Raw genomic sequence first — 56,059 nt, forward strand, 5'->3', positions numbered from 1 at the left:
CCATGGAGAATTTGGCCCATAGCGCTTCCCTCGCAACATGGTGCTCGACCGTATCACCACACCGCGGGATCAAACACCTAGGCGGAGGCCGTGTGCCCCGCCGCACATGTCGACAGCAAGTCTTCGCGCAACCCTATCCGCCTGACCGCCGTTATGTGGCAGCGCACAATGCGCCATTCGGTTTCCGGACCGTTGATCCACGCGCATGGCTCTATAAGAAGACTTTCCTTTTACAAAGACTATTTGAATTGTCGGCGCTGTGTCGGCCTCCGAGACGCTGCCTGACCCTGCGCCTGAAAAGTTCCTTTTGCTTTAGGCCCGGGACTTGCACCGCTATTCTCAGTGACCATGATTGATTCGTGACTTGTTTCAGATTCGCACAGTCTTCGCATCAGGATGGGACATGGCGCTTCAGATGTTTCATGACCGCATCCCAGCCCCACTCGAGAAACTTCCGATCTTCCGGACACGGCGCGATGTCTGGGCGGCGCTTCTGCCGCGCCGCAGCCGCACCGCCTTTCGCGTCGGCCTCTCGGCCGCGACCGCCATGGCGGAGGTCCTCGTCATCTTCATCGTCGCGGCAGGCATCGATCTCGCCTACCACGCCGCCTTCGACGGCGCGGTGCCGATGGCGGCCCGCAGCGGCAGCTTCGAACTCGCCGCCCTGATCGCGCTGTTCGTCCTGCTGACCAACCTCGTGCGCGAGGACTACAACATCGAGACGCTGCTTTCGCGTCGGCCCCATTTGCGCCGGGCGGCGACGGTCTGGACCGGCGCCTGGGCCATCGTCCTGCTGATCGGCTTCGCCACGAAGACGACCCACGAGTATTCGCGCCTCGTCTCCCTGGGGTTCTTCCTGACCGGCCTGCCGGCGGTGCTGCTGGCCCGCGGGGCGATGCTGCGCGTGGTCCGCAGCGCGGCGGCAACGACGTCCGGCAACACCAACCGGGTCCATCTCGTCGGGTACGAGGAGGATATCGCCCGCTTCTACGCCCACAACGACCCGGAGGCTCTGGGCCTCCGCGTGATCGGGACGAGCTACCTGCGCGCACTCGACCCGGGGGCGGACTCGGCGTCTCGCAGCGCCCAGATGTCGGAGGATCTCGATCTGGCGGTCTCCGTGGTGCGCTTCCTGCGCCCGGACGATGTGTTCATCCTGGTGCCGTGGTCGGAGGCTTCGGACATCGAGCGCTGCATCGATGCATTCCTGCGGGTGCCGGCCGCCCTGCATCTGCGCCCCGGCTCGGTCATGGACCGGTTCCCCGACCTGACCCTCGCCCGGGTCGGCCGCCTCTCGGGCATCAATATCGGGCGCCGCCCGCTGCAGGCCGGTGAGTTGTTCCTGAAGCGCAGCCTCGATCTCGTCCTGGCCCTGGTGGCCCTGGTGCTGCTCAGCCCGCTCTTTCTCGTGGTGGCGGTGCTGGTGAAGATCGATAGCCCAGGCCCGGTGTTCTTCCGCCAGAAGCGCTACGGCTTCAACCAGCAGCCCTTCGGCGTCTTCAAGTTCCGCAGCATGAAGGCGGAGCCGGAAACGGTCTTCAAGCAGGCGACCCGCAACGACAGCCGCATCACGCCGGTCGGCCGGGTGCTGCGCCGCTCGAACATCGACGAGTTGCCCCAACTCATCAACGTCGTGCTCGGCGAGATGTCCCTCGTCGGGCCGCGTCCGCATGCCCTGGCGCATGACCGCAGCTTCGAGAACCGCATCGCGCTCTACGCCCGGCGCCACAACGTGATGCCGGGCATCACCGGCTGGGCGCAGGTGAACGGCCTGCGCGGGGAAACCCTCACCGATCTCGACATGGAGCGGCGGGTCCAGCACGATCTGCACTACATCGACAACTGGTCGATCTGGCTCGATCTGCGGATCATGTTCATGACGGTGTTCTCGCGGCGCGCCTACAAGAACGCGTGCTGAGCCGAATCAGTCCGCACGATCCTCAATCCCCGGCGGATCGGCCGAGACAGGCACCGCACTCGCCCTCGACCTCGAGGATGCGGCTCGTCGGCCTGAAGCCGGCCTTCGCCAGGGTGCGGCCGAGCTGATCCTCGACTTCCGGCGAGGTGGTCTCGTCGATGGTGCCGCAGTTCCGGCAGATGAGAAAGACGAGGCCGGCGCCGTCCGTGTGGGAATGGCCGCAGGACACGAAGGCGTTGCGGCTGGCGATGCGGTGCACGAGCCCGTGCTCGGTGAGAAAGTCGAGTGCCCGGTACACCGACACCGCCGCGACCCGCCGTCCCGGTTCGCTCAGGGCCTCAGCGATGTCGTAGGCGCCCATCGGCCGCGTCTGTCCCGCCACGGCCGCCAGAACGTCGCGGCGCAACCGGGTGAACTGCAGGTCGCGTTCGCGGCACAGGCGCTCCGCCCGGGCGATCGCCTCCGGCGCCCCGCCGCAACCGTGGTCATGCGTCGCCGCATGGTCGTGCATGGTCTGCCCCATGAACCCGGGTTGCTGGAAGGACCCGGCCTGTCGGATGAACCCGGCCCGTTGAACTGCCCGAGTGTTACAGTGTATCACCCCAACATAAGCCGACGCTCCCGTTCGGGCAAATGATCCATCCGTGACCCGACACCCGCGTCCTCCCGTTTCCCCCCGCCCCTCCCTGTTCCAGGCCGGCGCCTCCCTGCGCTTCGCGGTGGCCACGGTGCTGGCCCTGCTGCTCTGGGGCGCGGTCCTCTGGGCCTCCCGATGAGCGCCGAGCTGCCCGGCGCGATCGCGCTCCACGGCCTGACCCTCGGCTACGATCGGCATCCGGCGGTCCATCACCTCGACGGAACCATCCCCCCGGGCGCGCTCCTCGCCCTGGTCGGGCCCAACGGCGCGGGCAAGTCGACGCTCCTGAAGGGCATCGTCGGCGAGATCCCGTGCCTGCAGGGCCGGATCGAGCGACCGGGCCTCGACGACGCCATCGCCTACCTGCCCCAGGCGGCGGAGATCGACCGCAGCTTCCCCCTCAGCGTTCTCGACCTCGTGGCCATGGGCCTGTGGCGCCGCCTCGGTCCCTGGCGCAGCACGCGGCGGCACCAGGCGGCGCTCCTGGAGGCCTTGGCCGCCGTCGGCCTCGCCGGGTTCGAGAAGCGCCTGATCGGCACCCTGTCGGGCGGCCAGTTCCAGCGCGCCCTGTTCGCCCGCCTGATCGTGCAGGATGCCCGCGTGCTCCTCCTCGACGAGCCGTTCACGGGCGTCGACGGACGCACCACCGCCGACCTCCTGGCCCTGGTACGCACCTGGCACGGACAGGGACGCACGATCGTGGCCGCCCTGCACGATCTCGCGCAGGTTCGGAGTCACTTCCCGCAGACTCTTCTCCTCGCGCGAGAGGCGGTGGCCTGGGGAGTGACCGATCGGGTGCTCACGGCTCCGAATCTCGCCCGCGCCCAGAGCCTGTCGGAGGCCTGGGACGAGGATGCGGCGGTCTGCGGTCGCCACGCGGAGACCGGCCCGGCCCACGGCCATGCGCATGGCGCCGCCCATCCGCACACCCACGATCACGGACCTGCCCACGACCGAGACCCCGCGCACGGCAAAAGACCCGCGCACGACCATGGGCATGCCGCGTGATCGATCTCCTGTTCGGACCCTTCGTCGAATTCGGCTTCATGCGCCGGGCGCTGGTCGGCTGCCTCGCCCTGTCGCTCTCGGCCCCGCCCGTCGGCGTGTTCCTGATGCTGCGGCGCATGAGCCTGATGAGCGACGCCATGAGCCACGCGATCCTGCCCGGGGCGGCGGTGGGCTTCCTGGTGGCGGGGCTGTCCCTGCCGGCCATGACCCTGGGGGGCCTCGCCGCCGGCCTCGCCGTGGCGCTGATGGCGGGGCTCGTCACCCGCTCCACCGTGATCAAGGAAGATGCGAGTCTGGCGGCCTTCTACCTGATCTCGCTGGCCGGTGGCGTCCTGCTGGTCTCCCTGCGGGGATCGCAGATCGACCTGCTGCACATCCTGTTCGGCAGCGTGCTCGCCCTCGACGATCCGGCTCTGTGGCTGCTCGGGGGCATCGCCACCGTGACCCTGTTCGGCCTGGCGGCGATCTACCGGCCCCTGGTGATGGAATGCGTCGATCCGCTGTTCCTGCGCACGGTCAGCCGCGCCGGCGCCCCGGTGCACTATGCCTTCCTCGGCCTCGTGGTGATGAACCTCGTGGGCGGGTTCCAGGCCCTGGGGACCCTGCTGGCGGTGGGGCTGATGCTGCTGCCCGCCATCGCGGCGCGGTTCTGGGCTGCGGACCTGTCGGGCATGATCCCGGTCTCGATGCTGATCGCGATGCTGTCGAGCGTGATCGGGCTCAGCGTGTCCTATCAGGCCGATGTCCCGACCGGCCCGGCGATCGTGCTGGCGGCCGGCGCCCTCTATCTCGTTTCGATGATGGTCGGACGCCGGGGCGGGCTCGTGTACCGGCTCGTCCGCGCCCGCCACCTGGAGGCCTGACGGCCGGAATCGCTAGGGCTTCATCGGCCTCAGGATGAACGCCCTAGAGATTGAAGAGGCTCATGAGGCCGGAGATGATGGCGTAGACGAAGCCGGCATTGAGGAGGACGCCCACCGCCCCGATGGCGAGGCCGCCCAGCACCACGACGCCGTCGCGCTCGACGAGTCCGAGGCCGACGAGGCAGATGGCGAGACCGAGGGGAATCTGCCCGACGATCGGCGCGGCGACGATCAGGGCCAGCGACAGCGTGAGCAGGATGAGGCCGATGCCGCGCATGCCGACGGCCGTCTCGAACAGGCTCATGCGCGGGCGCGACCAGTGCTCGAGGCGGCGCAGCAGCGGCACGGCCCGGTTGGCTGCCCGCTCGACGTCGCTGCGGGCGACGGACCGGCGCAGCAGCGCCCGCGGCAGCCAGGGCGAGGCCATGCCGGCCGTGATCTGGATCGCCACCAGCAGCAGCAGGAGCCCGCAGACCAGCGGGATCGGCGGCGGCATCGGCAGGCAGTTGGGCAATCCGAGGATCACGATGAGGAGCGCGAAGGCGCGATCCTTCAGGACGGCGATGATGTCACCGACTGTCAGCCGTTCCCCTTCCTGCTCGGCGAGCACGGTGAGAACCTCGGAAGTTCTGGCAGCAGGTGACAAGAAAGCTCGGCCATTGGCGACTGTCCTGAGCCGGGCTGTAGCCGAGATGGACGCGCAGGCCAAGCGGCGCATCCGCACGCCGGGACGGCCGCGATTCGCGGCGGCCGGACCGGCGGCGGCCGAACGCGACGGGTGCCTCGAACACGCACCGTCAATTTAGAGTTGCCAGATCGAAGATCCGTTTCCGTGAGGTCGCTATTGCTCGGGACCATCAATCTATCGGTTGCGTAGGATGCAACGAAGATTGCCCTATACCCGGATTCTATAGACCGGAGATTGCATTTCCGGCCTGCGTCCGGAAGACTGACGCCTTCTTCGGGGTCGAGGCAGACTGCCCGTGGGACCGACGGCAGGAGATTTTTCGAACCCGGGGCGCGGATCCGCGATCCTTGCCGCCATGGTCGCCTGGTCCGCCTCCGTCCTCGCTGCGCCGGCCCTGGCCTCCTCGCCCGCCTCGGTCCTCCTGTTCGGGAGCCTGGAGGCAAGTCCCTCCGTGTTCGTCACCACGGGCGCGAAGGTGGCGCTGGATCGGCTCGACCGGGCGGGTTTCGTGGCTCTCGGCAGCCTCGGGGGGCAGCGACGCCGGGAAGGCGCCGTCACCCGCGATACCGCGATCGGCGCGGTCGTGCTCGGCTACCAGTGGTTTCACGACTGGGGCGTCGTTGCGGCCTATGCAGGCCCCGAAGGCACGGTGGAGGTGGTGTCGGGCTGCGGCTGCGTCCATGCCCTGCCGCCCCGCTTCGGCCTGCGCCTGCACGGCGAGGTCTGGGCCCGCCCCACCGACGCGACCCTGCTCACCGCCACGCTGATCGCCGGCACCACCCGCATGAGCGCCTGGGGCCGCCTCTCCTGGGGCACCCAGAACTGGGGCACGCAGGGCTGGGGCGCCTATCTCGGACCCGAAATCTCCCTCTACGGGGACGAGATCGGCTACCGGAAATGGAATGTCGGGCTGCACGCCACGGATTTCGCCCTCGGCCGCTTCAGCCTGCGCCTCTCGGCCGGGTTGCAACTCGCCAGCGATCAGGACCCCGGCCCCTATCTCGGCCTCAGCCTCTGGACCCCTTGGTAGCCCCATCCTTTGGTCGGGCCTTGCGCCTGACGGGACGGCGGCCCTCGCCGGAGCGGGGCGGCGCCAGGTCCAGGCGACCCTGCTCGACCGTGGGCGCGGAGGGCGCGGAGGGCGCGGCGTCGAGCCCGTCGAGGAAGCGGGCCGCATCCTCGACGATCGTGGCCCGCTTGGCAGGGTCCATGCGTGCCAGGGTGCGGTAGGGCATGGCGAGGCGGGGATTGTTCGCGAGGCGCTCCGCGTGCCGGATCAGGAAGTCCCAGTAGAGATAGTTGAACGGGCAGGCCGTGGCGCCGGTCTTCTGCGCGACGTCGTAGGTGCAGCCCCGGCAGTAGTCCGACATGCGGTTGATGTAGGCGCCCGAGGCCGCGTAGGGCTTCGAGCCCATCACGCCGCCATCGGCCCAGAGCACCATGCCGTGGACGTTGGGCAGCTCGACCCACTCGTAGGCATCGGCGTAGACGACGAGGTACCATTCCTCGACCTGCGCCGGCGCGATCCCGGCGAGGAGCGCGAAGTTTCCCGTCACCATCAGGCGCTGGATGTGGTGGGCGTAGGCGTGGGTGCGGGTGGTGCCGATGCACTCCCGCAGACAGTTCATCCCGGTCTCGCCCGACCAGTAGAACCACGGCAGGTCGCGGGTGGCCTCGAGGGCGTTCGAGGCCGCGTAGTCCGGCATCCGCGCCCAGTACAGGCCGCGCACGTATTCCCGCCAGCCGAGGATCTGGCGGATGAAGCCCTCGACGCAGTGGAGCGGGGCCTCGCCCGCGCGGTAGGCGCGCTCCGCCGCCCGGCAGACCTCCTCCGGCGTCAGGAGCCCGGCATTCAGCGCAGGCCCGATCAGCGCGTGGTACAGGAACGGCGCGCCCGCGCGCATCGCGTCCTGATAGTCGCCGAAGGCGGGAAGGCCCACGGCGAGGAAGTGCTTGAAGGCCGCGATGGCGTCGGTCCGGGTGACCGGCCAGGCGAAGGCGTCGGTCTCGCCGAAGTGATCGGCGAACTCGGCCTCGACGAGGTCGATGACCTCCCGGGTCACGGCATCCGGCGCAAAGGCGATGCGCTCGGGCAGGACGTGCCCTTTCGGCAGGCCCTTGCGATTCTCGGGGTCGAAGTTCCACCGGCCGCCGACGGGCTCGGCGCCCTCCATCAGCAGGCCGGTCCGCCGGCGCATGCCGCGGTAGAACGTTTCCATGCGCAGGCTCCGGCGATCGCCGGCCCATTCGGCGAACGCCGCGCGCGGACAGAGGAAGCGGTTGTCGTCGCGGATCTCCACCGGCGGCCCGAGATCGGCGCGCCAGCCCTCCATCATCTCCCAGACCCGCCACTCGCCGGGCTCGGTCACGACGACCCGGTCGACCCCGTGGCGCGCGACCGCCCGCGCCAGTTCGCCGGTGAAGCTGCCGGTGTTGTCCGGGGTATCGAGGCGGACGTAGTCGACGGTGATGCCCTCCGCCTCCAGCTCGGCCGCGAAGTGGCGCATCGCCGAGAACAGGAACGCGATCTTCTGTTTGTGATGGCGGACATAGGTCGCCTCCGCCCGGACCTCGACCATCAGCACGACGTCGTGCTCCGGATCGAGATCGGTCAGGGTGGCGATGCGGCGGGTGAGCTGGTCGCCGAGGAGGAAGCGGAGGGTGCGGATGGTCGTCAGGCCCCGTCGTGCCGGCGCAGGCGCGCGCGGGCCGGATTCCGAACCCGGCCGGCGCTTCCGCACCCCGGTCCCTCGGCGACGATGTCCCGCCTCATGCCCGCTCCCAATTCGCTCTCGATCGGGTAGGTATGGCGGAAGCCGGGGACGGGGAGCCGTCGCCGCGCGGGATCGACCGATCCGTGACGTCGCAGGACCGTCGGGAGTCTCATGAAGTTCGCCTTTGCCGGCATCGATTTCCTCGGCGGCGTGTTCGAGGCCCTGACCGGGGCGGGCTGGACGCCGATCAAGCTGTTCACCCGGCCCTGCGACGGGATCTACGACCACAACGAGGCGGTGGTGGCGCAGGCCCGCCGCTACCGCGTGCCGATGCAGATCTCGCGGATGCAGCCGGAGGACCTCGCCGGACTCGCGCAGGCGCACGGCCGGGACTGGGCCCTGGTGGTGGCCGGCTATCCCTGGCTGATCCGGGGCTGGCGCGGCCAGGCGGCCTACGCGCTGAATTTCCACCCCTCCCCGCTTCCCCTCGGCCGCGGGCCCTACCCGCTCTTCAGGGCGATCAGCGACGGGCAGCCGGAATGGGGCGTCACCGCCCACGTCCTGGCCGAGGACGGCTTCGACACCGGCGACATCCTGGCCCAGGAGCGCTTCCCGCTCACCCCCCTGGAATCGCACGAGACCCTGCTCGCCAAGTGCCAGATGGCGGCACGCCGCATCGCGGCCGGCCCCGTCGCCCGGGAACTTCCCGCCATCTGGAGAACGCCGGCTCCCCAGGGCACCGGCTCCTACTGGCCGCGGGTCACGGATGCCGACCGGACCCTCGACTTCCGGTCCGAGGTCGAGGCGATCCTGCGCCGCGTCCGCGCCTTCGGCACGATCGAGACGATCGCCCGGGTCGGCGAATCCCGCGTCTACGTGGCGGCCGCCGAGGGCTGGCGGGAGGCGCACCGCCATTCGCCTGGGACGGTGGTGCAGCGCTATCGCCGCCACGTCGTCATCGCCGCTCGCGACGGCTACATCCAGCTCAACCGCTGGAGCCCCGTCCCGGCCAGCGAGGCCGGCCAGCTCGGGCGGTAGTCTGCCCTATATGGACGCGACATCTCCCTAGAAGCGATCGAGCAGATCCCATGGCGCGGATGCGCAAGAAGGCCGACCTCCCCACCAAGGTCTGCGTCCAGTGCGGCAAGCCGTTCGCGTGGCGCAAGAAGTGGGAGCGGGTCTGGGACGAGGTCCGCTACTGCTCGGACCGGTGCCGGGCCGAGGCCAAGCGCGCCCCGGCGCGGGCGGCGGCGCAGGACTGACCCGCCTCAGCCGAGGACGGCGAGGCCATCCGGCGTATCCACGTCCTGGGTGACGCCCGCATCCATCGCGCATTCGAGCACGTCGTCGCGTCCGGCGAGCAGGCGCCCCGCCCCCTGGTCGCCGGAGAGGGCGGTGAGCGCCGGCGCCAGGAGCCTCACGTTCAGGAGCACCGGGTTTCCGCGCCGGCCCGCATGGATCGGCACGACGGCGGACGGAACCCCGCCCGCGTCGCGGAAGGCTTCGGCCAGGCCCGTCAGGTGGCGGGCGGTCACGCGCGGCATGTCGCCGAGCAGCACGATCGCGCCCGCCACCTCTGCCGGCAGGGCCGCCAGACCGGCCTGAAGCGAGGTCGCGAGCCCGTCGGCATAGGCCGGGTTCACGACCCGGACGAGATCGAGCCCGTCGAGGGCGGCGCCGACCCGGTCGGCGTGGGCGCCGAGCACCGCCACCACAGGGCCGAGCCTGGAGTCGATGGCGGCCTCGGCCCCGTGGCGCACGAGCGCCCGGCCGGCCAAGGGCTGCAGCAGCTTCGGTGCCGGCCCGAAGCGGGTTCCCCGCCCGGCCGCGAGGAGGATGAGACCGAGTTCAGGCATCGTCCTCAGGCATCCTCGTCGCCCGGGTCGCCGCCGGAGCGGGGCTGGGGCCGCGACACGATCTCCATGAGGAGCCCGCCCACCCCCAGGGCGACGATGTCGGCCCGGGTCACGGCCAGCCCGGCGAGCAGCCGGTGCAGCACCCAGTCGAAGCCGTTCTCCTTGGGCGAGCGCGCGCAGCCCGGCGCGCCGATGACCGGAACCGCGGCGACCCGTCCGACCAGGAGAAGATTACCCGGGTCGACCGGCATGCCGAGATGGTCCACATGCCCGTCCGCCGCCTCGATCGCGGCGGGAATCACGTCGCGCCGGTCGGCGATGGCCGAGGCGCCGAACACCACCACCAACTCGGCGCGATCCTCCGCGACCGCCGCGCGGATCGCGTCGGCCACCGCCTCCCGGCGATGGGGCACACGGGCCTCGGCGACGAGCTCCGCGCCCGTGGGGAGGAGGCGGTGGCGCAGGTTGGCGAGCGTCTTGTCGATGGTCGCGGGCTTGAGTCCAGGCAGCAGGGTCGAGACCACGGCGACCCGGGTCAAGCGGTAGGGCGCGACGGCGAGCGCGCCCGCGGGCGCGGCGCGGCAGGCCCGCTCGAGGGCCGCGCCCGGGACCGCATAGGGGATGATCTTGACCGTGGCGACCATCTCGCCGGCCACCACGGGCTTGTAGGGCGCGAGCGTGGCCACCGTGATCGCCTCGTCTGTGCCGTTGACGGCGTCGATGGCGGCCCGGTCGATCTGCAGGAGTCCGGCGGTCGCCGCATGCATGTTGCAGCGGCCGGTGAAGGGCGGCTCGCGGTGCAGATGCGCGCCCGCGAGATGCGCGGCGAGGCGCTCGGCCGCCGCATCCTCGGCCACGTCGCCCGGCTCCAGGGTGACGGCCACGAGCTCGGACAGGCCGGCGGCGGCGAGGCGCGCGGCGTCCTCGGCCGGGATCACCCGGCCCTTGCGCAGGGTCACGTCGTGGGACCGCACCGTATGGGCCGCGATCAGCCCGGCGGCCTCGCCGGTGGGGACGGCGCCGAACTTCACGCGGCGGCTCCAGCTGGGGGCGTCCGCTGCGCGGCGATGATCTGCGCCAGGATCGAGACGGCGATCTCGGCCGGGCTGACGGCCTGGATGGGAAGGCCGATCGGCGCCGCGATCCGCCCGATCTCGGCCTCCGAGAACCCGGCCTGGGCGAGACGGGCGACGCGGGCCGCGTGGGTTTTTCGCGAGCCGAGGGCGCCGACGTAGAAGCAGCCGGCCCGGAGCGCCGCCGCCAGGGCGGGGTCGTCGATCTTCGGGTCGTGGGTCAGGGCTGCCACCGCGCAGTAGCGATCGAGGGGCGGGACCGGCCCCGCCAAAGCGTCGTCCGGCCATTCGGCGACGAGATCGATGCCCGGGAACCGCTCCGGCGTCGCGAAGGCGGTGCGCGGATCGATGACGGTGACGGCCAGGTCGAGGGCGCGCGCCATCGGGCACAGGGCCTGGCTGATATGCACGGCACCGATGACCACCAGCCGCACCGGGGGCGCCTGCACCGTGAGGAAGACGGAGCGCCCGCCCACTTCAGCGAGGCCGCTCTTGCCGGAGGCGAGATGGCGGGCGAGGAGGTCGGCCAGGGGATCGCCGGCGATCTTGGCCTCGCGCACCACGCGCTGCACACCGCCGTCGAGCTCCGTCACCAGGATGGCGGCCCGGCGCGCGGCGCGCTCGGCATTGAGGATCGCGAGGGTTTCGAGCTGCATGGCGGCGCCTCAGGCCACGGGCTCGACGAAGACGCGGATGCGCCCGCCGCAGGACAGGCCGACCCGCCAGGCGGTCTCGTCGGCCACACCGAACTCGATCACCCGCGCCTGACCGTCGGCGATCGCCTCCAGGCCTTCGGTGATCACCGCGCCCTCGACGCAGCCGCCGGAGACCGAGCCGAGGAAATTGCCCTCGCCGTCGACCACGAGATGGCTGCCCACCGGCCGCGGCGCCGAGCCCCAGGTCTCGATGACGGTGGCGAGCGCCACCGCGCGACCCTCGCGCCGCCAGGCTTCGGCCGCGCCGAGGATGTCGTTGTCGGTGGAAAGCATGGCCCTGACGAACTCCGGCGCGGACTCGGACCCGCTGCGTGGAACATGGATGGAAACCCGGGAGAAGCAGGTAAGGTCCCGCGCAGCCGTGGCAATGCGAGCTGCGCGGCGCCGACATCCGGGGCGTGACTTCCCGCACCGACCGGGCACCCCTATCGTGGGCCCACGCCACCTGCCTCGATGGACCCCGCGCCCCGATGCCCAGCCTCCGTGCCCCCGCCTGCGCCATCGCTTTCTCCGGCCTGCTGATGGGTTCGACCTCCGGCTCCGTGCAGGCCCAGGTCCGGATCGGGCTGTCGGCCCCGCTCACCGGCCCGGATGCCGCCTTCGGAGAGGGGCTGCGGCTCGGGGCCGAACGGGCGGTGGCCGATCTGAACCGGGCCGGCGGCGTCAACGGGCAGCGCCTCGTCCTCGTGGTGGCCGACGATGCCGGCGACGGCAAGCAGGGCCAGGCCGTCGCCCGGCGCTTCGCCGCCGAGCGGATCGGCCTCGTCGTCGGCCCCTTCGGAGCGGGCGTCGCGGGCCTGGCCATCCCGGTCTACGAGGAAGCCGGCATCGTCGCGGTGACGCCGGGCACCGGCTATCCCGGGCTGACGGCCAAGGGCCTGTGGAACGTGTTCCGCACCGTGCCGAACGAAGCCGAGCAGGGGCGGCTCGCCGGCGCCTACCTCCTCGGCCGTCATGGCGGCCAGCGCATCGGCCTCGTGCACGACAAGAGTCCCTTCGGGCGCGGCCTCGCGGAGGGCGTGAGCCGCGCCCTGAAGGCCGCCGGCCAGCCGGAGGCCGCCTTCGAGACCATGACCCGCGGCGAGCGGGACGTCTCCGGGCTGGTCGCGCGCCTGAAACGGGCGCGGGTCGAGGCCGTGTATTTCGGGGGGCTCGCGCCGGATGCCGCCGTGCTCCTGCGCGGCCTGCGCGACGCCGGCGTGACCGCGCCCCTGGTGGGCAGCGACGGCCTCCTCGACCCGGCCTTCCCACAGGCGGCCGGCCCGGCGGCCGAAGGCACGGTGATGACCCTGACGCCCGAGCCGCCCAGGCTGCCAGAGTCGAAGCTGCCCGACGCGAAAGCCGCCAGGGTGCCGCGCACCCCGGAGGCGAACGCCGTGGCCGCCCAGGCCTACGCGGCCGTCGAGGTCCTGCGCCAGGGCATCCTCGGCGCCGGATCGGGAAACGGCCGGGCGGTGGCCGCCTACCTGCACCAGGGCCGTTCCCTGCGGACGATTCTCGGCGATCTCGCCTACGATACCGGGGGCGACCTCAAGCCCGATCCCCGCCGCCCGGCCACCATCCTGCAAGCCTGGAAGCGGACTCCGGACGGGCGGATCGACTTCGCCGGCAACGACGTCACGCCCTGAGACGGCCCTGCAGCCGTCGGCGGCACGCCCGGACGCGAACCGCATCGATCTCGCGGGCGGCGATGCGCGAAACGGCGCGCCGAATCTTGGTCTTGTCGAATCCTTGCCGAATCCTCGCGGAATGCTCGGGCGGATCGTGCCGGCCTGATCACCGGCCTGCATCGGGAAAAGCTTGCTTCCGGCCGGCCCGGACATTATGTCGGGGCGACGCTCGCCGGTGTTGCGCATCCGATGGGATTGGACCCGCCGCCCGCCGCGTTTTGCCGAACGGCTTCGTTTTGTGTCCCGGGTCGCCCCTTTCAGGCCGTCCGGCTGGAGAGTGTGGATGGCGAAAGAAGAGTTGATGCAGTTCGACGGTCTCGTGATCGAGATCCTGCCGGACGCGCGCTACCGCGTGCAGCTCGATCAGGGCCACGAGATCGTGGCCTACACGGCCGGCAAGATGAAGAAGAACCGCATCAAGACTCTGGCCGGCGACCGTGTCACCGTCGAGATGTCTCCCTACGACCTGGAGAAGGGTCGCCTCGTGTTCCGGCACAAGGACGAGCGCTCCGCCGGTCCGCGTCCGCCGATGCGCGGCCAGTTCCGCCGCCGCTGATCCGCTGATCGTCCCGCCAATGCCTCCCCCGATGCGGGAGGCATTGCTGTTTCGGGCTCGATGGTGCGCGTCGTCGCGCCGCCGACGACTTCGGACCTACTTCCCGAACCGCTCGAATTTCGGGAAGCTCCGGGTCATCAGCGTGCCGGCCTCGGCCCGGTGGCCGATCCACTTCTCCAGGATGCCCGCATGGGCGAGCCGCGCCTCGCCGCCCGCCTCCCGCCAGGGCAGGCCCTCGGCGAGGGTGAAGACGTGGGCGTCGGTGAGCGTGGTCTGGCGGCAGCGCTGCAGGCGGACGCCCTTGCCGCGCACCATCTCGGGCAATTCGCTCAAGGGGAAGACCAGCATCAGCCGGTCGGCGCTGCACACCGCCACGTGGTCGCCCGCCGCCGGCACCAGCACGGCCGCGGTGGCCGGGGCGTCGAGACCCATGATGCCCTTGCCCTTGCGGGTGTTGGCGACCAGCGCGTCGGCCGGCGCCAGGAAGCCGCGTCCGTCCGTGGCCGCCAGGAGCACCTTCGCCCCGGGCTGGTAGGGCATGGCCGCCACGATCTCGGTGCCGTCGTCGAAATCAACCATCAGGCGGATCGGGTCGCCGAAGCCGCGCCCGCCCGGCAGCTTGGCGGCCTCCAGGGTGAACACCTTGCCGTTCGAGGCGAGCACCAGGATCTTGGCGGTGGTCTCGCTCGGGAAAGCGAGCTTGAGGCCGTCATCGCCCTTGAAGGCGACGCCGGACAGGTCGGCGACATGGCCCTTGAGGGCCCGGATCCAGCCCTTGTTGGAGACGATCACGGTGATCGGCTCGCGCTCCACCATGGCGGCGGCGAAGTCGATGCCGGCGGTGTCGGGCGGGTTCTCGAGGGTGGTGCGCCGGGCGCCGATTTTGGTCTCGGGCCCGAAGGTCTTCTTCACCGCGCGGATCTGCTTGGTGATGTCGGCCCATTGCAGCTTGTCGGAGCCGAGCAGGCCCTCGATCCCGTCCTTCTCCAGCGTCAGCGCGTCGAGTTCGCGCTTCATCTCCATCTCCTCGAGCTTGCGCAAGCTACGCAGGCGCGTGTCGAGGATGGCGTTGGCCTGGATCTCGGTCAGGTCGAAGCGCTTCATCAGGGCGGGCTTCGGCTCGTCCTCCTCGCGGATGATGCGGATCACCTCGTCGAGGTCGAGATAGACAATGAGCAGGCCGCCGAGGATCTCCAGGCGGCGGTCGATCTGGCCGAGACGGTGGCGCGAGCGGCGCTGGAGCACGACGCGGCGGTGGTCGAGCCACTCGCGCAGGGCCTCGGCGAGTCCGATGACGCGGGGCACGAGCCCGCCCACCAGCACGTTCATGTTGAGCGAGATGCGCGATTCGAGCTCGGTGAGCCGGAACAGCGATTCCATCAGGATGACGGGGTCGACGTTGCGGGCGCGCGGCTCCAGCACGATGCGCACGTCCTCGGCCGATTCGTCGCGCACATCGGCCAGCAGCGGCAGCTTGCGCTCCTGCAGCAGCTCGGCGAGCTTCTCGATCAGGCGCGCCTTCTGCACGCCGTAGGGAATCTCCGTGACCACGATGGTCCAGGTCCCGCGCCCCAGATCCTCCTTGGTCCAGCGCGCACGCACGCGGAAACCGCCGCGCCCGGTGCGGTAGGCCTCGGTGATCGATTCGGCGCTGTCGATCAGGATGCCGCCGGTGGGGAAGTCCGGCCCCTTCACGAAGGTGAGGAGCTGGGCGGAGGTCGCCTCCGGATGGGTGATGAGGTAGAGCGCCGCGTCGCAGAGCTCGGCCGCGTTGTGGGGCGGGATCGAGGTCGCCATGCCGACCGCAATGCCCTGGCTGCCATTGGCGAGCAGGTTCGGGAAGGCGGCGGGGAGCACCACCGGCTCCTCCTCCTGCCCGTCGTAGTTCGGGCGGAAATCCACCGAATCGTCGTCGAGGCCTTCGAGGAGGAGGCGCGCCACCTCCGTCATCCGGGCCTCGGTGTAGCGTTGCGCCGCGGCGTTATCGCCGTCGATGTTGCCGAAATTGCCTTGCCCGTCGACGAGCGGATAGCGCTGCGCGAAGTCCTGCGCCATGCGCACCAGGGCGTCGTAGGCCGCCGTGTCGCCGTGCGGGTGATACTTGCCGATGACGTCGCCGACGATGCGGGCGCATTTCTTGAAGGCCGAGGTCGGATCGAGCTTCAGGAGCCGCATGGCGAACAGGATGCGGCGATGGACGGGCTTGAGCCCGTCGCGGGCATCGGGCAGCGCCCGGTGCATGATCGTCGAGAGCGCGTAGGCGAGGTAGCGATCCTCCAGCGCGGTCTTCAGCTCGACGCTCTCGATGCCATCGGGATTCGATGGCGGCTCGAAGGGCTGGCCCATCACGAACTCCCGGGCCGCAACCGACCCATATCAGAACAAAACACGAACGGAATTTAGGCGTTCCGCGTGCCCAATGCAACGAAGCGTGCGCGCGCCTCGGGCACGGGGATCGCGCGCGGTCCCCAGATGTGCTGGTCGAGGAAATACCCCGTCAAGGTAAACCCCTCGGTAACGTCCCGGGCGTTCGGCGTCATCGGCAAGGACGCGCCGGGGTCCCGCGCACGCAGGAAGCCGGGGAGCGCCAGCAGCCGATCGCGGAACGGCTCGCCGGCCGAGGCGCTCACCGCCCGCCCGCTGCGTGGCGAGACGTAGATCAGGGCGTCGTTGCCCCCCGTGGCGGCGCAGGCGGCGAGGTCGAGCCCGAAGCCGAGTTCGGCCAGGATGGCGAGCTCGAAGCGCACCATCAGCGGCGGGGCGATGTCGGGGTCGTGCAGGTGCGCGACGAGGAGGCCGGCGGCCTCGAACAGTTCGGAATGGGACTCGCGCTCGGGCAGCAGGCGGAGCAGGCCGGCGAGGTGGCTCATGCCGTAGAGGGCGAGCCCGGAGCCCATCAGCCGGGCGGCGACGGATTCGACCGGCTCGACCGCGAAGGCGCCAAGGCTCTCGTCGAGGCGCGCCCGCCAGGTGGCCTGGACCCGGTTGCCGGCCTGGAGGACCGGCTGCATCCGGCGCGAGCGGCCGCCATGCACGAGCCCGAGATGGCGGCCGTGCTCGCGGGTCATGAGTTCGAGGATGACGCTGGTCTCGCCCTGGCGGCGCAGGCCGAGAACCAGGGCCTCGTCGGTCCATTGCATGGCCGTGTCTTACGGCGCCGCCGGGGGGATGCAAGGGCGACGCGACGAACGCGGTTGCAGACGAAGCGCAGTTCCCGCAGCGCGCGATCTCGTCTAGACTCGGTGCGTCGCCGAATCGAGGTCGCCCGCAATGTCCCGTCCCGTGCCCGCACGCCACGGCATCTGCCCTCGAACCCTCGCCACCCTGCTGACCCTCGCCCTCGCCGGCTGCGGTCCCCGGGCGCCGGTCCCGACTCCCGCCGCGACCGCTCCGATCCGGGAGCGCCTCGCCGCCCTCGCGCTGAGCCGGACCGAGTTCGGTTCGGTCTCGCTGATCCCGGTCCGCTTCGTGCAGAGCCGGGTCTCCGGGCCCTTCCTCGACGAGGGCCGCACGCTCTACTGCGTGTCGAGCCGGATGCGGGGGCGCACCTTCGGCAAGGCGGAGCGGGTCAAGATCGTCATCCAGGAGAAGGCCGGGGTCCTGGCCGTCATCGACGAGGACACGGAGGCCTGCGACCACCATCGCACCGAGCCGCTGCCCGAGCTCGAGGCGATGGCGGCAGGCAGGACCTGAAGGCGAGACCCCGCTTCGAGAACCGGCCTCGAGACCGTCGGCCCCGGGAGGGTCCGATCTCGCGAAGGGCGCGTCTTGCGCCGCGGGCCACCCGGTGGTTCGCTGCGGCCATGCCGGACCCGTCCCTCGACCTGACCCTCGACCTGATCGCCCGCGCCCATCCCACGCCGGTGGCGGACGACGCCACCGCCCTCGCCCTGATGACCGATGCCGAGTTGGCGCCGGGCCTCGCGGCCGCCTTCGCCGCCCGGCCGCTGCCGGCGGAGGGGCTCTGGGTGTTCGGCTACGGCTCGCTGATCTGGCGCCCGGAATTCACCTATTCGGAGCGCCGGGTCGGCACCGTCCACGGCTACCACCGGCGCTTCTGTCTCCTGCAGAGACGCTTCCGCGGCAGCGCCGACAATCCAGGCCTGGTCCTGGCCCTCGACGAAGGCGGGTCCTGCGAGGGCGTCGCCTTCCGGCTCACCGGTGACGAGGCCGCCGAGACCCTGCTGCCGGTCTGGCGCCGCGAGATGCGGGGCAACGGGTACATCGGGCGCTGGGTGACGGTGGAGACGGCGGAGGACCCGATCCAGGCGCTCACCTTCGTAGTGAACCCGGACAGCGACCGCTACACCGGCCCGATCTCGGACGCCGCGATCGCCGACCGGATCGCCTCCGGGGCCGGCCATCTCGGCCCCAGCGCCGAGTACCTGTTCCGCACGGTCTCCGCCTGCCTCGCGGAGGGGATCCGGTGCCCGCACCTGCTGATTCTGCAGGGGATGGTGGCCGAGCGGCTCAGGGCGCGGCTTCCCGCCGGACCGGTCACGCGCGACGCCGCAGGCCGTGACCTCGGATCGCCCTGAAGCGACATTCCGTGAGACTATACGTGTCGCGACAGGATATCGATTGAACTAAAACAGCTCAGAGAACCCGAACAGACAGGTTCGTCTCCGATTTCACACTTATTTATAGGTTCGTGCATACAGATGAGAGGCTAAACGCCTCCCCCGATCGGACCACGTCTATGAAACTCGGTATCCGCGCTCGCCTCTATGCAGGTTTCGGCAGTCTGATCGTCATCGCCGGCGGAATCGGCCTCACCTCTCAGTATCAGCTCGGCTCCGTCTCGGAGGATTACGCCCGGCTCACCCGTCTCGAGGAGGGGGCACGCAACGTCTTCTCGGTGAACGGCCTCGGAGAACGTCTCTCCGGCCAAGCCCTGGAATTCCAGGCGAACCAGAAGCCCGATCAGGTCGGTCAGATGGAGCAGACGCGCCAGGCCATCACCATCCTCCTTCAGCGTCAGGTCGACATCGCCGTCTCCGAGGAGCGACGCGCGATCTATGCCGGCATGCGCGACGAGTCCGCCGCTCTGAAGGACGATATCCAGCGCCTCGGCCAAGCCGGCCAGGCCCTGGCCGAGAGCAAGGCCAAGCTGTTCAAGACCGGCGACGAGCTGACGCGCGCGACCGGCCAGCTGGTGGCCGGCATCCGGCAGGACGGATCGGCGACGCTGGTCACCCAGGCCGCGAACGTCGACAGCGCGGTGCTGCTGATGCGGGTCGCGAACTGGCGGTTCCTGGCCACCCGCGACGCGCAGGGTCCGGCGACCTTCACCGCGCTGAGCCTGAAGGCGGATGCCGCCCTCAAGACGTTGCGGGATCTCGATACGGGCGGCGAGTTCGCGCGACCGATCCGCCAGCTTCAGGACACGGTCACTGCCTATATCGGGGCCTTCAATGCCGCCGCCGCCGGGCTGGAGGCGATGCGGACCGCCTACGACGACAACCTCAAGCCGCATGCGACGAACCTGATGCAGACCGGGCTGGGCGTCCGGGCGAAGATCGAGGCGGCAGTCTCCGAGATCACCGCCGCCACTCATGTGAGCGTCGACCGCGCCCGCACCCTGCAGATGGGTCTCGTCGCCCTGGCGCTGGCGCTCGGCGCCGCCCTCGCCTTCCTGATCGCGCGCAGCATCATCGGTCCGATCTCGGGCATGACGGGGGCGATGAGCCGCCTCGCCGCCGGCGAGACGGCGGTCGCCGTGCCATCGCAGGACGCGGTGGACGAGATGGGCGAAATGGCCAAGGCCGTCGACGTGTTCCGGCAGAACGCCATCGCGCGCATCGAACTGGAGGCGCAGCAGGTCGCCGCGCAATCGGCGCGCCAGCGCCGGGCGGACCGGGTCGACGGGCTCGTCCAGCGCTTCGAGCACACCATTTCGGGTGCGATCGGCATCGTCACGTCCGCGGCGACCGAGCTCGACGCGACGGCGCGCTCGATGACCCAGGTGGCCGAGAGCACCAACGGCCAGGCCGTCGCCTCCAGCGCCGCCGCCGAGGAGACCTCGGCGAACGTGCAGACCGTGGCGGCGGCCGCGGAGGAGATGGTCGCCTCCCTGCAGGAGATCGAGCGCCAGGTTCAGCAATCCAATGCGGCCGCCGGTGCCGCCGCCCGCGACGCGGAGGCGACGGACGTCGCCATGGGCAGCCTGATGCAGGCCGCCGACCGCATCGGCGAGGCCGTGACGATGATCTCCAGCATCGCCGGGCAGACGAACCTGCTGGCCCTCAACGCCACCATCGAGGCGGCCCGCGCCGGGGAGGCGGGCCGAGGCTTCGCGGTGGTGGCGGCCGAGGTCAAGGAACTCGCGGGCCAGACCGCGCGGGCCACCGACCAGATCGGCGGCCAGATCACGGCGATCCAGCAGGCCACGGCCCAGGCCGTCGCGGCGATCCGCCAGATCGGCCAGACCATCGTCTCCGTGAACGCGATCACCGAGAGCATCGCCGCGACGGTGGTGGAGCAGACCGCGGCCACCGGCGAGATCTCCCGCAACGCGGCCGAAGCGGCGCGCGGCACCCAGGACGTCTCGATGAACGTCGCCCGGGTCCTGGCCTCCTCCGGCGAGACCGGTTCGGCGGCCCAGCAGGTCCTGATGGCGGCGGGCGAACTCTCGGTCCAGTCGGTGAACGTGCGCCAGGAGGTCGAAGGCTTCCTCGCGGCCATCCGCGCCGCGTGAGGCACCCAAGTCGGTCGGGCCATCGGCCCGGCCGATCCGAGGCCCCGTCCCGGAGAGCCGGGACGGCCCCTCAGTTCACCTCCACCTGCACCACCCCCGGCACGGCCCGGAGCGCCCCGGCGATCTGGGGCGTGGCCTGGTAGCGGCCCGGCAGCTTGACCTCGACCTCGCGCTCGCCGTCGAGGAGGAGGATGAGGGAGACTTCGCCCTCCCCGCGCACCTGGAGGCGCTGCTGCACCGAGGGGATCGGGCGCTCGTCGCGCAGATAGACGCGCATGCCCTTCTGGTGGCGGGCCACCGCCACGTCGAGGGGCTCGGCGGTCATGATGCGGGCGCGCACGTCCTCGCCCTCCAGGTTGGCCTGGAGCTGGAGCACCAGGGGGCGCCCCGGCTCCAGGATCTCGCGGTACTGGCCGAGGCCTTCCGAGAAGATGATCGCCTCGAAATGCCCGGTCTGGTCGGACAGGATGACGATGCCGAGCTTGTTGCCGGTCTTGGTCCGGCGCTCCGAGCGGTCGAGGACCGAGGCCGCGACGCGGCCCACGCTGGTGGTGCCGGCGCGCACCGCCCGGCAGAACTCGGCCCAGGTCTGGACCCGCAGCTTGCCGAGGAGGTCGCCGTACTCGTCCAGCGGATGGCCCGAGAGGAAGAATCCGATCGCGTCGTATTCCTTCTTCAGCTTGTCGGCCATCGGCCAGGGATCGTAGGGCGGCACCCGCAGGGTGACGTCGGCCGCGGTGATCCCGCCGAACATGTCGTCGATGCCGGTGCTGGCCGCCTCCGCGGCCCCTTGCGCGAGCTTCATCATCGGCTCGATGGCGGCACAGGCCCGGGCGCGATCCGGCTCGATGGTGTCCATGGCCCCGGCCGCCACGAGGTTCTCCAGGGTGCGCTTGTTGAGCATGCGCGGGTTGAGGCGGCGGGCGAGGCAAGCGAGATCCTTGAAGGGCCTGTCGCCTCGGGCCTCGATCAGGGCCTCGACCGCTCCACGGCCGACGCCCTTGATCGCCGCGAGCGCGTAGTGGATGCGGCCGTCCCGGACCTCGAAGCCGACGCCGGAGGTGTTGATCGAGGGCGGCTCGACGGTGATCTTCAGGCGCTGGGCGTCCTGGCGGAACTCGGCGAGCTTGTCGGTGACGTCGATGTCGAGTTGCATCGCGGCGGCCAGGAACTCCACCGGATGGTTCGCCTTCAGGTAGGCGGTCTGGTAGGTCAGCAGGGCGTAGGCGGCGGCGTGTGACTTGTTAAAGCCGTAATCGGCGAACTTCGCGAGCAGGTCGAAGATCTCGTTCGCCTTGGCCTTGGTCAGGTCGCGCTCGATGCAGCCCTTCACGAAGCGGTCGCGCTGGGCGTCCATCTCGGCCTTGATCTTCTTGCCCATGGCGCGGCGGAGCATGTCGGCCTCGCCGAGCGAGTATCCGGCGAGCACCTTGGCCACCTCCATCACCTGTTCCTGGTAGACGATGATGCCGAAGGTCTCCTTGAGGATCGGCTCCAGCTTCTCGTGCGGGTACCAGCTCGCCTCGTTGCCGGCGTCGCGGCCGAGCTTGCGCTCGCAATAGACCGGGATGTTGGCCATCGGGCCGGGGCGGTAGAGCGCCACCAGGGCGATGATGTCCTCGAAACGGTCGGCCTGCATCTCGACCAGCGCCTTGCGCATGCCGGCCGATTCCACCTGGAACACGCCCACGGTCTCGCCGCGCTTCATTGGGACGTAGGTCTTGGGATCGTCGAGGGGCAGCGAGGCGAGGTCGACGATGATGCCGCGTTTGGCCAGGAAGTCGGTGCAGCAGCGCAGCAGGGTCAGCGTCTTCAGGCCGAGGAAGTCGAACTTCACGAGGCCGGCGGCCTCGACCCACTTCATGTTGAACTGGGTCACCCGCATGCCGGTCTTCGGGTCGCGGTAGAGCGGAACGAGCTGTTCGAGCGGACGGTCGCCGATCACGACGCCGGCGGCGTGGGTCGAGGCGTGCCGGTGAAGGCCCTCGAGCTTCTTCGAGATCTCCATGAGGCGGGCGACGATCGGCTCCTCCTCGATCGCCTGCTGGAGCTTCGGCTCGCCCTCGATGGCCTGGACCAGGGTGACGGGGTTGGCCGGGTTCTGCGGCACGAGCTTGGTCAGCTTGTCGACCTGCCCGTAGGGCATCTCCAGGACGCGGCCGACGTCGCGCAGCACGCCGCGGGCCAGCAGCGTGCCGAAGGTGATGATCTGCGCCACCTGCCGCTCGCCGTAGCGCTGCTGCACGTATTGGATCACGCGCTCGCGGCCCTCGACGCAGAAGTCGATGTCGAAATCCGGCATCGAGACGCGCTCGGGATTGAGGAAGCGCTCGAAGAGCAGGCCGAAGCGGAGCGGGTCGAGATCGGTGATGAGGAGCGACCAGGCCACCAGGGAGCCGGCGCCGGAGCCGCGGCCGGGGCCCACCGGGATGTCGTGGTCCTTGGCCCACTTGATGAAGTCCGACACGATCAGGAAGTAGCCGGGAAACTTCATGCCGACGATGACGTCGAGCTCGAAGGCGAGACGGTCGCGGTAGACCTGCTCGGTCATGCCGGGCGCGGTGCCGTGCTGGGCGAGGCGCCGTTCGAGGCCGGCTTGCGCCTGCCGGCGCAGCTCCGCCGGCTCGTCGAGGGGCGCCGCCGCCTCCACCTCGGGCGCGGTCGCGTCGAGGGCGGCGACGACGCCGAAATTCGGCAGGATGGGCTTGCGGGTGCGGACGCGATAGGCGCAGCGCATGGCGATCTCGATCGTCGCGTTGAGCGCATCGGGCAGGTCGGCGAAGAGCGCGGCCATCTCGGCCCGGGTCTTGAAGCCGTGGCGCGGGGTCAGCTTGCGGCGGCGGTCGTCCGAGACGAGGCGGCCATCCGCGATGGCCAGCAGGGCGTCGTGGGCGTCGTAATCGCTGTCCTTGGCAAAGAACGGCTCGTTGGCCGCAACCACCGAGAGGCCATTCGAATCGGCCAGCCGCAGCAATTCCCGCTCGACGATGCGCTCGTCGGCAAGGCCGTGGCGCAGGATCTCGACGTAGAGGCTGTCCTCGCCGAAGGCCGCGCGCAGCTGCGCCAGGCGGCCGGCGGCGAGTTCGGCCCGGCCCATCCTGAGGGCGCCGTCGAGAGGCCCCGAGGAGCCGCCGGTCAGGGCGATCAGGCCGGCGCTCGACTCGGCGAGCGCCTCGACGGTGACGCGGGGGGCGTCGCCCAGAGGGACGTCGAAATAGGCCCGGCTCGCCAGCCGCAGCAGGTTGCCGTAGCCGGCCTCGTCCTGGGCCAGCACCACGATGTTGGCGGTTCCGGCCTGAGCCTGCCCGACGCGCGCCATCGGGTCGGGGGCCTCGAAGGCCACGGTGAGCTGGAGGCCGGGGATCGGCTGGATGCCGGCGCCGGCGGCTTTTTCCGAGAATTCCAGCGCGCCGAACAGGTTGTTGGTGTCGGTGAGCGCCAGGGCCGGCTGCCGGTCGGCCAGTGCCGCCTTCACGATGTCGCCGACCTTCAGGGCGCCTTCGAGCAGGGAGAAGGAGGAATGGACGTGAAGGTGGACGTAAGCCGGGTCTTTGAGGATGCGCGCCATGAGACCAACAGCCCGAGTCGGGGTTTCCATTCCATGAGAAACCGGCGCCCAGGCACGTTTCTCTGTGGACCGCGCGGCCCCTGTGACTCCGCCGCAACGCTATCGCAAGGGCGCCAATGCGACAGCCCAGGCGGCGATGGACATCGCCAGGAGCCCGAAGGCCATGAACTCGACCGCACCCGTCAGGATCATCCGCTTGAACATGGGCATCGCCTTTCGTTGATGCCCCGATTTTTGTTCTTGTTTTGTTCTTTGTAAAGGCGAAATCAGAGCCGGTGAAGAACAGGGTGAACCGATCGTTAAGCCCCAGGACGACGCTCGATCGTCGTAGTGCCGGCGGCGCTGGAGGATCTTGAGAGCCCGCTCCGCCCCCTGCCCGGCGACCCGGTGGACCAGTCGATGCTCTCCGGTGATCCGGCGCGACCACCAGCCCTTGAGATCGCCCTTCAGGGGCTCTGGCGTGCCGATGCCCTGGAACGGGTTTCGCCACGCCTGACCGTCACGTCGTTGATGCGCTGGAGCGTCGTGCGGTCGGTCGCCCGCCGGTGCCGGTGATCGTCCCGGGCGTGGTCCGACCAGACCAGCGTCACGGCTGGATCAGGCCCCGCTCCGTCCCGCCGCCGGCGTCGAGCTGCGCCATCGCCTCCGCGGGCCGGCGGGCATGGGCGGGCGTTCCCGTGAGGTGAAGGGTCTCGCAGGCTCTCGAACTCGGCCAGCGGCAGGATCACCACGTCTTCGTGGTTCTGTCGCGTGACGCCCAGTTCGGTGCGGTCGGTCTCGACGCGATCGAAATGGGTCGCGATCTACGGGGGCGTCGGGACACGAGGACCGCCGGCCATCGAGCCCGGTCCCCTCAGGGCAGCTGCTCGATCAGCCCGTCCCGGATCGTCACCCGCCGGTCCATGCGGGCGGCCAGATCCATGTTGTGGGTGGCCACGAGGGCGGCGAGTCCGGAAGCGCGCACCAGCGAGACCAGGATGCCGAAGACGTGGGCCGCGGTGTGCGGGTCGAGGTTGCCGGTGGGCTCGTCGGCGAGCAGCAGGCGGGGTCCGTTGGCCACCGCGCGGGCGATGGCGACGCGCTGCTGCTCGCCGCCCGAGAGCTCGGACGGCCGGTGCAGGAGGCGCTCCTTCAGGCCGAGGAAGCTGAGGAGTTCGCTCGCCCTCAGCTTGGCCTCGCGCTGCGAGAGCCCGCGGATGAGCTGCGGCATGACCACGTTCTCAAGAGCCGAGAACTCGGGCAGGAGATGGTGGAACTGGTAGACGAAGCCCATCTCCTCGCGGCGCAGGCGGGTGCGCTCGGCATCCACCATCGCGGCGGTGGGATTGCCGCCCACGTAGATCTCGCCGCCATCGGGCCGTTCCAACAGGCCGGCGAGATGCAGGAGCGTGCTCTTGCCGGCGCCCGAGGGCGCCACGAGGGCGACGAGCTCGCCCGGCCAGATCGCGAAATCCGCCTGCCGCAGGATCTCGAGGGCGCCGATCCCTTGCGCGTAGCGCCGCTCCACCTTGGCGAAGAACAGGGCCGGGACCGGCTGCGCGCCGGGCGCCTCGGCTTTCGTGGTCATGGATGTTCGGGCCTCAGCCGTAGCGCAGGGCCTGCACCGGATCGAGCCGGGCGGCGCGCCACGAGGGATACAGCGTCGCGATCAGCGACAGGGCGATGGAGGTGACCACCACCACGGTGATCTCGTTGGCGTTCATCTCCGCCGGGATCTCGGCGAGGAAACGCACGGTGGGGTCCCAGGCGGAGGGGAACAGCACCCGCTGGATGCCCTTGATGTTCATCGTGATCAGGATGCCGAGACCCAGGCCGCTCAGGGTGCCGACCACGCCGATCAGCGCACCGTTGATCAGGAACACCCGCATGATGGTGCCGGGCGTCGCCCCCATGGTGCGCAGGATGGCGATGTCGCTCGACTTGTCGCGCACCAGCAGGATCAGCCCCGAGACGATGTTCAGGGTCGCCACCACCACGATCAGGCTGAGGATCAGGAACATGACGTTCCGCTCCACCTCCAGGGCGCCGAAGAAGGTTCGGTTGCGCTGGCGCCAGTCGGTGAGGAGCACCGGACGCTCGGCCGCCATCTCGAGATCGGGCCGCATCGCGCCGACCGCCTCGGCATTGTCGAGGTAGATCTCGATCAGGCTGACATCGGCGTCCCGGTTGAAGAAGGCCTGGGACTCGGCGAGCGGCATGAACACGAAGGTCGAGTCGAACTCGGTCATGCCGATCTCGAAGATCGCCTTGATGGTGTAGCCCTTGGTGCGCGGCGCCGTGCCGAAGGGGGTCGAGGCGCCCTTCGGCGTCAGCAGGTTGATCTGGTCGCCGGCCTGGACGCCGAGGGATTCGGCCAGACGCCGGCCGATGGCGACGCCCGAGCCGTCGTCGAAGCCCTCCAGGCTGCCGCCCTTGATGTTGCTCGCGATGGCGCCGATCTTGTCGAGGTCCTCGCCCCGGATGCCGCGGACCAGCACGCCGCTGCCGGCGCCGCCATAGGGCGACGAGGCGAAGGCCTGTCCTTCCACCAGGGGAATCGCCGCCCGGACCCCGGCCACCTTCGACAGGCGCTCGGAGAGGTCGGCATAGTCGGTGAAGAGCTTGTCGATCGGGGCGACGAAGACGTGGCCGTTGATGCCCACGATCTTCGACAGGAGTTCCGTGCGGAAGCCGTTCATCACGGACAGCACGATGATGAGGGTGGCGACGCCCAGCGCGATGCCGAGGAGCGAGAAGAACGCCACCACGGAGACGCCGCCGCCCCGGCGCCGTGCCCGCAGGTAGCGCCCGGCGATGATCCACTCGAACCCGGCGAAGGGTGGCGTGCTTCCGCGCCGGAACCGGGCGCGAAGGCCCGCGAGCCTGTCCGTCAGGGTCGCCACCATGGGGCGCCTCAGAGCCGCTTCAGGCGGGCGAGAAGGTCGATCGGGGCGACGCTCTCCCGCTCGCCGCCGGCCCGGCGCTTCAGCTCGATCTTGCCTTCCGCGAGGCCGCGCGGCCCGACGATGACCTGCCAGGGCAGGCCGATGAGGTCGGCCGTGGCGAACTTGGCGCCCGGCCGCTCGTCGCGGTCGTCGTAGAGCACGCTGAGGCCGGCCGCCTCCAGGGTGGCCTGGATCTCGCCGCAGGCGGCGTCGGTGGCGGCATCGCCGGTCTTGAGGTTGATCAGCGCCACGTCGAAGGGCGCCACCGCGTCGGGCCAGACGATGCCGGCTTCGTCGTGGCTCGCCTCGATGATCGCCGCCACGAGGCGGCTCGGCCCGATCCCGTAGGAGCCCATGTGGACCGGGCGCTCGACGCCGTCGGGACCGGTGACCTTGGCGCCCATCGGCTCGGAATACTTGGTGCCGAAGTAGAAGATGTGCCCGACCTCGATGCCGCGCGCGGCCATCTGCTTGTCGCCCTGCACCTCGGCGAAGGCCGCCGGCTCGTGCATCTCGGAGGTGGCGGCGTAGAGCGAGGTCCAGCGGTCGACGGTGCCCTGCAGGGCCGCGACGTCCTCGAAATCGGTGGTGATCGGCGGGATCTCGAAGTCGAGATACTGGCTGTCGCAGTAGACCTCGCTCTCGCCGGTCTGGGCCAGGATGATGAACTCGTGGCTGAGGTCGCCGCCGATCGGACCCGTATCGGCCCGCATCGGGATCGCCTTCAGGCCGAGGCCCGCGAAGGTGCGCAGATAGGCCACGAACATCCGGTTGTAGGCGTGGCGGGCGGCGGCCTGGTCGATGTCGAAGGAATAGGCGTCCTTCATCAGGAACTCGCGCGAGCGCATGGTGCCGAAGCGCGGCCGGACCTCGTCGCGAAACTTCCAGGAGATCTGGTAGAGGTTCTTCGGCAGGTCCTTGTAGGACCGCACGCTGCCGCGGAAGATCTCGGTGACGACCTCCTCGGCGGTCGGCCCGAACAGCATCTCGCGGTCGTGGCGGTCGGCGATGCGGAGCATTTCCTTGCCGTAGGCCTCGTAGCGGCCGGATTCGCGCCAGAGCTCGGCCGACTGGATCGCCGGCATCAGGATCTCGATGGCGCCCGCCCGGTCCTGCTCCTCGCGGACGACCGCGCAGACCTTGTTCAGGACGCGCAGGCCGAGCGGCAGCCACGCATAGATGCCGGCCGCCTCCTGGCGCACGAGCCCGGCGCGCAGCATGAGGCGGTGAGAGACGATCTCGGCCTCCTTGGGCGTCTCGCGCAAGGTCGGCAGGAAGTAGCGGGAGAGACGCATGGAAGACCCTGGAAACAGCGCGCCAGTGGGTCGGCGGCGCGCCCCGGCACACAACACATTGCATCGGGAAAACACAAGCGCGCAGGGGTGACACTGGTCCGCAGCGTGGCGTTTCGTCTCCGAAGTCGCGGTTCGTTCCGACGAAAGCTTGTCCGCCATTCCGGTAGAAAAGCGCAGGAATGTCTCACGAAGCAGGTGACAATGAGAATTGTTGTTCCTATAAGCGCGTCCGTGATGATCGCGCCGCCAAGCAGTGGCGCCACACGGTCCGAGTCTCGGGAGGAATTTCAGCCGCCACGCCGTCAGCAATGCGTGAGATAATCGAGGCTGAGCGAACGACCATCTTCATAAAAGCAAGGCTCACGCCTTGCTTTTTTTATGGCTGAACGCTTGCGCGGGGCCAGCGCCGCCTCACAGCCCGGCCAGCTCGAACACCTGGATCGCCGCCAGGAACACGACGCTCGCCAGGACGGAGGTGAGGATCGCCTTTTCGCGCAGGCGCGGGGCGGCGGGCGCCCCGGGATCCTGGCCGGGCACGATCCGCTCCGGGTCGGTCTCCACCTGGTTGCGCAGGGGCAGGATGACGAAGAGCAGGGTCCACCAGACCACGAAGTAGAGGGCGAGCGCGCCGAACACGGTGAGCTTGAACAGGCCCACCGCGAGGACGACCACCGCGGCGACCACCACCACCATCACCGCCAGGGTGCGCAGGGTGGAAGCCGCCAGGGTCTGGAGGATGGCGCTCATCCGGCTCAGACCTGCTCCAGCTCGACCAGCGTGCCGAGGAAGTCCTTCGGGTGCAGGAACAGCACGGGCTTGCCGTGGGCGCCGATCTTCGGTTCGCCGCTGCCCAGCACCCGGGCCCCCTGGGCCTTCAGCTTGTCGCGCGCGGCGATGATGTCGTCGACCTCGTAGCAGACGTGGTGGACGCCGCCATTGGGATTGCGCTCGACGAAGCTCTCGATCGGCGACCCTTCGCCCAGCGGCGACATCAGCTCGACCTTGCTGTTGGGCAAGTTCACGAACACCACGGTGACGCCGTGCTCGGGCTGCGGCAGCGGCTCCGTCACGGTGGCGCCCAGCGTGTCCCGGTAGATGGCGCAGGCGGCGTCGAGATCACGGACCGCGATGGCGACATGGTTCAGGCGTCCGATCATGGTTTGCTCCCCTTCCTTCTGAAACCGTACCGCCACCCCTCCCCCGTTCGAGCGGGCGATGATCCATGGCATCGCGGTGTCATTCCGGGGCGCCGCAGGCGGCCCCGGGATGACGGCGTGCTGCGCGAGGGCGTCTCACGCAGCACGCCGAATCTAGCGGCGTCTCTCCCCCACAGGGCGGGAGGGTTCGGTCACTAAACCTCGACCACCTGCACGTGGCAGGCGGGCTTCTTGCCCCAGACCTCGTTCACCGCCGAGCGGATGCCCCGGTCGACCGCCTTCTCGACGGCCTCGGCATCCTTGCGCTTGGGCTTCGACAGGCCGGACAGGGTCCGGGACACCGATTCCACCACCACGTCGAGCATGGCCTGGCCGGTGCGCCCGCGATTGGGCAACCCGATGATGTCGATGGCCGGCTCGCCCAAAACCTCGCCCTGCACGTCGATGGCGATGGCCACCGAGACGAGGCCGGCCTGCGCAAGCTTGCGACGCTCGGGGATGGCCCGGTCCTTGGCGTCGATCAGGACGTTGCCGTCCTTGAACAGGCGCCCGGCCTTGACGTGATCGACGATCTCCGGCGTGCCGGGCGCCAGGCGCACGACGCTGCCGTTGCGGGCCTTGACGATGTTCGGCACGCCCTGAGCCCGGGCGAAGCGCGCGTGTTCGTCGAGATGCAGGGCCTCGCCGTGGACGGGGATCGCCGTCTGCGGACGGGTCCAGGCATACATCTCCGCCATCTCGTCGCGCCGGGGATGGCCCGAGACGTGGACGAGCTTCGTGCGGTCGGTGACCACCTCGATGCCGGCATTGATGAGGTCGTTGATGATCGCGCCGACCGCCCGCTCGTTGCCGGGGATCGCCCGCGACGAGAAGATGACGCGGTCGCCCGCCGCCAGCGTGATGTCGGGATGGTCGTCGCGGGAGACCCGGGCGAGCGCGGCGCGCTCCTCGCCCTGCGAGCCCGTGAGCAGGGCCACGACCTTGTCGCGCGGCAGGTAGCCGTAGCTGTCCGCCGAGCGGAACTCCGGCAGGCCGTCGAGGAAGCCGCATTCGCGGGCGACCGCGATGACGCGGTCCATGGCGCGGCCGACGGCGATCACCTCGCGTCCGCAGGCCTGGGCGGCTTCCGCCACCGCGCGCATGCGGGCGACGTTGGAGGCGAAGGTCGTCACCGCGACCCGGTGGGGGGCGTCGGCGATGAGTTCGCGCAGGGTGGCGGCGACCTCGGCCTCGCTCGGCGAGCGCCCCTCGCGCACGACGTTGGTCGAGTCGCTGATCATCGCCAGGATGCCCTCGTCGCCGAGCGCCCGGAAGGCGCTCTCCGAGGTCACGTCGCCGAGGATCGGGGTCGGGTCGAGCTTCCAGTCGCCGGTGTGCAGCACGAGGCCGTGCGGCGTCCGGATGGCGACCGCGTTCGACTCGGGGATCGAGTGCGAGACCGGGACGTATTCGAGCTCGAACGGGCCGACCTGGACCCTTCGACCGGCCTGGATCTCCTTGAGGATGACCTTGGGCGCACCCGGCTCGCTGAGGCGGCGGGCCTCCAGCAGGTTCTTGGCGAAGCGCGTCGCGTAGACGGGCGCCTTCAGCTTGGGCCACAGCTCGCCGATCGCGCCGATATGGTCCTCGTGCGCGTGGGTGATGAAGATGGCCAGGAGGTCGTCCTTGCGCTCCTCGATGAAGCTGAGATCCGGGAACATCAGGTCGATGCCGGGGAATCCCTCCTCGCCGGCGAAGCCCATGCCGCAATCGACCATGATCCACTTGCGCCGCTTCGGGGGGCCGAAGCCGTAGAGCGCCGCGTTCATGCCGATCTCGCCCACGCCGCCGAGCGGCACGAAGACGAGTTCGTCTTGCCCTGTCGTCATTGTCCGTCCAAACCTCAAGCCGCCGTCGCGGCCGTTCCCAGATGCACCTCGCCCGCCGTCACGGTCCGTCGCGTCCCATCCTCCGATCGGACCACGAGCCGTCCCGCCTCGTCGATCGTCTCGAAAATTCCGTGTACGAGGGTGTCGCCTGTCCGCACCGAAACCGGCGCGCCGATCCCGGCCGCGTCAGCGATCCAGCGCTCGCGGATCCTCGAGAATCCGCGGCCACAATCCCAGAGTCGCGCAGCGTCGACGATTCCATCCGTCAAGGGGACGAACAGATCCTCGGCGCGCGTGTCGTACTGCATCTGCCTGAGGCACGTGGCGCGATAAGGCAAGCCCTGCGGCGTCGCAGCGACATTGACACCGAAGCCCATCACCACCGCGCGGCGCCCGCCGGGCCGGCTCTCGGCCTCCAGCAGGAGCCCCGCGAGCTTGGCACCCGAGGCCAGGACGTCGTTCGGCCATTTCAAACGGCACCCGGCGACGCCGCACGCCGCGAGAGCTGAGGCCAGGGCGACGCCGGCGACGAAGCCGAGGGTCGGCACCTGGCCGGGCTCGACGTCGTCCACGGGCCAGAGCAGGCTGGCCGTCAGGTTTCCGGGCTCGGAGACCCAGGCGTTGCCGCGCCGGCCCCGGCCGGCCTCCTGCCGGCGTGCCACCACCCAGAGCGGCCCGGCCTCGCCGGCGCGAAAGCGTTCCATCGCCTCGGTGCTGGTGGAGCCGAGGCGGTCGTGGACGTGGAGGCGGTGCCCCTCCCCCCGCGCCAGGATGCCGAGGGCGTAGCCGCTCAAGGGCCTAGAACAGCGACTTGGCGGCGGCGCCCGCCGCCCCGACGAGGGGACCCGGGACGATTCCGAGCAGCACCACGACCAGGCTCGACAGAGCGAGGACGATGCGGGGACCCGGCGCCATCGGCTCGTAGGCGGCCACCGGCTCGTCGAAGTACATCACCTTGACGACGCGCAGGTAGTAGAACGCGCCTACGACGCTGGTGACGACGCCGATGACCGCCAGGGCCACGAGGCCGGATTGGATGGCGGCGAGGAAGACGTAGTACTTGGCGAAGAACCCGGCCAGCGGCGGGATGCCGGCCAGCGAGAACATCATCGCGGCGAGGCAGAAGGCCATGACCGGATGGGTGCGCGACAGGCCGGCGAGGTCGTCGACGGTCTCGAACATCTGCCCGCCGCGCCGGAGCGACAGCAGCACCGCGAAGGCCCCCAGGGTCATCGCCAGGTAGATGATCATGTAGACCACCACGCCGCTGACGCCCGCCTGCGACCCGGCGGCGAGGCCGACCAGGGCGTAGCCGACATTGCCGATGGAGGAATAGGCCATCAGGCGCTTGAGCGAGCGCTGGCCGATGGCGGCGAAGGAGCCGAGCGCCATGGAGGCGATCGCCACGAAGACGATGATCTGCTGCCAGACCGCGGTCACGTCCGGGAAGGCGCCGATGAAGATCCGCACCGTCATCGCCATGGCGGCCATCTTGGGCGCGGAGGCGAAGAAGGCGGTCACGGGCGTGGGCGAGCCCTCGTAGACGTCGGGCGTCCACATGTGGAACGGCACCGCGGCGAGCTTGAAGGCGACGCCGGCCGCCACGAAGACGATGCCGAGCACGATGCCGAAGCCCGCCGTGCCGTCCAGCGCCGCGACGATGCCTGGGAACGAGACCGTGCCGGTGAAGCCGTAGACCAGCGAGGCGCCGTACAGGAGCATGCCCGAGGAGAGCGCGCCGAGGACGAAGTACTTCAGCCCGGCTTCCGTGGACTTCAGGTTGTCCCGGTGGAAGGCCGCGATGACGTAGGCGGCCAGCGACTGCAGCTCCAGGCCGAGATAGAGCGCGATCAGGTCGTTGGCCGAGGCCATGACCATCATGCCGATGGTGCAGAGGAGGAGCAGGATCGGAAACTCGAACCGGTCGATGCGCTCGCGCTGGAAATAGTCGCGCGCGAGCAGGATCGAGGCCGCCGATCCCAGGAGGATCAGCGCCTTCATCACCTTCGAGAAGTTGTCGACGATGAAGGAGCCGTTCAGGGTCGTGATCTTGGCGCCCGACTGGGACATGACCGCGAACAGCGCGACCACCAGCAGGATCAGCGCGCCGACATTGACGCCCTCGGCGGAGCGCTCGCCCCGGAACGCTCCGTAGAGGATCAGCACCAGCACGCCGAGGCTGAGGATCAGCTCCGGCAGGGCGGGCCCGAGCGCGGGCATGACGATCTGAGCGGCGTTCATCGGGTCAAGCCTTCAGCGCGACGCGGGCGGCAGGGTGGCCGCGGCGGTCTGCGTGTTCGAGAGCGCGGTCCGCATGCTCTGCATCAACGCTTCCGTCGAGGGCGCGAAGGTGTCGAGCACGGGGGCCGGGTGGACGCCGTAGTAGATCGTCAGCGCGACGAGCGGCGCGATGATGATCTTTTCGCGCAGGTCGAGATCCAGGATGCCCTGGAGGTTGGGCTTCTCGAGCTTGCCGTAGATCACCCGGGCGTAGAGCCAGAGGGCGTAGCCGGCCGACAGGATGATGCCGAAGACCGAGAAGAACGCCACCGTCGGGTTGGCCCGGAAGGCCCCCATCATGGCCAGGAACTCGCCGACGAAGCCTGAGGTGCCGGGCAGGCCGACATTGGCCATGGTGAAGACCATCATGGCTGCGGCGTAGAGGGGCATCCGCTTCACGAGGCCGCCATAGGCCGCGATCTCGCGGGTGTGCATGCGATCGTAGACCACGCCGACGCAGACGAAGAGCGCGCCGGAGACGATGCCGTGCGAGATCATCAGGAACAGGGCGCCCTGGATGCCCTGCTCGTTCATGGTGAACAGGCCGAGCGTCACGAAGCCCATATGCGCCACCGAGGAATAGGCGATGAGCTTCTTGATGTCGGTCTGCATCAAGGCGATCAGCGAGGTGAAGATGATCGCGATCACCGAGAGGGCGAACACCATCGGGGCGAAGGCGTGGCTCGCATCCGGGAACATCGGCAGTGAGATCCGGATGAAGCCGTAGCCGCCCATCTTCAGAAGGATGCCCGCCAGGATCACCGAGCCGGCGGTGGGCGCCTCCACGTGCGCGTCGGGCAGCCAGGTATGGACCGGCCACATCGGCATCTTCACCGCGAAGGAGGCGAAGAAGGCCAGCCAGAGCCAGGTCTGCATTTCCACGGGGAAGCGGGTGTGCAGCAGGGTCGGGATGTCGGTGGTGCCGGCGTGCCAGTACATCGCCATGATGGCGAGCAGCATCAGCACCGAGCCGAGCAGGGTGTAGAGAAAGAACTTGAAGCTGGCATAGATGCGCCGCTTGCCGCCCCAGATGCCGATGATGAGGAACATCGGGATCAGGCCGGCCTCGAAGAACAGGTAGAACAGCACCAGGTCGAGGGCGCAGAACACACCGATCATCGTCGTCTCGAGGACGAGGAAGGCGACGAAGTACTCCTTCACCCGGGTGTTCACCGAGAGCCACGAGGCGCCGATGCAGAACGGCATCAGGAAGGTGGTCAGCAGGATCAGCGGCATCGAGAAGCCGTCGACGCCGAGCTTGAACCGGGTGGCCTCGCTCAGCCAGGCATGGGTCTCGACGAGCTGGAAGCTCGCGGTGGTCGCGTCGTAGCGGCCCCAGGCCACCAGCGAGAGCAGGAAGGTGGCCAAGGTGGTGATGAGCGCGGCCCAGCGCGCGTTGCGCTTCGAGGCCTCCGTCTCCTCGCCCAGGGTGAGGATGAAGGCCGCGCCGCAGAGCGGCACGATCAGGAGGCCGGAGAGGATGCCGAGGCCGAACATTAGCAGGCGATCCGATGCGTGACAGCGGCCATCAATGGGCGACCTTGGGCAAGCCGGTCAGCATGTACCAGCTGATGAGGGCGGCGACGCCGACGAGCATGACGAAGGCGTAGTGGTAGACGTAGCCGGTCTGAAGGCGGACGACGCCGCGGGTGACGTCCAGCACGCGGGTGGCGATGCCGTCCGGTCCCATGCCGTCGATGACGCGGCCGTCGGCCTCCTTCCAGAGGAACTTGCCGAAATCCTTGGCCGGACGGACGAAGATCCGGTCGTAGAGCTCGTCGAAGTACCACTTGTTGAGCAGGAACCGGTACAGGCTCGGCTGCTGCGCGGCGAGCTGGCCCGGCAGCTCCGGCCGGCGGATATACATCCAGTAAGCGAGCACGAAGCCGATCAGCATCATGATGAAGGGCGAATAGGCCACCAGCGCCGGCACCGAATGGATGTCGTGCATGATGTGGTTGTCGGGGCCGTGCCCGAGAGCGTGGCCCCAGAACGATTCCATGCCCTCGCCGATGAAGCGGTTCTTGAAGATCAGGCCGGCGAAGAGGGCGCCGAAGGCGAGGAGGCCGAGCGGGATCGTCATCACCAGCGGGCTCTCATGCGGCGTGTGCGCATGGTCGTGGTGCTCGATGGCGCTGTGCGAGGCCGGCTCGACGTCGTGGCCGTGATCGTCGTGGGCGACGCCCTCGTGGTGGCCGGGGACGCCGTCGGCCTGCGCCGAGGCATGCGCCACGGGGTGGGCGGCGTGATGGTCGTCGTGGTGAGCCGCCCCGTGAGTCGCCCAGCGGGCCGGTCCCTCGAAGGTCATGAAGAACAGGCGCCAGGAGTAGAACGAGGTCATCAGCGCGGCGACGACGGTGCACAGGAAGGCGAGGGTGTGGCCGGGTCGGGTCGAGGCGTAGGCCGCCTCGATGATCGCGTCCTTGGAATAGTAGCCGGCGGTGAAGGGGAAGCCAATCAGCGCCAAGGTGCCGATGGTCATCATCGCCGAGGTGAAGGGGATGTAGCGGCGCAGATTCCCCATGTTCCGCATGTCCTGCTCGTGGTGCATCGCGTGGATGACCGAGCCGGCCCCGAGGAACAGCAGCGCCTTGAAGAAGGCGTGGGTGAAGAGGTGGAAGACGGCGGCCGAGTAGGCGCCGACGCCGAGTGCCACGAACATGTAGCCGAGCTGCGAGCAGGTCGAGTAGGCGATGACGCGCTTGATGTCGTTCTGCACGAGCCCGATCGTGGCCGCGAAGAACGCCGTGATGCCGCCGATGACCGTGACCACGATGAGCGCGTTGGGAGCGAGCTCGAACAGCGGCGACAGGCGCGCCACCATGAACACGCCGGCCGTCACCATGGTGGCGGCGTGGATCAGCGCCGAGACCGGGGTCGGGCCTTCCATCGCGTCGGGCAGCCAGGTGTGCAGCAGGAACTGCGCCGACTTGCCCATGGCGCCCATGAACAGCAGCAGGCAGGCGAGCGTCAGCGCGCTCCAGTCGTAGCCGAGGAAGTGGAAGGTCGCGTCCTTGATCTCGGGCGCCCGGGCGAAGATGCCGTCGAAGGCGATCGATCCCGTGAGCACGAAGACGAGGAAGATGCCCAGCGAGAAGCCGAAATCGCCGACGCGGTTGACGATGAAGGCCTTCATGGCGGCGGCGTTGGCCGAGGGCTTCTCGTACCAGAACCCGATCAGCAGGTAGGAGGCGAGGCCGACGCCCTCCCAGCCGAAGAACATCTGCACGAGGTTGTCGGCCGTCACCAGCATCAGCATGGCGAAGGTGAAGAGCGACAGGTAGGCGAAGAAGCGCGGCCGGTGCGGATCCTCCGCCATGTAGCCGATGGAGTAGAGGTGCACGAGGGTCGAGACCGAGGTCACCACCACCAGCATGATCACCGTCAGGGTGTCGATGCGGAAGGCCCAGTCGACCACGAGGTCCCCGGCGGTGAACCAGGTCGCGACCTGCACCCGGGTGGCGTGCTCGGTGCCGGGCACTTCGAGGAAGGCGCCCCAGGACAGCAGCGCCGAGAAGGCGAGGAGGCCGGTGGTGATGCCCTCGCTGAGCTTCGGGCCGAGCTGGCGGCCGAACAGGCCGGCGAGCAGCGCACCGACGAGGGGGAGGAAGACGATCGCGTGATACATCGCTGGCTTGTCCGGCCTCCTGGGGTGCGCCCGGACCCCGCGCAGGACGCGGGGGCCGGGGCGGCACCCTGTGGACTTCGTGTCACCGCCGCGGCCGCGCGAGGAATGCGATGCCGGGCGTCGAATCGGGTTTCGTCGTGGTCCCGCTCAGCCCTTCATCATGTTGACGTCCTCGACCGCGATCGAACCGCGGTTTCGGAAGAACACGACGAGGATGGCGAGGCCGATGGCCGCCTCCGCCGCCGCGACGGTCAGCACGAACAGGGCGAAGATCTGTCCGGTGATGTCGTTGAGGTGGGTGGAGAAGGCGACGAGGTTGATGTTCACCGCGAGCAGGATGAGCTCGACGGACATCAGGATGACGATGACGTTCTTGCGGTTCACGAAGATGCCGAGCACGCCGAGCGTGAACAGGATCGCGGCGACCGTCAGGTAGTGGCTCAGGCCGATCATCAGATGTGGCTCCCGGTCTCTGCCAACGGGGTCTCGGCCAACAGGAGCTGGGTCATCAGGATCTCGGCCATCAGACTTCCACGCCCTGGCGGGAGGGCACCTTGCGGGTCTCCACCGCCATGCCCTGCGTCCGCGCGTTCTGGACGTTGATGTTCTGGCGCTTGACGCCGGGGCGGTCGCGCAAGGTCAGCACGATGGCGCCGATCATGGCGACCAGCAGGATCAGGCCGGCGAGCTGGAAGAAGAAGACGTAGTCCGTGTAGAGCACCCGGCCGAGCGCCTGGGTGTTCGTCACCGCCTCGGCGCTGGCGACCGGGCCGAGGGGGGCCTGCACCAGGCCGGGATCGATGGTCCAGGAGCCGACCACGAGCAGCAGCTCGATCAGGAACACCGCGCCGATCAGCGCGCCGATGGGCAGGTATTGCTGGAAGCCCTGGCGCAGCTGCGCGAAGTCGACGTCGAGCATCATCACGACGAACAGGAACAGCACCGCGACGGCGCCCACGTAGACGACCACGAGGATCATCGCCAGGAACTCGGCGCCCATCATCACGAACAGCCCGGCGGCGTTCACGAAGGCCAGAATGAGGAAGAGCACGGAGGCCACGGGATTGCGCGAGGCGATCACCATGAAGCCCGAGGCGATGGTCACACCTGCGAACAGGTAGAAGAAGGCAGCGGCTGCGCTCATGCGATTCTAGAGATCAGCCGTCCCGAGGACGGCCCCTTCTGCCGAAATTGTGCCACGGCCCACCGGCCGCCCGTCTATAGAACCCACCCCTGCGGTGCACAACCGCCCCGGCGGCGTCCGGCCGGCTCCGTGGGCACGGAATCGGCCGGCTGTCTCATCCGCATTCCGCGAACGCCGCCCGCTCAGCGGTAGGGTGCGTCCACGGCGAGGTTGCGCGCGATCTCGCGCTCCCAGCGATCGCCGTTCAAGAGAAGCTTCTCCTTATCGTAGAGCAGCTCCTCGCGGGTCTCGACCGAGAACTCGAAGTTCGGCCCCTCCACGATCGCGTCCACCGGGCAGGCCTCCTGGCACATGCCGCAATAGATGCACTTGACCATGTCGAGGTCGTAGCGGGTCGTGCGGCGCGTGCCGTCGTTGCGGCGCGGGCCGGCCTCGATGGTGATGGCCTGCGCGGGGCAGATCGCCTCGCACAGCTTGCACGCGATGCAGCGCTCCTCGCCGTTGGGATAGCGGCGCAGGGCGTGCTCTCCCCGGAAGCGCGGGCCGCGATGGCCCATCTCGAAGGGGTAGTTGATCGTGGCCTTCGGCTTGAAGAAGTACTTCATCGCCAGGACGAACCCGGACGCGAACTCCTTGAGCAGCAGACCCTTAGCGACCTGATCGAGCTTCATGGCTCGGATCTCCGTGAGGGGTTGTCAGGCGCCCGGCGCGAGGCCGGTGAGCTTGAGGACAAAGGCGACGACGATGACCGAGACGAGCGAGAGCGGCAGGAACACCTTCCAGCCGAGGCGCATGAGCTGGTCGTAGCGGTAGCGCGGCACCATGGCCTTCACCATGGCGATCATGAAGAACAGGAAGCTGGCCTTGAGGGCGAACCAGATCAGGCCCGGCACCCAGGTGAAGGGCGCGAACGGGATCGGCGAGAGCCAGCCGCCGAGGAACAGCACCGTGCCGAGGGCGCACATGGTCATGATGGCCACGTACTCGCCGAGCATGAAGAGCAGGTACGGCGTCGAGGAATACTCGACCATGTAGCCGGCCACGAGCTCCGATTCGGCCTCCGGCAGGTCGAAGGGTGGGCGGTTCGTCTCGGCCAGCGCCGAGACGAAGAACACAACGAACATCGGGAACAGCCAGAGCCAGTACCAGCCGAGGATGCCGAGGGACGTGTCCTGCGCCATGACGATGCGCGAGAGGTTCAGGGAGCCGGCGCAGAGCAGGACGCAGATGATGACGAAGCCGAGGGAGACTTCGTAGGAGATCATCTGCGCGGCCGAGCGCAGGGCGCCCAGGAAGGCGTATTTCGAGTTCGAGGCCCAGCCGCCCATGAGGACGCCGTACACGCCGAGCGACGAGATCGCGAAGATGTAGGTGATGCCGACGTTGAGGTCGGCGATGGCCCAGCCCTCGGCCAGGGGAATCACCGCCCAGGCGGCCAGCGCCAGGGTGGCGAAGACCAGGGGGGCCAGCAGGAACAGCGCCTTGTTGGCGCCGGCCGGGATGACCGGCTCCTTCAGGACGAACTTCAAGAGATCGGCGAAGGATTGGAACAGGCCCCAGGGTCCGACCACGTTCGGGCCGCGCCGGAGCTGCACCGCCGCCCAGATCTTGCGGTCGGCGAGCAGGGCGTAGGCGATGAAGACCAGCAGCAGCGCCAGGAGCACGAAGCTCTTGAGCGCCAGCAGCAGGACGGTGCCGAGGATTTCCCAGAAGGTCATCGCAGGAGATCCTTATTCGGCCGCTTCGAGGCCGCGCACCCGGGCGAGGCTCGAACATTCGGCGAGCACGCGCGAGGCGCGGGCGATCGCGTTGCTGAGGTAGAAGTCCGGCACGGCCGCGGCGAAGGCGGCGCGGCCCGGCTCGCCGCTCAAGGTCGACAGCCGCTCCACCGTGGCGACGGCATCGCTCGGGGCGATCGCGTCGAGGGCGGCCAAGTGCGGATGCTCGGCGTAGAGCGCCCGGCGCAGGGCGCCGAGCGAATCGAACGGCAGACGCTTGCCCAGCACGTCGGACAGGGCGCGCAGGATCGCCCAGTCCTCGCGGGCATCCCCCGGCGGGAAGCCGGCGCGGTTGGTGGCCTGCACTCGGCCCTCGAGATTGACGTAGGTCGCGCTCTTCTCGGTGTAGGAGGCTCCCGGCAGCACGACGTCGGCCCGCGTGGCGCCGCGGTCGCCGTGGGTGCCCTGGTAGATCACGAACGCGCCCGGCCCCACCGCGACCTCGTCGGCACCGAGGTTGTAGACCACGTCGAGGGAGCCCCCCTGCGCGATCCCCGCGAAGTCGAGTCCGCCCTCCCCCGGCACGAAGCCGAGGTCGAGGGCGCCGACCCGGGCGGCCGCGGTCTGGAGCACGCCGAAGCCGTTCCATTCCGGCGTGACCGCGCCGATGTCCCGGGCGAGCTTCGCCGCTGCTGCGAGGATCGCGGCGCCGTCGGGCCGGGCGAGCGCACCGGTGCCGACGATGATCAGCGGCCGGCTCGCGGCCTTCAGCGCCTCGGCGAAGCTGTGCTGGCCGGAGGCGAGGTCGGCCAGGGTCTCGGGGCCGGCTCCGAGATAGGCGTGCGGATAGGTCAGGTCGACGGGCTCGCCGATCAGGCCGACCGCCAGCGGACCCATGCGCCAGCGCTTGCGAATGCGCACGTTGAGGAGCGAGGCCTCCAGGCGCGGGTTGGTCCCCACGAGCAGGATGGCGTCCGCCTCCTCGATCCCGGCGATGCCGGTGCCGAGGGTATAGGCGGCCCGGCCCCAGGCCGGGTCGATCGCCTCGCCGGCCTGGCGGCAATCGAGGTTCGTCACTCCGAGGGAGGCCATCAGCGCCTTGAGGGCGTAGATCTCCTCCACGCCCGCGAGGTCGCCCGCCAAAGCGCCGATCCGCTTCGGATCGGTACCCGTGACCCGGGCGGCGATGGCGGCGAACGCCTCACCCCAGGACGCGGGACGCAGACGGCCGTTCTCGCGGAGATACGGCCGGTCGAGGCGCTGGGCACGCAGGCCGTCCACGGCATGGCGGGTCTTGTCGGAGATCCACTCCTCGTTGATCCCCTCATGCACGCGCGGCTCGATCTGCATGACCTCGCGGCCGCGGGCATCGACCCGGATGGCGCAGCCGACCGCGTCCATCACGTCGACGGATTCGGTCTTGGACAGCTCCCACGGCCGGACCTCGTAGCTCTGCGGCTTGTGAACGAGGGCGCCCACGGGGCAGAGATCGGCGACGTTGCCCTGAAGCTCGGACCCCATGGCGGATTCGAGGTAGCTCGTGATCTCCATGTCCTCGCCGCGCCCGATCGCGCCGAGATCCGGCACGCCGGCAACCTCCGCCAGGAAGCGGACGCAGCGGGTGCAATGGATGCAGCGGTTCATGGCGGTCCGCACCAGCGGGCCGATGTACTTCTCCTCGACGGCGCGCTTGTTCTCGCCGTAGCGGGTCGAGTCGACGCCGTAGGCCATCGCCTGATCCTGCAGGTCGCAATGGCCGCCCTGGTCGCAGATCGGGCAGTCCAGCGGGTGGTTGATGAGGAGAAACTCCATCACCCCCTCGCGGGCCTTCTTCGTCTGGCCCGAGCGCGTCAGCACCTCCGGCGGCTCGCCGTTGGGCCCCGGTCGGCAATCCTTCACCGCATAGGCGCAGGAAGCCACCGGCTTCGGCGCGCCCTTGAGCTCCACGAGGCACATCCGGCAATTGCCCGCGATGGACAGCCGCTCGTGGAAGCAGAAGCGCGGGATCTCCGCGCCTGCGGCCTCGCAGGCCTGGAGCAGCGTGTACTCCGCGGGAACATCGACCTCGGTGCCGTCGACGACGATCTTGGTCATGCGTGGGTCTCGGTCTCGATTAGGGGCGGCACGAGGGGCGGATCACTCCGCCGCCATCGGCACCGGATCGGAATGCGGGTTGGCGCTGTAGCGGTCGATGCGCTTCTCGATCTCGGGACGGAAGTGCCGGATCAGGCCCTGGATCGGCCAGGCCGCCGCGTCGCCGAGCGCGCAGATGGTGTGGCCCTCGATCTGCTTCGTGACATCGAGGAGCATGTCGATCTCGCGGCGCTGCGCCCGGCCCTCCGCCATGCGCAGCATCACGCGCCACATCCAGCCCGTGCCCTCGCGGCACGGCGTGCACTGGCCGCAGGACTCGTGCTTGTAGAAATAGGCGATGCGAGCGATGGCCGAGACGATGTCGGTGGACCTGTCGAGGACGATCACCGCCGCCGTGCCGAGGCCGGAGCCGAGGTTCTTCAGGGTGTCGAAGTCCATCTTGGCGTCGATGATCTGCTCGGCCGGGACCAGGGGCACCGAGGAGCCGCCGGGAATGGAGCAGAGGAGATTGTCCCAGCCCCCGCGCATGCCGCCGCAATGCTTGTCGACGAGCTCACGGAAGGTGATCCCGAGCTCCTCCTCGACGTTGCAGGGCTTGTTGACGTGACCGGAGACGCAGAACAGCTTGGTGCCGGTGTTGTTCTTGCCGCCGAGGCCCGCGAACCAGGCACCGCCCCGGCGCAGGATCGTGCCCGCCACCGCGATCGACTCGACGTTGTTCACCGTCGTGGGGCAGCCGTAGAGGCCCATATTGGCCGGAAACGGGGGCTTCAGGCGCGGCATGCCCTTCTTGCCTTCGAGGCTCTCCAGCAGCGCCGTTTCCTCGCCGCAGATGTAGGCGCCAGCGCCGTGGTGGACGTAGATGTCGAAGGGATAGCCGTGGACGTTGTCCTTGCCGACGAGGCGGGCTTCGTAGGCCTCGTCCACCGCGCGCTGGAGCGCGTGCTTCTCGGCGACGTACTCGCCGCGGATGTAGATGTAGCAGGCATGCGCGGCCATCGCGAAGGAGGCCAGCATGCAGCCCTCGATCAGGAGGTGCGGATCGTGCCGCATGATCTCCCGGTCCTTGCAGGTGCCCGGCTCGGACTCGTCGGCATTGACGACGAGGTAGTGCGGGCGTCCGTCCGACTTCTTGGGCATGAACGACCACTTGAGGCCGGTGGGGAACCCCGCGCCGCCACGGCCGCGCAGGCCCGACTGCTTCATCTCGTCGATGATCCAGTCGCGGCCCATTTCGAGGAGGAACTTGGTCCCGTCCCATGCACCCCGCTGCTTGGCGGCGTCCAGTCCCGGCGAGTGCAGGCCGTAGAGGTTCGTGAAGATGCGATCCTGATCGGCGAGCATGTCAGTTCCCCTTCTTTGGGGCGGGAGACCGGGGTGTCGCGGCCTTCGTCGCGGAGGCCTTGGCCGGTGCCTTCGGACCCGCCGGCTTCGCGACGTCGGAAGCCGGGCTGGCGCCCGAAGCGGCCGGCTGCGGCGGCGGCTCGTCACGCGGCAGGTCGGACTGGGTGCCCGCTTCCGCGCCCGCGGCTTCCGCCTTCGCGATCGTCGCAGGCGCGGGCGCCGTCGGCGCGACCGGCTGCGCGGTCGAATCCGCGCCGTCGGCGGCATTCGCCTTGTCGTCCGATTTCACCGGAGTCTCGCCGGCCGCGGCCCGCTGGGCGGGCGCATCGGTCGCCGGCGTCCCGACCGCCCGACCAGCATCCGGACGGGCCGGCTTCGGCTCGACGGCGGCGCGCTGCTCGGACGACGCGGCCTCGGCCTTGCCCTGCTCGCTGCCCTCCTCGGCCTCCTTCTCCTCGAAGCGCTTGCGCCAGGCCCCGACTCGCGAGCCGTCGAACAGGGTCGCGTCGGTGAGGGTGTCGGCGCCGCCCAGCGGCTCGGACGAAGTCCGCCCGACCTGCGATCCGACCTTCACGGGCCGGCCGGCGGCGAGGTCGTCCATCAGCTTCCCGAGGAGATCGGGGGTCAGGTCCTCGTAGTAATCCTGGTTGATCTGCGCCATCGGCGCGTTGCAGCAGGCGCCCAGGCACTCGACCTCGAGCCAGGAGAAGTTGCCGTCGGCACTGACATGGCCCGGCGCGCCGAGGCGGTGGTGCAGGTAGTCCTTCAATTCACGCGCCCCGCAGGAATCGCACGGCACGGTCCCGCAGAGCTGGATCCAGAACTTGCCCACCGGCTCCAGGGCGAACATCGTGTAGAAGGTCGCCACCTCGAGCACGCGGATGTGCGGCATGCCGAGTTCGTCGGCCACGGCCTCGATGGCCTTCTGCGGCAGCCAGCCGCCGTTCTGCTCCTGCGCCTTCCAGAGCAGCGGGATCACCGCCGAGGCCTGGCGGCCCTCGGGGTACTTCTCGATCTGACCCTTCGCCCACTCGGCGTTCTCGGACGAGAACGCGAAGGCGGCGGGCTGCTCGGCGGCGGGGGCGAGTCTGCGGTTGGCCATCAGTTTCGAACCTTGATCCTCACCGGTCAACTTCGCCGAACACGATGTCCAGCGTGCCGAGCACACAGGACACGTCGGCCAGCATGTGCCCGCGGCACATCCAGTCCATCGCCTGCAGATGGGCGAAGCCCGGTGCGCGGATCTTGCAGCGGTAGGGTTTGTTGGTGCCGTCGGCGACGAGATAGACGCCGAACTCGCCCTTGGGCGCCTCGACCGCGGCATAGACTTCGCCGGCCGGCACGTGGAAGCCCTCGGTGTAGAGCTTGAAGTGGTGGATCAGCGCTTCCATCGAGCGCTTCATCTCGCGGCGTGGCGGCGGCGCGATCTTGCCGTCGGTGGCGGAGATCGGCCCCTGGCCGGCGGGCTCGCGCAGCTTGACGCAGCACTGCTTCATGATCTTGGCCGACTCGCGCATCTCTTCCATGCGGATGACCTGGCGATCATAGGTGTCGCCGTTCTTACCTACGGGGATGTCGAACTCCATCTCCTCGTAGGCCTCGTAGGGCTGCGACTTGCGCAGGTCCCACGGGATGCCCGAGCCGCGCACCATGACGCCGGAGAAGCCCCAGGCCATCGCCTCGTCCACGGTGACGATGCCGATGTCGACGTTGCGCTGCTTGAAGATGCGGTTGCCCATGACGAGGTTGTCGAGGTCGTCGACCACCTGCAGGAACGGGTCGATGAAGGCCTCGATGTCGTCGATCAGCGCGGGCGGCAGGTCCTGGTGGACGCCACCGGGCCGGAAGTAGTTGGCGTGGAGGCGAGCGCCGGATGCGCGCTCGTAGAAGATCATCAGCTTCTCGCGCTCCTCGAAGCCCCAGAGCGGCGGCGTCAGGGCACCGACATCCATGGCCTGGGTGGTGACGTTGAGGAGATGCGAGAGGATGCGGCCGATCTCGCAGAACAGCGTGCGGATGAGCTGCGCCCGCCGCGGCACCTCGAGCCCGAGCAGTTTCTCGATACCGAGGCAGAAGGCATGCTCCTGGTTCATCGGCGAGACGTAGTCGAGGCGGTCGAAGTAGGGCGTCGCCTGAAGGTAGGTCTTGTGCTCGATCAGCTTCTCGGTGCCGCGATGCAGGAGACCGATATGCGGATCGACGCGCTCGACGATCTCGCCGTCGAGTTCCAGCACCAGGCGCAGCACGCCGTGCGCCGCCGGGTGCTGGGGGCCGAAGTTGATCGCGAAGTTGCGGATGTTGTGCTCGGTCATGGCCTCGCTCCGCCGCTCAGGCCGACGTCTTCTCGTCGCCCGGAAGCACGTACTCGGTGCCCTCCCACGGCGAGAGGAAGTCGAAGTTTCGGAATTCCTGGGTGAGCTTCACCGGCTCGTAGACCACGCGGGCCTCGTCCTGGTCGTAGCGGACCTCGACGAATCCCGTGAGCGGGAAGTCCTTGCGCAGGGGATGCCCCTCGAAGCCGTAATCGGTGAGCAGCCGGCGCAGGTCCGGATGCCCCGAGAACAGGATGCCGTAGAGATCGTAGGTCTCGCGCTCGAACCAATTCGCCGCCGGGAAGACCTCGATCACGGAGGGCACCGGCGTCTGGTCGTCGGTCTGCACCTTCAGGCGGATGCGCGCGTTGTGGCGCAGCGAGAGCAGGTGGTAGACCACGTCGAAGCGCTTCGCGCGGGACGGGTAGTCGGCCCCGCAGATGTCGATGAAGCAGCGGAAGGCACAGGCCGGGTCGTCACGCAGGTAGGTCAGGGCGTAGACGATGTCGCTGGCCTGCACCACGAGGGTGAGTTCGCCGAACGCGATGGTCCGCGAGACGATCGCGGGCCCGAGCGCGCCGGCGACATGGTCGCTGATCCGCTGGAGGGCACCGATGCCGGAATCCGGCGCGGTGTGGGCGAGGATGCTGATGCCGTTGGTCATGCCGGGCGTCCTTCCTCAGCGCTCGATCGTGCCGGTGCGGCGGATCTTCTTCTGAAGCAGGAGCACACCGTAGAGCAGCGCCTCGGCGGTGGGCGGACAGCCCGGAACGTAGATGTCCACCGGCACCACCCGGTCGCAGCCGCGGACCACCGAGTAGGAGTAGTGATAGTACCCGCCGCCGTTGGCGCATGAGCCCATGGAGATCACGTAGCGTGGCTCCGGCATCTGGTCGTAGACCTTGCGCAGGGCCGGGGCCATCTTGTTGGTGAGCGTGCCGGCGACGATCATCACGTCGGACTGGCGTGGGCTCCCGCGCGGCGCGAAGCCGAAGCGCTCGCAATCGTAGCGCGGCATCGACATCTGCATCATCTCGACGGCGCAGCAGGCGAGGCCGAAGGTCATCCACATCAGCGAGCCGGTGCGGGCCCAGTTGATGAGATCGTCCGTCGACGTGACGAGGAAGCCGCGATCGGCGAGTTCGTCGTTGATCGACAGGAAGGTCGGGTCGTTGGCGCCGATCGGTAGCCCGGTATTGGGATCGATGATCCCCTTGGGGGCCGGCGCGATCGCCGGGGCGCGGGAGAGGTCGGGGCTGAAGGCCATCGGTTTCTCGGGATCAGGCTTCGGACAGGCAGGCTTCGTCGGCAGCGCGATTCGGCGGCGCTAGTCCCATTCGAGGGCGCCCTTGCGCCACTCGTAGACGAACCCGACGGTCAGAACGCCGAGGAAGGCCATCATCGACCACATGCCGAACCAACCGAGTTCCCCGAAGGTGATCGCCCACGGAAACAGGAACGCGACTTCGAGATCGAAGATGATGAACAGGATCGCGACGAGGTAGAAGCGCACGTCGAACTTCATGCGCGCGTCGTCGAAAGCGTTGAAGCCGCACTCGTAGGCAGACAGCTTCTCGGGATCGGGGCTGTTGTAGGCGACCAGGAAGGGAGCGACCAGCAGAGCCGCGGCAATGAACACCGAGACGCCGATAAAGACGATGAGGGGCAGATAGTCTGCCATCAGGCCGGACATGCGGGACCTCTCGTGTTCGCGGACGGTTGCGACGCCTTCGGCGCCGACGGCCACGTGGAATTGCTCCAATGCCAGACTGCGCAGGCGCGAGGCTTAGACGACCCCCTGGAGCGAAACAAGGGCATCGTGCGTCGCACAAAATCGGCCATGCGCCTCAGGTAGTTCGTCCCCCGTTCCGCACAACACGACGGATGCGCGCAGGGCGCATCGCGGCCGGGTTCTTGCAAGCCCTGCCATAGACTTGTCTGGCATGCCAGACAGCACGGACCACGAGGATATCGGGGACATCCCGGACCATCTGTCAGAGAGCCCTGGTGATCGCAGGCGAGTGGGAACCATAACCTTGGCCGTCTGTTTCGTTCATGTCCCACTCAGGCCGGATCGCGTTAGGTCGGCGCAACATTCGACCTCATAGGAGACGCTTCGTGCGCATTGCCCAGATTGCTCCGCTTTCGGAGGCCGTACCCCCGAAGTTCTATGGCGGGACCGAGCGCGTGGTGTCGTGGATCACCGAGGAACTGGTCCGCCAGGGTCACGACGTCACCCTGTTCGCCAGCGGCGATTCGGAGACCTCCGCCAAGCTGGCGGCCTGCACGCCGGAGGGCCTGCGCCTCCTCGGCTACCGGGATCACACCGCGAGCCACCTCGCGATGCTCCACCACGTGCACAAGCGGGCGCACGAGTTCGACGTCCTGCACTTCCACATCGATCTCCTGCAATATCCGATGTTCGAGGACTTGAACCACAAGTGCCTCACGACGATGCACGGACGCCTCGACGTGCCGGACTTCATGCCCGTCTACCGCACCTTCACGGGCATGCCCCTGGTGTCGATCTCGGACAACCAGCGCGATCCGATGCCCGAGAACGTCAACTGGCTCTCGACCATCCACCACGGCCTTCCGGCCCAGAACTGCCCATTCTACCCGGAGTCGAAGGGCGGCTATCTGGCCTTCCTCGGCCGCATCTCGCCGGAGAAGCGCCCCGACCGGGCCATCGAGATGGCGATCCGCTCCGGCGTTCCGCTGAAGATCGCCGCGAAGGTCGACAAGGCCGACCAGGATTACTGGGACGAGGTCATCGAGCCGATGATCCACCATCCGCTCGTCGAGTTCATCGGCGAGATCAACGAGGAGCAGAAGAAGGACTTCCTCGGCAACGCCCTCGCCCTCGCTTTTCCGATCGACTGGCCGGAGCCCTTCGGCCTCGTGATGATCGAGGCGATGTCGGCCGGCACGCCGGTGATCGCCTTCCGCAACGGCTCCGTGCCGGAAGTCATCGCCGACGGCGTTTCGGGCGTCCTGTGCGACTCGATGGACGACGCGGTGGCAGCGGTTCACACGGTCAAGTCGATGAGCCGCGCCGGCGTGCGCAGGCACTTCGAGGGCAACTTCACCGCCGAGTGCATGGTCCGCAAGTACGTGGCCGCCTACGAGCGCCTGCTCGCCGGCGCGAACTCGGTGATCAAGCTGCCGCATGCCGGCGCCTTTTCCTCGCATTACGGCGAGATGAACGGGTCCGCCCTGCCCCAGATCTCCGTCGCCGCCATGCCCGCCTGATCGGGGCCGAGCCGGGCTCCGCCCGGCATCGGTTTTGCTCGCCGCCGGACTGGCCGGCGCCGCAAGATTGCCGCACTACCTCTGCCACTGAGGGCCGCCGCGCCGCATCATGCGACCGGCGGCCCTTTTGATTCGACCCCCCATTTCGGAGACGCTCAGGCATGGCAGCGGATACACTGAAGGCGACCTCCGAAACCGCGGCCGGGACGGCTGCGACCGAGACGCGGATCCCCCGCGGTTTCCAGGATGCCGACGAAGTCCTGCCGCAGTACCACATCGAGGCGCAGACCTCCCTGGTCGAGCGTCCGCTGCGCTCGCTGAAGTACGGCGAAGCCTTCGCGGTGCTCGACAGCTACGGCGATATCGGCGTGCTCCCCGGTCCCGAAGGCCTCTACTTCCAGGACACCCGCTACCTCTCGCGCCTGCACGTCACCATCGAGGATCAGCGCCCGCTGCTGTTGTCTTCCGTGATGCAGGACGACAACGGCGCCCTCAGCGTCGACATGACGACGCCCGACATCCGCATCGATGCCCATGACGAGACCACGATTCCTCGCGAGCTGATCGCGATCGAGCGCACCAAGTTCCTGTTCAAGGGCGCCTGCTACGATCGAATCGGCCTTCGCAACTATGATTCCCGGCACTGGCACCTCAAAATCGCGGTCACCTTCGATGCGGATTTCCGCGATCTCTTCGAAGTGCGCGGCATGGATCGCCCGGTGCGCGGCAAGCGCAGCGTTCAGGTGGCGAGCGAGTCCGAAGTCCAGTTCCGCTATGCCGGCCTCGACGAGGTCGTGCGCACGACGAGCCTGCATTTCGGGCCGAAGCCGCAGCACATCGAGCCGGGCCGGGCCGAGTTCGTCGTCTCCCTGCCGCCGGGCGGGCGCGCCTCGCTGTTCCTCCGGGCGGTCTTCGAATCCCACCGCGCCTTCACGAGCGCCCCGGCCGCCGAGCGCGTCGGCGAGGATGCGGCCGCCGGCCTGTCGCGCGCCGCCGGCAGCACCGCCGCCCCGCGCCATCCCAAAGGTCTGGCCGAGGGCGTCATCTTCGCGCGGGCCTACCGCGATTCGCGCCGCGATCTGCGGCAGCTCACCGCCGGCATCACCACGATCATCTCGTCGAACGACCAGTTCAACGAGGCCGCCTGCCGCGCCACGGCCGACCTCTACATGCTCGCGAGCCGCACCCCGGAGGGGATCTACCCCTTCGCCGGCATTCCCTGGTACTCCACGGTGTTCGGGCGCGACGGCATCATCACCGCCATGATGGCGCTTTGGATCGACCCGAATTTTGGCAAGGGCGTCCTGCGCTACCTCGCCTCGACCCAGGCCCAGGCCGTCGACCCGGCCGCCGACGCGCAGCCCGGCAAGGTGCTGCACGAGACGCGGCGCGGCGAGATGGCCATGCTCGGCGAAGTGCCGTTCCGGCATTACTACGGCACCATCGACGGCACGCCACTCTTCGTAATGCTGGCGTCGGAATACTACGCCGTCACCGGCGACCTCGAGACCGTCTCGGCGATCTGGCCGGCCCTGGAACTCGCCCTCACCTGGATGGACAAGTACGGCGACCGGGACGGCGACGGCTTCGTCGAGTATGCCCGCGACACCGACAAGGGCCTCGAGAATCAGGGCTGGAAGGACAGCCACGACTCGATCTTCCACACCGATGGCAACCTCGCGAAGGGGCCGATCGCGCTCTGTGAGGTCCAGGGCTACGTCTATGCCGCCAAGAACGGGGCGGCCAAGCTCGCCTCGCTCCTGGGTCACGACGATCTCGCGCAACGTCTCGGCAACGAGGCGCAGGTGCTGCGCGAGAACTTCGACAAGGCGTTCTGGTGCGAGGCGATCGGCACCTACGCCCTGGCCCTCGACGGCGAGAAGCGGCAATGCGCCGTGCGCTCGTCCAATGCCGGCCACGCGCTCTTCACCGGCATCGCCTTGCCGGAGCGGGCGGCGAGCGTCGCCGCCAACCTCCTGTCGAAGGACGGCTTCAATGGCTGGGGCGTGCGCACGATCGCCCGCGGCGAGGCGCGCTACAATCCGATGTCGTACCATAACGGCTCGATCTGGCCGCACGACAACGCGCTCATCGCCCTCGGACTGGCGCGCTACGACCTGAAGCCGGAAGCCTCGCGCATCTTCGAGGGGATGTTCGACACCGCCCTCTACCAGGACCAGAAGCGTCTGCCGGAGCTGTTCTGCGGCTTCATGCGGCGCCACCAGCGCGGCCCCGTCTCCTACCCGGTGGCCTGCTCGCCGCAGGCCTGGGCCGCGGCCGCGCCCTTCGCCTTCCTCGCGGCCTGCCTCGGGCTGGAGATCGACCACGACCGCAACCGGGTGCGCTTCCGCAATCCGACGCTTCCGCCCTTCCTCGACGGCGTCTCGATCTTCAACCTGAAGATCGGCACCTCGCGGGTGGACCTGCGCCTGCAGCGCTACGGGGAGGACGTGACGGTCAACGTCCTCCGGCGGACGGGCGACGCGCAGATCTCGCTGCTGAAGTAGGCCCCCGCGGGAACGGGCAGCGCCCCCATCGCGGGCGCTGCCCTGGAGGACCAGCGTCGGCTCGGCCCGGTGCACTCACGCCCCCGCTGCCGAGACGAGCGGGGTTCGCAGCGCAGCCGGCGCCGACCCGCCGCGATCGGTCCCGCCAACGAAAAACACCGCCTTCCAGGGAGGAAGACGGTGCATTCGTCGGATCAGACCACCAACGCGCGACTCAGCGCGGCGCCAGGATCATGATCATCTGCCGGCCCTCGAGCATCGGCTCGCTCTCGACCTTGGCGATTTCCTGGGTCTCGTTCTTCACCCGCTCGAGCAGGCGCAGGCCGATATCCTGGTGCGCCATCTCACGACCGCGGAAGCGCAGGGTCACCTTGACCTTGTCGCCCTCCTCGAAGAACCGGATCACGGCCTTCATCTTGGTGTCGTAGTCATGCTTGTCGATGCCGGGGCGGAGCTTGATCTCCTTGACCTCGACCGTCTTCTGCTTCTTGCGGGCTTCGTTCTGCTTCTTCTGCTCGTTGAAGCGGAAGCGGCCGTAATCGAGAAGCTTACAGACGGGAGGGACGGAGTTCGGTGCGATCTCGACGAGGTCGAGGCCCGCTTCCTCGGCCATGGCGATGGCGTCGAAGAAGGCGACGACGCCACGGTTCTGTCCGGTGTCGTCGATGAGCTGCACTTCGCGAACGCCGCGGATGTCCCGGTTGGCGCGCGGCCCGTCCTTCTGCGGAGCCGGCATAGCTCTCATAGGTCTACGAATGGCTTTGGTCTCCTAGTGAAACGACGAAACGGCAGCCTGCGAACCCGAACCCCGTTTGGGGTCGATCCTGGCCACCCATCGCTCGCGAAATTCGGTGCGACACCTTGGCTGAACTCTCGTGCAAGTCAACACGGTCGTCGCGGTTTGGTTCATTGGACGCAGCGATCAACCTCGCGGAGCCACCGCCCGGCCGGCGATGAGGTCGGCGTAGACGGCGAGCGTGTCGCCGACCATGCCTTCCAGGGAGAAGTGCGCCTCGACATGGGCCCGGCCGCGCCGGGTCATGGCATCGCGCGCACTCGCGCCGAGGGACAAGGCCTCCGTCAGCGCGTCGGCCAGGGCACGGGCGTCGCCGGGCGGCACCCGCCACCCGGTGCGCTGGGCCGCCGGAACCTCCGGGGGGGCCAGCACCGTCTCCGGTACGGCACCGAGATCCGAGACCACCACCGGCGTGCCCAGGGCCTGGGCCTCGACCGCGGAGCGTCCGAAGGCTTCGGGCTCCACCGATGGGACCGCGACGACGGAGGCCGCCCGGAAGGCGGCCGGCATGTCGGTGCAGTGCCCGACACGGTGCACGACGGCCTGGAGGCTGCGCGCCGCGATCAACGCGTCGAGCTCGCGCTCGTAGCCGACGCGTCCCTGCGGATCGCCGGCGAGCACGACGGCGACGTCGGTGACGCCGCGGTCGCGCATCAGCGCCGCTGCCTCGATCAGGACGCGCTGGCCCTTCCAGCCCGTGAGGCGCGCGGCGAGCAGCACCACCCGCTCGTGCGGGGCGACGCCCCAGGCGCGGCGCAGGGCCTCCACCCGCGATGGAAGGACAGCCGTGGGCGTGAACTGAGCCAGGTCGGTTCCGCGATGGATCACCCGCACCCGGTCGCCCGCCTGCTCCGGGTGCAGCGCACGGATGAGGTCGGCCGTGTAATGCGAATTGGCGATGACCACGTCGCCGCGCGCCATCACGGAGTTGTAGAGGACCTTCACGCCCGTCCGGCCGGAATAGCTGCCGTGATAGGTGGTGACGAAGGGCAGCTTCAGCCGCCGCGCGGCGCCGAGGGCGACCCAGGCCGGGGCCCGCGAGCGCGCGTGGACGATCTGCACGCCTTCGCGTCGGCACAGGCGCGCGAGGCGACCCACGTTCAGGGCCATCGCGAGCGGGTTCTTCGAAGCCGCGGGAAACGGCAGCCAGACCCCGCCCTTGGCCTGCAGCTCGCCGATCAGGCGGCCGCCCTCCGTGGCCACCAGCGCCCGGGCGCCGGCCGCCGCCAGGGCGGCTGCGACGTCGACGGTCGTGCGCTCGGCGCCGCCGGCATCGAGTTCCGGGACGATCTGCAGGATGGTCGCCCCGGCGAGGGGCGCCCGCTCGCTCGGGAAACGGCCGCGTCCGTCGCCGTTCATGACGGGCAAGCCGGAATGGCCCAGGGCCGGGGGAAGTGGCTCGAGCTGCTTACCCGAGGCGAACGGAGTCCGTCTTGCGTTTCGGTCATGCCGTGAGCTTGAACGCCGCGCTTTACGGCCCGGTAAACGAAATGCGAAGGCGAGGCATTCAATTCGATGCATCCCAGGGCGAGGGTTAACGAATGACGTCTGCGCAGGGCGAGGCTCCGGACTTCATCGAGGTCGGCACGGGAGCCGCGGCACGCCGGATCGCGGTACGGCGGCGGATGGGAGACGGTCCGCCTCTGGTCTGGCTCGGGGGCTTCCGCTCCGACATGGGCGCTACGAAGGCGATGGCCCTCGATGCCTGGGCCGCGCGAGAGGGCCGCGCCCTGATACGCTTCGACTATACGGGGCACGGCGAGTCGGGTGGCGTGTTCGCCGAGGCCACGATCTCCACCTGGCTCGCCGACGCGCAGGCGGTGATCGCCGCGCATGCAGCGGAACGGCCGATCCTGGTGGGATCGTCGATGGGCGGCTGGATCGCCTGCCTCGTCGCGCGCGCGCTCGTGCGACAGGGTCGACCGGCACCCTCGGGCCTCCTCCTGATCGCACCGGCCCTGGATTTCACCCAGAGCCTTCTGTGGGACCGGTTCCCGCCTGAGATCCGGGCGCAGATCGAACGAGACGGCGCCTGGTTCCGTCCGAGCGCCTACGATCCGAGTCCGGTCCCGATCACACACGCCCTCATCGAGGACGGGCGAAGCCACTGCCTTCTGGGAGATGCGTTCGATCCCGGCTGCCCGGTCCACATCCTGCAGGGCATGGACGACCCGGACGTGCCCTACACCCACGCTCTTCGCGTGGTGGAGAGACTGCCGAAGGCCGGCACCCTCCTCACCCTCATCGCCGACGGCGACCACCGCCTGTCGCGACCGCAGGATCTCGCGCGGCTGCTGGCGGCGGTGGCCGATATGCCGCCTAGTGCAGGCTGACCGTGTAGAGATCGTTGGCGGCGGCGTTGGCCACCACGGCATCCCGGGAATCGGCGAGCAGGATCGGGGCCCCGCTGGCGGAGAGGAGCGCGAACAGATCGAGTCCGGGGGTCAGGTCCGGCGCCTGCGGGAAGATGCGCTTCACTTCGTCCGAGCGGATGGCGCGCACGTAGGCGATGTGTCCCTCGCCGAGTGCCGCGAGATCGGCCACGTTGAACTCCGCCGGGTCGAGATCGGCCTGGGTGAGCGGATTGGTGTTGAACTCGGTCATGGACTGCCCTCCTTCTTGGCAGAGCGGTACACCGGGACCATGCCCGGCGGTCGATGTGGCGTCGAAGCCCGGGCGTCAGGCCTCGTCACGGGACGCGATGGCGATCTTGCGCACGATCCTGTCCGGTTCTGGCCGGGTCAGATCGATGGACAGCAGGCCGTTCGACAGGTCGGCACCCATCACCTCCATGCCGTCCGCGAGCAGGAAGGCGCGTTGAAACTGCCGCGCGGCAATGCCGCGGTGCAGGAACTGCCGGGTCTTGTCATCGACCTGCCGACCCCGCACGACGAGCTGGCTCTCCTCCAGCATCACGTCGAGCTGGTCGCGGGTGAAGCCTGCGACCGCCAGCGTGATGCGAAGGCGCTCCGGCTGATGCTCGGTGCGCGCCAGACGCTCGATGTTGTAGGGCGGATACCCGTCGTTGGCCGCCTTCGACACCCGGTCGAGGGCCTGCTCGATCTCATCGAACCCGAGGAGAAAGGGATGTCCGAACGGTGAGGGCCGGGTCGTCACGAACGCATGTCCTTCCAGCGAAGCCCGAAACAGAGTTTCATGAGGCACTTCGGCGATCGGGGCCCGCCTGGGCAGCACCCCTCCCGGCGATGTCGCGCCGGTCCTCGCGATATGGAGACCGCTCCCGGGCGCATCAAGGGCCCGGACCCTCGGGCGCAGGGCCCCGTTACCCCCTGAGGCCTCAGGTGTTTTCGGCAATCCGGATCGGGACCGTTCGGCAGACGACGAGCTTAGCCGCATGCAGGCCCCGAGTAACAGTTTGGAATTCCTCTGATATTCGGCCCGGAGCTTGATCTGCGGTCGGGTCCTCGGATATGCCCACCCCGCATCAGTCAGCGCACGGATCGCGGTTCTCGGACCACGCCCCTCGGCATTGGCGAACCCGAATCGGGACTGGGCTGGACCGTCGCGACACCGCGCCGGACCAGGCCCTGCCCGGGAACCGGACGAGCGTCGCGGCTGGCGGCGAGGACCTTTGGCGGAGTGCGCGGCGTGATCGGAGAACGGCCCTTGCGGAGGAACGTGCGGAGGAATCGGTTCGTCGTGGCGCGGCCTGCCGCCTCCCTTCTCGCATCCCTGACGATGCTTGCGGGCCTGGCCACGGCGGCCGCCGCCCAGGAGAGCAAGGCCGCGGCCCCGCCCCTGAAGCTCGAACTGAA

General features: G+C 69.1%; 51 protein-coding genes and 1 pseudogene (1 of these 52 cut by a window edge). 16 read left to right on the forward strand and 36 right to left on the reverse strand.

Annotated features, from left to right (window positions below; genetic code table 11):
• The first annotated feature begins 415 nt into the window (after window positions 1-415).
• Window positions 416-1,918: an exopolysaccharide biosynthesis polyprenyl glycosylphosphotransferase gene (locus tag ACLBWX_RS14665; protein WP_447677861.1), complete on the forward strand. Its 1,503-nt coding sequence runs from the start codon at window positions 416-418 to the stop codon at window positions 1,916-1,918.
• Between the two features lie 22 nt (window positions 1,919-1,940).
• Here ACLBWX_RS14665 and ACLBWX_RS14670 read toward each other — a convergent pair whose 3' ends face one another.
• Window positions 1,941-2,429, reverse strand: a complete 489-nt coding sequence (locus tag ACLBWX_RS14670; protein WP_447677862.1) for a Fur family transcriptional regulator — start codon at window positions 2,427-2,429, stop codon at window positions 1,941-1,943.
• A 133-nt stretch (window positions 2,430-2,562) separates the two neighbouring features.
• On the opposite strand from ACLBWX_RS14670, the gene ACLBWX_RS14675 reads away from it, so the two are divergent.
• The 3 genes from ACLBWX_RS14675 to ACLBWX_RS14685 are packed head-to-tail and all read left to right on the forward strand — an operon-like array spanning window position 2,563 to window position 4,426.
• Window positions 2,563-2,694, forward strand: coding sequence for a hypothetical protein (locus tag ACLBWX_RS14675; protein WP_447677773.1), 132 nt, complete (start codon window positions 2,563-2,565; stop codon window positions 2,692-2,694).
• The gene (locus ACLBWX_RS14680) at window positions 2,691-3,563 is read left to right on the forward strand and encodes a metal ABC transporter ATP-binding protein (RefSeq protein ID WP_447677774.1); all 873 of its coding nucleotides are present in this window, start codon (window positions 2,691-2,693) and stop codon (window positions 3,561-3,563) included. The genes ACLBWX_RS14675 and ACLBWX_RS14680 overlap by 4 nt, the downstream gene beginning before the upstream one ends.
• Window positions 3,564-3,601: 38 nt before the next feature.
• Window positions 3,602-4,426 carry a metal ABC transporter permease gene (locus ACLBWX_RS14685; protein ID WP_447677863.1) on the forward strand — a complete coding sequence of 275 codons (825 nt, stop codon included), beginning with the start codon at window positions 3,602-3,604 and terminating at the stop codon, window positions 4,424-4,426.
• A gap of 43 nt (window positions 4,427-4,469) precedes the next feature.
• On the opposite strand, the gene ACLBWX_RS14690 is transcribed toward ACLBWX_RS14685, so the two are convergent.
• Window positions 4,470-5,072: an exopolysaccharide biosynthesis protein gene (locus ACLBWX_RS14690; RefSeq protein WP_447677775.1), complete on the reverse strand. Its 603-nt coding sequence runs from the start codon at window positions 5,070-5,072 to the stop codon at window positions 4,470-4,472.
• A 397-nt stretch (window positions 5,073-5,469) separates the two neighbouring features.
• On the opposite strand from ACLBWX_RS14690, the gene bcsS reads away from it, so the two are divergent.
• Window positions 5,470-6,144, forward strand: coding sequence for a cellulose biosynthesis protein BcsS (bcsS, locus tag ACLBWX_RS14695; RefSeq protein ID WP_447677776.1), 675 nt, complete (start codon window positions 5,470-5,472; stop codon window positions 6,142-6,144).
• Here the strand turns inward: bcsS and ACLBWX_RS14700 are convergent.
• A complete protein-coding gene (locus tag ACLBWX_RS14700) occupies window positions 6,122-7,783 on the reverse strand; it encodes a cryptochrome/photolyase family protein (RefSeq protein ID WP_447677864.1) in 1,662 nt (553 codons plus the stop codon). The two genes, bcsS and ACLBWX_RS14700, sit on opposite strands and share 23 nt — an antisense overlap.
• Before the next feature lie 216 nt (window positions 7,784-7,999).
• On the opposite strand from ACLBWX_RS14700, the gene ACLBWX_RS14705 reads away from it, so the two are divergent.
• Complete coding sequence (locus ACLBWX_RS14705) at window positions 8,000-8,866, forward strand: formyltransferase family protein (protein ID WP_447677777.1); 867 nt, start codon at window positions 8,000-8,002, stop codon at window positions 8,864-8,866.
• A gap of 50 nt (window positions 8,867-8,916) precedes the next feature.
• Window positions 8,917-9,090, forward strand: coding sequence for a DUF2256 domain-containing protein (locus ACLBWX_RS14710; RefSeq protein ID WP_447677778.1), 174 nt, complete (start codon window positions 8,917-8,919; stop codon window positions 9,088-9,090).
• 6 nt (window positions 9,091-9,096) lie between these two features.
• Here the strand turns inward: ACLBWX_RS14710 and ACLBWX_RS14715 are convergent, their stop codons facing one another.
• From ACLBWX_RS14715 to ACLBWX_RS14730, 4 genes are read right to left on the reverse strand one after another with little or no spacing between them, the layout of a single operon-like run.
• Window positions 9,097-9,684 (reverse strand): nucleotidyltransferase family protein, encoded by a 588-nt coding sequence (locus ACLBWX_RS14715; protein WP_447677779.1) that lies wholly within the window; start codon window positions 9,682-9,684, stop codon window positions 9,097-9,099.
• 5 nt (window positions 9,685-9,689) lie between these two features.
• The gene (locus ACLBWX_RS14720; protein ID WP_447677780.1) at window positions 9,690-10,715 is read right to left on the reverse strand and encodes a molybdopterin-binding protein; all 1,026 of its coding nucleotides are present in this window, start codon (window positions 10,713-10,715) and stop codon (window positions 9,690-9,692) included.
• Window positions 10,712-11,413: an XdhC family protein gene (locus ACLBWX_RS14725; protein WP_447677781.1), complete on the reverse strand. Its 702-nt coding sequence runs from the start codon at window positions 11,411-11,413 to the stop codon at window positions 10,712-10,714. The genes ACLBWX_RS14720 and ACLBWX_RS14725 overlap by 4 nt, the downstream gene beginning before the upstream one ends.
• 9 nt (window positions 11,414-11,422) lie before the next feature.
• The gene (locus ACLBWX_RS14730) at window positions 11,423-11,746 is read right to left on the reverse strand and encodes an XdhC family protein (protein WP_056466075.1); all 324 of its coding nucleotides are present in this window, start codon (window positions 11,744-11,746) and stop codon (window positions 11,423-11,425) included.
• Between the two features lie 197 nt (window positions 11,747-11,943).
• Here ACLBWX_RS14730 and ACLBWX_RS14735 point away from each other — a divergent pair, with 197 nt between their 5' ends.
• Window positions 11,944-13,101 (forward strand): branched-chain amino acid ABC transporter substrate-binding protein, encoded by a 1,158-nt coding sequence (locus ACLBWX_RS14735; RefSeq protein WP_447677782.1) that lies wholly within the window; start codon window positions 11,944-11,946, stop codon window positions 13,099-13,101.
• Window positions 13,102-13,426: 325 nt separating this feature from the next.
• Window positions 13,427-13,699: a translation initiation factor IF-1 gene (infA, locus tag ACLBWX_RS14740; RefSeq protein WP_055947419.1), complete on the forward strand. Its 273-nt coding sequence runs from the start codon at window positions 13,427-13,429 to the stop codon at window positions 13,697-13,699.
• A gap of 96 nt (window positions 13,700-13,795) precedes the next feature.
• On the opposite strand, the gene parC is transcribed toward infA, so the two are convergent.
• Both parC and recO read right to left on the reverse strand, forming a co-directional pair.
• The gene (gene parC / locus ACLBWX_RS14745; RefSeq protein ID WP_447677783.1) at window positions 13,796-16,045 is read right to left on the reverse strand and encodes a DNA topoisomerase IV subunit A; all 2,250 of its coding nucleotides are present in this window, start codon (window positions 16,043-16,045) and stop codon (window positions 13,796-13,798) included.
• A 53-nt stretch (window positions 16,046-16,098) separates the two neighbouring features.
• The gene (recO, locus tag ACLBWX_RS14750) at window positions 16,099-16,839 is read right to left on the reverse strand and encodes a DNA repair protein RecO (RefSeq protein ID WP_447677784.1); all 741 of its coding nucleotides are present in this window, start codon (window positions 16,837-16,839) and stop codon (window positions 16,099-16,101) included.
• A gap of 130 nt (window positions 16,840-16,969) precedes the next feature.
• Between recO and ACLBWX_RS14755 the strand changes: the two genes are divergently transcribed.
• The 3 genes from ACLBWX_RS14755 to ACLBWX_RS14765 all read left to right on the forward strand — a co-directional run bounded on the left by ACLBWX_RS14755 (window position 16,970) and on the right by ACLBWX_RS14765 (window position 20,396).
• Window positions 16,970-17,392 (forward strand): hypothetical protein, encoded by a 423-nt coding sequence (locus ACLBWX_RS14755; RefSeq protein ID WP_447677785.1) that lies wholly within the window; start codon window positions 16,970-16,972, stop codon window positions 17,390-17,392.
• A 110-nt stretch (window positions 17,393-17,502) separates the two neighbouring features.
• On the forward strand, window positions 17,503-18,237 hold the full coding sequence (locus ACLBWX_RS14760) for a gamma-glutamylcyclotransferase (RefSeq protein WP_447677786.1): 735 nt from the start codon (window positions 17,503-17,505) through the stop codon (window positions 18,235-18,237).
• A 161-nt stretch (window positions 18,238-18,398) separates the two neighbouring features.
• Window positions 18,399-20,396, forward strand: a complete 1,998-nt coding sequence (locus ACLBWX_RS14765) for a methyl-accepting chemotaxis protein (RefSeq protein WP_447677787.1) — start codon at window positions 18,399-18,401, stop codon at window positions 20,394-20,396.
• Window positions 20,397-20,466: 70 nt separating this feature from the next.
• Here the strand turns inward: ACLBWX_RS14765 and dnaE are convergent, their stop codons facing one another.
• The 23 genes and pseudogenes from dnaE to ACLBWX_RS14880 all read right to left on the reverse strand — a co-directional run bounded on the left by dnaE (window position 20,467) and on the right by ACLBWX_RS14880 (window position 47,421).
• Window positions 20,467-23,964 (reverse strand): DNA polymerase III subunit alpha, encoded by a 3,498-nt coding sequence (dnaE, locus tag ACLBWX_RS14770; RefSeq protein ID WP_447677788.1) that lies wholly within the window; start codon window positions 23,962-23,964, stop codon window positions 20,467-20,469.
• Between the two features lie 387 nt (window positions 23,965-24,351).
• Window positions 24,352-24,543, reverse strand: a pseudogene (locus tag ACLBWX_RS14775) (type II toxin-antitoxin system YoeB family toxin); the annotation flags it as partial.
• 274 nt (window positions 24,544-24,817) lie between these two features.
• Window positions 24,818-25,531, reverse strand: coding sequence for an ABC transporter ATP-binding protein (locus tag ACLBWX_RS14780; protein WP_447677789.1), 714 nt, complete (start codon window positions 25,529-25,531; stop codon window positions 24,818-24,820).
• 13 nt (window positions 25,532-25,544) lie between these two features.
• Window positions 25,545-26,849: a lipoprotein-releasing ABC transporter permease subunit gene (locus ACLBWX_RS14785; protein WP_447677790.1), complete on the reverse strand. Its 1,305-nt coding sequence runs from the start codon at window positions 26,847-26,849 to the stop codon at window positions 25,545-25,547.
• Between the two features lie 8 nt (window positions 26,850-26,857).
• Window positions 26,858-28,183: a proline--tRNA ligase gene (gene proS, locus ACLBWX_RS14790; protein ID WP_447677791.1), complete on the reverse strand. Its 1,326-nt coding sequence runs from the start codon at window positions 28,181-28,183 to the stop codon at window positions 26,858-26,860.
• A gap of 411 nt (window positions 28,184-28,594) precedes the next feature.
• Window positions 28,595-28,930, reverse strand: a complete 336-nt coding sequence (locus ACLBWX_RS14795) for a DUF1467 family protein (RefSeq protein ID WP_447677792.1) — start codon at window positions 28,928-28,930, stop codon at window positions 28,595-28,597.
• A 5-nt stretch (window positions 28,931-28,935) separates the two neighbouring features.
• Window positions 28,936-29,340: a methylmalonyl-CoA epimerase gene (mce, locus tag ACLBWX_RS14800; protein ID WP_447677793.1), complete on the reverse strand. Its 405-nt coding sequence runs from the start codon at window positions 29,338-29,340 to the stop codon at window positions 28,936-28,938.
• Window positions 29,341-29,534: 194 nt separating this feature from the next.
• Window positions 29,535-31,208 (reverse strand): ribonuclease J, encoded by a 1,674-nt coding sequence (locus ACLBWX_RS14805; protein WP_447677794.1) that lies wholly within the window; start codon window positions 31,206-31,208, stop codon window positions 29,535-29,537.
• Window positions 31,209-31,222: 14 nt separating this feature from the next.
• Window positions 31,223-32,002, reverse strand: coding sequence for a biotin--[acetyl-CoA-carboxylase] ligase (locus ACLBWX_RS14810; RefSeq protein WP_447677795.1), 780 nt, complete (start codon window positions 32,000-32,002; stop codon window positions 31,223-31,225).
• A 4-nt stretch (window positions 32,003-32,006) separates the two neighbouring features.
• Complete coding sequence (gene nuoN / locus ACLBWX_RS14815; protein WP_447677796.1) at window positions 32,007-33,449, reverse strand: NADH-quinone oxidoreductase subunit NuoN; 1,443 nt, start codon at window positions 33,447-33,449, stop codon at window positions 32,007-32,009.
• 12 nt (window positions 33,450-33,461) lie between these two features.
• Window positions 33,462-34,985 carry an NADH-quinone oxidoreductase subunit M gene (locus ACLBWX_RS14820; RefSeq protein ID WP_447677797.1) on the reverse strand — a complete coding sequence of 508 codons (1,524 nt, stop codon included), beginning with the start codon at window positions 34,983-34,985 and terminating at the stop codon, window positions 33,462-33,464.
• A 31-nt stretch (window positions 34,986-35,016) separates the two neighbouring features.
• Window positions 35,017-37,116 (reverse strand): NADH-quinone oxidoreductase subunit L, encoded by a 2,100-nt coding sequence (gene nuoL / locus ACLBWX_RS14825; protein ID WP_447677798.1) that lies wholly within the window; start codon window positions 37,114-37,116, stop codon window positions 35,017-35,019.
• A gap of 147 nt (window positions 37,117-37,263) precedes the next feature.
• Complete coding sequence (gene nuoK, locus ACLBWX_RS14830; RefSeq protein ID WP_447677865.1) at window positions 37,264-37,572, reverse strand: NADH-quinone oxidoreductase subunit NuoK; 309 nt, start codon at window positions 37,570-37,572, stop codon at window positions 37,264-37,266.
• A 67-nt stretch (window positions 37,573-37,639) separates the two neighbouring features.
• Window positions 37,640-38,260, reverse strand: a complete 621-nt coding sequence (locus ACLBWX_RS14835) for an NADH-quinone oxidoreductase subunit J (RefSeq protein ID WP_056466021.1) — start codon at window positions 38,258-38,260, stop codon at window positions 37,640-37,642.
• A 182-nt stretch (window positions 38,261-38,442) separates the two neighbouring features.
• Window positions 38,443-38,931, reverse strand: coding sequence for an NADH-quinone oxidoreductase subunit NuoI (gene nuoI / locus ACLBWX_RS14840; RefSeq protein WP_055947361.1), 489 nt, complete (start codon window positions 38,929-38,931; stop codon window positions 38,443-38,445).
• Window positions 38,932-38,955: 24 nt separating this feature from the next.
• On the reverse strand, window positions 38,956-39,978 hold the full coding sequence (gene nuoH, locus ACLBWX_RS14845) for an NADH-quinone oxidoreductase subunit NuoH (protein WP_447677799.1): 1,023 nt from the start codon (window positions 39,976-39,978) through the stop codon (window positions 38,956-38,958).
• A 12-nt stretch (window positions 39,979-39,990) separates the two neighbouring features.
• Entirely contained in the window at window positions 39,991-42,072 is a 2,082-nt protein-coding gene (gene nuoG, locus ACLBWX_RS14850; RefSeq protein WP_447677800.1) for an NADH-quinone oxidoreductase subunit NuoG, read from the reverse strand.
• A gap of 42 nt (window positions 42,073-42,114) precedes the next feature.
• Entirely contained in the window at window positions 42,115-43,416 is a 1,302-nt protein-coding gene (gene nuoF, locus ACLBWX_RS14855) for an NADH-quinone oxidoreductase subunit NuoF (RefSeq protein WP_447677801.1), read from the reverse strand.
• A 1-nt stretch (window position 43,417) separates the two neighbouring features.
• The gene (gene nuoE, locus ACLBWX_RS14860) at window positions 43,418-44,518 is read right to left on the reverse strand and encodes an NADH-quinone oxidoreductase subunit NuoE (protein ID WP_447677802.1); all 1,101 of its coding nucleotides are present in this window, start codon (window positions 44,516-44,518) and stop codon (window positions 43,418-43,420) included.
• Window positions 44,519-44,537: 19 nt separating this feature from the next.
• Complete coding sequence (locus ACLBWX_RS14865) at window positions 44,538-45,728, reverse strand: NADH-quinone oxidoreductase subunit D (RefSeq protein WP_447677803.1); 1,191 nt, start codon at window positions 45,726-45,728, stop codon at window positions 44,538-44,540.
• Window positions 45,729-45,744: 16 nt separating this feature from the next.
• Window positions 45,745-46,392: an NADH-quinone oxidoreductase subunit C gene (locus tag ACLBWX_RS14870; protein ID WP_447677804.1), complete on the reverse strand. Its 648-nt coding sequence runs from the start codon at window positions 46,390-46,392 to the stop codon at window positions 45,745-45,747.
• Between the two features lie 15 nt (window positions 46,393-46,407).
• Window positions 46,408-46,995, reverse strand: coding sequence for a NuoB/complex I 20 kDa subunit family protein (locus ACLBWX_RS14875; RefSeq protein ID WP_103708330.1), 588 nt, complete (start codon window positions 46,993-46,995; stop codon window positions 46,408-46,410).
• 60 nt (window positions 46,996-47,055) lie between these two features.
• The gene (locus tag ACLBWX_RS14880; protein WP_056465990.1) at window positions 47,056-47,421 is read right to left on the reverse strand and encodes an NADH-quinone oxidoreductase subunit A; all 366 of its coding nucleotides are present in this window, start codon (window positions 47,419-47,421) and stop codon (window positions 47,056-47,058) included.
• A 425-nt stretch (window positions 47,422-47,846) separates the two neighbouring features.
• Between ACLBWX_RS14880 and ACLBWX_RS14885 the strand changes: the two genes are divergently transcribed.
• Together ACLBWX_RS14885 and ACLBWX_RS14890 are read left to right on the forward strand one after the other, a co-directional pair.
• Window positions 47,847-48,980, forward strand: a complete 1,134-nt coding sequence (locus ACLBWX_RS14885) for a glycosyltransferase family 4 protein (protein ID WP_447677805.1) — start codon at window positions 47,847-47,849, stop codon at window positions 48,978-48,980.
• Window positions 48,981-49,141: 161 nt separating this feature from the next.
• Complete coding sequence (locus ACLBWX_RS14890; protein WP_447677806.1) at window positions 49,142-51,487, forward strand: amylo-alpha-1,6-glucosidase; 2,346 nt, start codon at window positions 49,142-49,144, stop codon at window positions 51,485-51,487.
• A 214-nt stretch (window positions 51,488-51,701) separates the two neighbouring features.
• Here the strand turns inward: ACLBWX_RS14890 and infC are convergent, their stop codons facing one another.
• A complete protein-coding gene (infC, locus tag ACLBWX_RS14895; protein WP_238280755.1) occupies window positions 51,702-52,223 on the reverse strand; it encodes a translation initiation factor IF-3 in 522 nt (173 codons plus the stop codon).
• A gap of 186 nt (window positions 52,224-52,409) precedes the next feature.
• Window positions 52,410-53,642, reverse strand: coding sequence for a glycosyltransferase family 4 protein (locus ACLBWX_RS14900; protein WP_447677807.1), 1,233 nt, complete (start codon window positions 53,640-53,642; stop codon window positions 52,410-52,412).
• A 182-nt stretch (window positions 53,643-53,824) separates the two neighbouring features.
• On the opposite strand from ACLBWX_RS14900, the gene ACLBWX_RS14905 reads away from it, so the two are divergent.
• Window positions 53,825-54,616, forward strand: a complete 792-nt coding sequence (locus ACLBWX_RS14905; RefSeq protein WP_447677808.1) for an alpha/beta hydrolase — start codon at window positions 53,825-53,827, stop codon at window positions 54,614-54,616.
• On the opposite strand, the gene ACLBWX_RS14910 is transcribed toward ACLBWX_RS14905, so the two are convergent.
• Both ACLBWX_RS14910 and ACLBWX_RS14915 read right to left on the reverse strand, forming a co-directional pair.
• Entirely contained in the window at window positions 54,603-54,887 is a 285-nt protein-coding gene (locus ACLBWX_RS14910) for a BQ00720 family protein (RefSeq protein ID WP_055947330.1), read from the reverse strand. The genes ACLBWX_RS14905 and ACLBWX_RS14910 overlap by 14 nt on opposite strands.
• A 75-nt stretch (window positions 54,888-54,962) precedes the next feature.
• Complete coding sequence (locus tag ACLBWX_RS14915; protein WP_056214570.1) at window positions 54,963-55,400, reverse strand: Hsp20 family protein; 438 nt, start codon at window positions 55,398-55,400, stop codon at window positions 54,963-54,965.
• Window positions 55,401-55,982: 582 nt separating this feature from the next.
• On the opposite strand from ACLBWX_RS14915, the gene ACLBWX_RS14920 reads away from it, so the two are divergent.
• Window positions 55,983-56,059: the beginning of a Tat pathway signal protein gene (locus ACLBWX_RS14920; RefSeq protein ID WP_447677866.1), read on the forward strand. It continues 325 nt past the right edge of the window; 77 of the gene's 402 nt are visible here — the first part of the coding sequence; its start codon is at window positions 55,983-55,985; its stop codon lies beyond the right edge, outside the window.

This window comes from Methylobacterium sp. M6A4_1b, assembly GCF_053345175.1.

Excerpts from the sequence above, each read along its gene's own strand:
- ACLBWX_RS14665 (WP_447677861.1), top strand. The coding sequence starts at position 416 with ATGTTTCATGACCGCATCCCAGCCCCACTCGAGAAACTTCCGATCTTC.
- ACLBWX_RS14670 (WP_447677862.1), bottom strand. The coding sequence starts at position 2,429 with ATGCACGACCATGCGGCGACGCATGACCACGGTTGCGGCGGGGCGCCG.
- ACLBWX_RS14680 (WP_447677774.1), top strand. The coding sequence starts at position 2,691 with ATGAGCGCCGAGCTGCCCGGCGCGATCGCGCTCCACGGCCTGACCCTC.
- ACLBWX_RS14685 (WP_447677863.1), top strand. The coding sequence starts at position 3,602 with ATGCGCCGGGCGCTGGTCGGCTGCCTCGCCCTGTCGCTCTCGGCCCCG.
- bcsS (WP_447677776.1), top strand. The coding sequence starts at position 5,470 with ATGGTCGCCTGGTCCGCCTCCGTCCTCGCTGCGCCGGCCCTGGCCTCC.
- ACLBWX_RS14705 (WP_447677777.1), top strand. The coding sequence starts at position 8,000 with ATGAAGTTCGCCTTTGCCGGCATCGATTTCCTCGGCGGCGTGTTCGAG.
- ACLBWX_RS14710 (WP_447677778.1), top strand. The coding sequence starts at position 8,917 with ATGGCGCGGATGCGCAAGAAGGCCGACCTCCCCACCAAGGTCTGCGTC.
- ACLBWX_RS14715 (WP_447677779.1), bottom strand. The coding sequence starts at position 9,684 with ATGCCTGAACTCGGTCTCATCCTCCTCGCGGCCGGGCGGGGAACCCGC.
- ACLBWX_RS14725 (WP_447677781.1), bottom strand. The coding sequence starts at position 11,413 with ATGCAGCTCGAAACCCTCGCGATCCTCAATGCCGAGCGCGCCGCGCGC.
- ACLBWX_RS14730 (WP_056466075.1), bottom strand. The coding sequence starts at position 11,746 with ATGCTTTCCACCGACAACGACATCCTCGGCGCGGCCGAAGCCTGGCGG.
- ACLBWX_RS14735 (WP_447677782.1), top strand. The coding sequence starts at position 11,944 with ATGCCCAGCCTCCGTGCCCCCGCCTGCGCCATCGCTTTCTCCGGCCTG.
- infA (WP_055947419.1), top strand. The coding sequence starts at position 13,427 with ATGGCGAAAGAAGAGTTGATGCAGTTCGACGGTCTCGTGATCGAGATC.
- parC (WP_447677783.1), bottom strand. The coding sequence starts at position 16,045 with ATGGGCCAGCCCTTCGAGCCGCCATCGAATCCCGATGGCATCGAGAGC.
- recO (WP_447677784.1), bottom strand. The coding sequence starts at position 16,839 with ATGCAATGGACCGACGAGGCCCTGGTTCTCGGCCTGCGCCGCCAGGGC.
- ACLBWX_RS14755 (WP_447677785.1), top strand. The coding sequence starts at position 16,970 with ATGTCCCGTCCCGTGCCCGCACGCCACGGCATCTGCCCTCGAACCCTC.
- ACLBWX_RS14760 (WP_447677786.1), top strand. The coding sequence starts at position 17,503 with ATGCCGGACCCGTCCCTCGACCTGACCCTCGACCTGATCGCCCGCGCC.
- ACLBWX_RS14765 (WP_447677787.1), top strand. The coding sequence starts at position 18,399 with ATGAAACTCGGTATCCGCGCTCGCCTCTATGCAGGTTTCGGCAGTCTG.
- dnaE (WP_447677788.1), bottom strand. The coding sequence starts at position 23,964 with ATGGCGCGCATCCTCAAAGACCCGGCTTACGTCCACCTTCACGTCCAT.
- ACLBWX_RS14780 (WP_447677789.1), bottom strand. The coding sequence starts at position 25,531 with ATGACCACGAAAGCCGAGGCGCCCGGCGCGCAGCCGGTCCCGGCCCTG.
- ACLBWX_RS14785 (WP_447677790.1), bottom strand. The coding sequence starts at position 26,849 with ATGGTGGCGACCCTGACGGACAGGCTCGCGGGCCTTCGCGCCCGGTTC.
- proS (WP_447677791.1), bottom strand. The coding sequence starts at position 28,183 with ATGCGTCTCTCCCGCTACTTCCTGCCGACCTTGCGCGAGACGCCCAAG.
- ACLBWX_RS14795 (WP_447677792.1), bottom strand. The coding sequence starts at position 28,930 with ATGAGCGCCATCCTCCAGACCCTGGCGGCTTCCACCCTGCGCACCCTG.
- mce (WP_447677793.1), bottom strand. The coding sequence starts at position 29,340 with ATGATCGGACGCCTGAACCATGTCGCCATCGCGGTCCGTGATCTCGAC.
- ACLBWX_RS14805 (WP_447677794.1), bottom strand. The coding sequence starts at position 31,208 with ATGACGACAGGGCAAGACGAACTCGTCTTCGTGCCGCTCGGCGGCGTG.
- nuoN (WP_447677796.1), bottom strand. The coding sequence starts at position 33,449 with ATGAACGCCGCTCAGATCGTCATGCCCGCGCTCGGGCCCGCCCTGCCG.
- ACLBWX_RS14820 (WP_447677797.1), bottom strand. The coding sequence starts at position 34,985 with ATGTTCGGCCTCGGCATCCTCTCCGGCCTCCTGATCGTGCCGCTCTGC.
- nuoL (WP_447677798.1), bottom strand. The coding sequence starts at position 37,116 with ATGTATCACGCGATCGTCTTCCTCCCCCTCGTCGGTGCGCTGCTCGCC.
- ACLBWX_RS14835 (WP_056466021.1), bottom strand. The coding sequence starts at position 38,260 with ATGAGCGCAGCCGCTGCCTTCTTCTACCTGTTCGCAGGTGTGACCATC.
- nuoI (WP_055947361.1), bottom strand. The coding sequence starts at position 38,931 with ATGAAGCTCGATCAGGTCGCTAAGGGTCTGCTGCTCAAGGAGTTCGCG.
- nuoH (WP_447677799.1), bottom strand. The coding sequence starts at position 39,978 with ATGACCTTCTGGGAAATCCTCGGCACCGTCCTGCTGCTGGCGCTCAAG.
- nuoG (WP_447677800.1), bottom strand. The coding sequence starts at position 42,072 with ATGACCAAGATCGTCGTCGACGGCACCGAGGTCGATGTTCCCGCGGAG.
- nuoF (WP_447677801.1), bottom strand. The coding sequence starts at position 43,416 with ATGCTCGCCGATCAGGATCGCATCTTCACGAACCTCTACGGCCTGCAC.
- nuoE (WP_447677802.1), bottom strand. The coding sequence starts at position 44,518 with ATGGCCAACCGCAGACTCGCCCCCGCCGCCGAGCAGCCCGCCGCCTTC.
- ACLBWX_RS14865 (WP_447677803.1), bottom strand. The coding sequence starts at position 45,728 with ATGACCGAGCACAACATCCGCAACTTCGCGATCAACTTCGGCCCCCAG.
- ACLBWX_RS14870 (WP_447677804.1), bottom strand. The coding sequence starts at position 46,392 with ATGACCAACGGCATCAGCATCCTCGCCCACACCGCGCCGGATTCCGGC.
- ACLBWX_RS14875 (WP_103708330.1), bottom strand. The coding sequence starts at position 46,995 with ATGGCCTTCAGCCCCGACCTCTCCCGCGCCCCGGCGATCGCGCCGGCC.
- ACLBWX_RS14880 (WP_056465990.1), bottom strand. The coding sequence starts at position 47,421 with ATGTCCGGCCTGATGGCAGACTATCTGCCCCTCATCGTCTTTATCGGC.
- ACLBWX_RS14890 (WP_447677806.1), top strand. The coding sequence starts at position 49,142 with ATGGCAGCGGATACACTGAAGGCGACCTCCGAAACCGCGGCCGGGACG.
- infC (WP_238280755.1), bottom strand. The coding sequence starts at position 52,223 with ATGCCGGCTCCGCAGAAGGACGGGCCGCGCGCCAACCGGGACATCCGC.
- ACLBWX_RS14900 (WP_447677807.1), bottom strand. The coding sequence starts at position 53,642 with ATGAACGGCGACGGACGCGGCCGTTTCCCGAGCGAGCGGGCGCCCCTC.
- ACLBWX_RS14905 (WP_447677808.1), top strand. The coding sequence starts at position 53,825 with ATGACGTCTGCGCAGGGCGAGGCTCCGGACTTCATCGAGGTCGGCACG.
- ACLBWX_RS14910 (WP_055947330.1), bottom strand. The coding sequence starts at position 54,887 with ATGACCGAGTTCAACACCAATCCGCTCACCCAGGCCGATCTCGACCCG.